The sequence below is a fragment of the Paenibacillus konkukensis genome (assembly GCF_023523925.1).
Classification (GTDB): Bacteria; Bacillota; Bacilli; order Paenibacillales; family NBRC-103111; genus Paenibacillus_S; species Paenibacillus_S doosanensis.
Window position 1 is genome coordinate 5,964,900 of sequence record NZ_CP027059.1, and the last position, 57,671, is coordinate 6,022,570.

Sequence of the window (57,671 nt, forward strand, 5' to 3'; positions counted from 1 at the left end):
CCGATCATTTCCCCCGGCTGCATATGGAAGGACAGATCGTGCAGCACGGGCTGCTGGCGGCTGTAGCCTCCGGTAACGTGATCGACTTCCAGGATCGCTTTCATGCGGTAACCTCCTCGTAGGGGCTTATATCTTATTAGACTAACGGAAATGGCGGCTTATTTCCAGTCGGGGCTCCGTAGCGGGCCGGAAGGCCGTTCAGATCCGCTGTCTTGCAGAGCCCAAACCGCCGGCGGCTGGGCGAAGCATGGAACTTTGCACGTGTTTCGAGCGTTTAATTTAACAGCGGATTATTTGATTGTAATGCATGACGGGAGGATATTACGGGAGGGGGCGGTTGGGATGGTTTTGCGCAAAGCGTCGGCTGCGGTCGGGGGAATCGCTTCGTTAACGGCGATGGTTCTCTGGTATATGCTTCATTATGCCAATCCGTATTCCGGCGATGCTCAGCCGGATGCGGTATGGATTACGTTTTTCATGCTGTTCGCGCCGGCAGTTATCGCACTCGTCGGGGTAACGATCAAGCAGCCGGTTTTGCTGGCGGCGGCTTTTGTCTGGTCGGCCCCGGTCAGCTTGTATTTGCTTATGACACCGGGAATTTTCGCTGTATACGGCCCGATTTCTTTCGCTTACTTGGCAAGCGCGCTGATGATGAGGCGGGGGGCCGCGTCTTCCCGGTAGCTTGCGCTGCCGCAATGGACCATCGCGCGTCAGCCAAGCAAATTCAAAATCCCATGATTCCCCTTATTCAGGGAGGAACCATGGGATTGATTATTTAACGTTAAAACCGGCTCGGAACGCGGGCGCTCCTCTTGGAAAGAACGGCGATAGACGCTTTTCTTATGCTTCGGATGCGCCTGCCAGCTTGCCGCTTTCGCCGGAGAACAGGCCGCTTGCCTCTGCCTTCGCAGTCGGCTCTTCAATACCGAACTGCTTCTCGCTCTTGGCGATGACGACGGTCGCAACGCTGTTGCCGATCAGGTTGGTGATCGCCCGCGCTTCGGACATGAAGCGGTCGACGCCGAGCAGGAGCGCCATGCCTTCGATCGGTATTACATTGCCCGGCACTGCGGCGAGCGTCGCGGCCAGCGTGATGAAGCCGGAGCCGGTGACTCCCGCAGCCCCTTTGGAAGTAAGCATCAGCACGCCGAGCACGGTCAAAATTTGAATCCAGGAGAGCTCGATGCCGTAAGCTTGCGCGATGAACAGCGCGGCCATCGACAAATAAATTGAAGTGCCGTCGAGATTGAAGGAGTAGCCGGTCGGAACGACAAGGCCGACGACCGACTTGGAACAGCCGTATTTCTCCAGCCGCTGCATCAGACGGGGCAGCGCCGATTCCGACGAGGAGGTGCCGAACACGAGTAAAATTTCTTCCTTAATGTATTTCAGCAGGTTGAAAATGCTGAAGCCGTATATTTTGGCAACGGCGCCGAGCACGATGACGACGAACAAGAACATCGTAATGTAAACCGAGCCCATCATTTTGCCCAGAGAGAACAAGGAGCCGATGCCGAACTTGCCGATCGTATAAGCCATGGCTCCGCCGGCCGCAAACGGGGAGAAGCGCATGATGATGCCGACCAGACGGAAGAAAATTTCGTTCATTTTCTCGAAGAATGCAGTTACCGGCTTGGCCTTGTCGCCCATGCCGGCCATAGCGAGACCGAACAGCACGGAGAAGAACAGCACCGGAAGCATGTCGCCTTTGGCCAGGGCGCCGACGACGCTGTCGGGGATGACGCTGACGACAAAATCGACGAAGCCGTGCGGCGTTTCGGCGGCCTGCTTGGCGTATTTGGCGACGTCGGCGGCGTTCTTGCCGACATTGCTGATATCCATGCCGGCGCCGGGCTTGACCAGATACATAATGGCGATGCCGATAGCCATCGCGAACGTCGTTATGACCTCGAAGTAGATCAGCGCTTTGCCGCCGATCCGCCCGATTTTTTTCATATCGCCCATATTGGCGAAGCCGATGACGATCGTGAAGAAGACGATCGGCGCGATGATCATTTTGATCAGCTTGACGAAAATATCGCCGAGAACTTTAAGCTGAACGCCGAAGGACGGGAAAAACTGACCGATCAAAATACCGACGACGATGGCGAGCAGCACCTGCACGGTCAAGTTTTTAAAGTTGATTCGCATGGATGACCCCTCTTTTCTTCATATGGTTAGGTTGCCCGTTAACGGGTTATTTGAACAGTTTTGCCTGCGCCTGCAGCCGAATCCGGACGCGCCGTTTTGCGGGCGACGCCGCTGGCATAGGCCGCTTCGATCACGGCCTCGCGGACCCGCTCGACGACCGATTGGTTGAAAACGCTGGGAATGATGTAATATTCGCTGAGCTCTTCGTCGCTGACGACCGCTGCGATGGCTTTGGCCGCGGCCAGCTTCATTTCCTCCGTCACGCGGGAAGCGCGGCAGTCCAGCACGCCCCGGAAAATGCCGGGGAAACACAGCACGTTGTTGATTTGGTTCGGGTAGTCCGAACGCCCGGTCGCCATAACGCGGACATACGGCTCCGCCTCTTCGGGGGAAATCTCCGGCGTCGGATTGGCCATGGCGAAAACGATCGGATCGGCCGCCATGCGCTGAATATCTTGAACCTTCAGGACGCCGGGTCCCGACACCCCGATAAACACGTCGGCGCCGCGGATCACTTCGGACAGCGTGCCGCTTAAGCAGTCGGGATTCGTATGCTCGGCGTACCACTGCCAGGCTTCGTTCGGATACGTCTCGCCGCGGACGATAGCGCCGGCGCGGTCGACGCCGATAATGTTGCGGACGCCTGCGGCTATCAGCATCTTGGAGCAGGCGATGCCGGCAGCGCCGATGCCGCAGACGACCACCTTGCATTGCTCCAGCGACTTGCCGACGAGCTTGACCGCGTTAAGCAGCCCGGCGAGCAGGACGACGGCCGTGCCGTGCTGATCGTCGTGGAATACCGGAATATCCAGCTCCTCGATCAGCCGCCGTTCGATTTCGAAGCAGCGCGGAGAGGAAATATCCTCCAGATTAATGCCGCCGAAGGAAGGGGCGATCGCCTTGACCGCTGCGATGATTTCTTCGGTATCCTGCGTATCGAGGCAGATCGGAAACGCGTCGACGCCGGCGAATTGCTTGAACAATACGGCTTTGCCTTCCATGACGGGCATCGCGGCTTCCGGTCCGATATTGCCGAGGCCGAGTACGGCGGAGCCGTCCGATACGACCGCGATCGTATTGCGCTTGATCGTCAAGGAATGCGCGCGCGAAGGCTTCTCGTGGATGGCCATGCAAACCCGGGCGACGCCGGGAGTATAGACTCTGGAGAGGTCGTCGCGGTTTTTGATCGGCGTTTTCGGCATCGTTTCGAGCTTGCCGCCGATATGCAGCAGAAAGGTCTGGTCGGAGACATGAATGACCTTAACGCCGGGAACGGCGCCGACCGCCTTCACGATCAGGTCGGTATGCTTTTGGTCGTAGACGTTGACCGTGATATCGCGGACGGTCGTCGTTTTATCCGAGCGGCTGACGTCAATCGCGATAATATCTCCTCCCGTATCGCTGACGGCCGTGGCGATTTGGCCGAAGGAAGCGGTTTCTTTATCGAGTTCAAGACGCAAAATGATGCTGGTATGAGCGCCGGATGGAATGGACATGCGGATCACTTCCCCCAATGTTTATTTTCTGTAGGCTTATGTTATCGCTTACAAAACAATTTGTGAATCATTTGGCCATATTGGTGCTTTTGGTCATTTTGGTCGCGGAGGACGGGTATATTATTGTAGAGGATATGAGCTGACAGCGGCATGAAGAGATGGTAACGAGAAGAAATTGACATACCCTATGGGGGTATGTTATAATCGGTGTAAAGGAGTGATACTTATGCAAACCATCACATTGAAAGTGGAAGGGATGTCCTGCAATCATTGCGTGAACTCCATCGAAGGGGCATTGAAAGAGCTTGGCGCGTCGGGCCATGTTAACCTTGGCGATAAATCGGTCACCGTTTCTTACGACGAGAACAAGCTGAACGAAGCGGCGATCAAAGAAGCGATCGAAGATCAGGGATATGACGTAAATTAACGGTTCTCTTTGTTCTTTAAACAGAGCTGCCGCCGCACGGGCAGCCGATATAAGGCGCGGGCCGGGAAGCGATTCCTAGGCTCGCGCTTTTTTGTTGTTTAGGAAATGATGCGCAGCAAGCAGCAATATCCTGTGGAAATCCGTGGGCTCCCCCGAAAGGAAAGTCTACCCATAGAACAATCCCAGAGGAATGGTTAGAGGACGATCCAGCCTAGGCTGGATGCGGACGGAATAAGCTTCAGAGCATCACGTCACTGTTGGGGGATTTGTTCTTGTCGGCAAGAGTAACAGCGAGCGCCGGCCCCGATCCTAATTCCCGTACCCAGTCCAAGTTCCCGGATGACGGCAGGGCCTTTACAATCGGGAGCGGTTGCTGTATTCTGGAATTGTTATCTCGTTATTTGAAACTATGTTTCATTTGTTGAAACTTATGTGGAGGGTGAGAGAATGGATATTAAGGAACAAGTGAAGCTTCAGTTCGGACCTAACGCCGCAAAATATGTGAACAGCCCGGGACATGCGTCCGGAGAAGATTTACGGCTGTTGGCGGAATGGGTGCAAGCGGAGAACGGGGCGGCCGGGCTTGATATTGCGACCGGCGGCGGTCATGCGGCGCTGGTGCTGGCGGAGCATGTGCGGCAGGCGACGACGCTCGATTTGACGCCGCAAATGCTGCAGGAAGCGGAAGCCTTCCTGCGAAGCCGCGGCAAGGAAACGGTCCGCTATGTGCAGGGTGACGCCGAGAAGCTGCCCTTTGAAGCGGAAAGCTTCGATGTGGTCACCTGCCGGATCGCGGCGCATCATTTTCCCGATCCGGACGCCTTCGTCGGCGAGGCCGCTCGCGTATTGAAGCATGGCGGCAGCTTCATCCTGTTCGATAACATCGCTCCGGAGAGCGACGACGCGGATGCTCTGTACAATGAAGTGGAGAAGCGGCGTGATCCGAGCCATTACAGGGCCTGGAAGAAGACGGAGTGGATTCGGAGGGCGGAGCTTGCCGGTCTGCGCGTGGAGCTGCTGGTGCAGACGCGCAAAACGTTCGTTTTCGACCCGTGGTGCGGCCGCATGAATGTCTCCGAACAGGTGAAGCGGGAGCTGGAAGCTTATATGCTGGGATGGGACGATTCGCTGCGCCGGCAGCTCGGCGTGAGCGAGGAGGAGGGCCGTGTCGTCTTTTTCCAAGGCGACTATATGATGCTGAAGACCAGGAAGGTCCGCTAACCGCCGCAGCGGGCTCCGGCTTATGAGCCGGCCGCTCGCCCGAGGCTAGGAGGATAACATATATTTATTGACCGGCCGGCCGACGCCGTATTGCAGGTCGATCCGCACCTTGCCGCTCTTCTCCAAATAATCGAGATAGCGGCGGGCGGTCACCCGGGCGATACCTACGCCTTCCGCTACTTCTTCGGCGGAGAGCGGCTCGGGCTGGCGGGTCATATACTGGAGAATTTGCCGCATCGTTCCCGCCTGCAGCCCTTTCGGGAGCTGCTCCGTCGCTTGCTCGCCGCGATGGGCGAAAACTGCAGCATCTGCGGCCGACACGGGCACGGCTTCGGGCGCGCGGCCGGCATGCCGCGACAGCATGCGGTCAAGCTCCTGCTGCGATAAGGTGTCTGAGCTCGTCAGCCCCTGCTTCATTTGGCGGTAACGCTCCAAAGCTTGCTTGACCCGTTCGAATTTAAACGGTTTCATAATATAATCGACTGCGCCGTATTGCAGCATTCTCCCAATCGTTCTTTGGTCGTTGGCCGCGCTGATGATCATGATGTCGACAGGAAGCTGCTCGCGGCGTATTTGCGTTAGCGTCTCGATGCCGTCCTGCTGCGGCATATAAATATCGAGAATCGCCAGATCGGGCGCCAGCTCCCGGATTTTGGCCATCCCTTCGACACCGGTGCCGGCAATGCCGGCAATGCGAAAGCCGTCGACTTGCTCGACGAATTGCCGGTTCACTTCTTGCACCATCGGATCGTCCTCGATCAGCAGCACCTGGATTGGTTTGGATTGCATGAAAAGAATCGTTCCCCTCTTTATAGATTGGCCGGAGGCGGGAAGCCGTTCGGCGCGGGCGATTCGGGCAAGCCGCTTGACGCTTCCCGCTCCGCTTCCGCCGATTTCATCGGGAACGAGACGAGAAAGCTCGCCCCTTCGCCCGGCGCCGAATCGATGCGGATCGTGCCGCCCCCTTTGCGCAGAATACCCGCGATCAGGTAGAGTCCGATGCCCCGGCCGCTGGCGCCCTTCGTCGTAAAGCCCTGCTCGAATATGCGCTCCCGGACCGCAGGATCGATGCCTGTGCCGTTATCCTCGACGAGCACGGACAGCACTTCATCGTCCTGCTCGACGCTTACGACGATCCGTTTCTGCCTGCGCTGCAGCGGCTGCAGCGCGTCGAAAGCGTTCTCGATCAGGTTGCCGACCAGAACGACGATGTCGTGATGATCCAGCCGGTCGGGAAACCGTTCTAGATGACTTTGCCGGTCGATCGCGACCGCGATGCCGAGCTCGCTGCCGCGGCTGATTTTGCCGAGCAGCAGCCCCGTCAGGCTGTCGTCCTTGAACCGTTCGCTCAAGAAGCGGGTCAGCTCCTCCTTTTGCTCCGTAATTTCGAACAAATAGTCGAGCGCTTTCTCTTTATTCCCGAGCTGGATCAGCCCGCCGATCGTATGAAGCTTGTTCATGTATTCATGGTTTTGCACGCGCAGCGCGTCGACGAACGCTTTGACGCCGGTCAATTCCTCGGCGATCTGCGTGACCTCCGTGCGATCCTGGAAAATCGCGACCGCTCCGACCGTCTGAGCGTTTACTTTGATCGGCACCCGGTTGCTCCAAATAATCGTCGTGCCGAGCAGCAGCTCCTGATTGTAGATCGGATGGTTCAGCTCCAATATTTCCGGGAGCCGGGTATCGGGCAGAACGTCGCGGATCGGCCGACCGATCACGTCCAGCTCCTCGTCGATTTTCATAATCTGCTTCGCCTTGTCGTTGAAAATCGTAATCCGTTCGTCTTTATCGATCGCGATCACGCCTTCATGCATCGCGTGGAACGTAGCGGTGCGCTCGACGAGCAGCCGGGCGATCTCGTGCGGCTCCAGCTCGAACATCTGCTTCTTGATATGCTGGGCCAGCTTCCACGAGCACAGGATGCCGAACAGGAGCGACAGCAGCAAAATCACGTAGGCTTGCCCGCTTAAGGTTTGCAGCACCTGCCCGATGCTCGGCAGCAGCTGTCCCACCAGCACGACGCCGATCTGTACGTGATCGGCGTTCATCACCGGCACGAGCGCGCGCAGAGCCGTGCCGAGCTCGCCCTTTGCCTTGGACACGTACGTGTGCTCGGCAAAGGCGGACCCTTCATCGGCACTGAGCGATACCGTGCCGATCTTATCGTCAACCGGGTGCGACAGCCTGACCCGGTTCATGTCCATCACAACGACGTAGGTGACGTCGTTGATGATGCGAATGCGCTCGGCGGCCTCCTGGATCGCCGGGTACTGCGAAGGGTCGCCGATGCCCCGCGCGACCTCCGGCAGCTGGGCGACCGTGCGCGCCGTGACGAGCAGCCGCCGGCCGAGCTCGGCTTCGCTTGAGCCGATGCTGGTGCCGACCAGCACCGTGCCGCCGATAAGGAGCGAGAACAGCACGATGCCGGACGACAGTATGGCGATCTTGGCATTGATTTTCAGACGCTGCAGCATTCGCTCTCCCATTTCCTCCCTCGGACGATATTTATCCTCATCATACAACAGGAAGGGCGGTTCGTTAAACTGCAAGTCCGATTTCGCTGCGGTTATTTGCTGCCGCCTTGACTGTTTCCGCCGCCGCTGCTGCCGCTTTGCCCCCCGCTTCCGGAGGACCCGGTCCCGGAGAAACCGCCGCCGCTTTTTTGCTGCCGGGATTTCTGAATTTTTTTGAGCTGCTCCTTATCCGCTTTGCGCAGCTTCTCGGATTCTTCGTATTCATGCTGCTTGAGCTGCTTATACATGTTCATCTGCTCTCTCAGCGCGTTATCGACCGGTTTCTTTTGTTCGTTGCTTTGCGCTTTGGGCTTGCCGCTTCCTTCGGCGCCTTTATTTTTGCTGCCGCAAGCGGCGGAAGAGGCGACAAGCAGAACGCAAAGTATACACAAGAGAAACGATTGATGCAGCGCGAGGCGACAAAAACGGCGGAGGCCGGCGGTTATACAATAAGGAAGAGGCTTCATAAACAACGAGCTCCTTTCATATTTCTAGCAGGTACGGTTAGTTTGTCCCTGAACTTGGCAGTTCATGATAGTGCGAAAAATTTTGATTTTTTGTATACAAATGAATACAATAGAATAGTCAGAATAAAATTGAGGAGGGATCAAGCGCTATGGCGGAAACATACCGCAAATCCAAAATAGAACATTATCTTGATCGGTTGCTTATCCGCAAACAAGCGCTTATTAGACAGCTTGAGCTTAATGAGCTGGAGCAGTCGAAGGAGTTTATTCGTGGGCAGCTGTCGGCAACGGACATGATTATTTGGGAGATTGCGGTAGAATTTGATTTGACCGATCAACTCATTGAAGGAGGAAAAGGAAATGTCAGCGAACGTTGCGCCAAAAAGTCCGTCGGAACCCACTCTTCCTCAGCACTCCAAAATCACCCGGACGCAGATTCTTAAACGAGCGTTTTCCATGCTGATCGGGGCCGCCTTCGTCTCCGTAGGCCTGGAAATATTCCTGGTACCTAACAATATTATTGACGGCGGGGTCGTGGGCATATCCATCATTATGTCCCACCTTACATCGCTGCCGCTTGGAATCTTCCTATTATTGCTCAACCTGCCTTTCCTGTTTCTCGGTTACAAGCAAATCGGCAAAACCTTTGCCGTCTCGACGCTGATCAGCGTACTCTTCATGTCTATCGGAACGTCGCTGCTGCATCCGGTTCCGCCTCTGACCATCGACCCGCTGCTTGCATCCGTTTTCGGAGGCATTATTCTGGGGATCGGGGTAGGCCTGGTCATCCGGTCGGGAGGTTCGCTGGACGGTACGGAAATCGTAGCTATTCTGCTTAATAAAAAGACGCCGTTTTCGGTCGGCGAGGTCGTCATGTTCTTCAACCTGTTCATCCTCGCCAGCGCAGGGTTCGTCTTCGGCTGGGATCATGCGATGTATTCTCTTATCGCCTATTTTATCGCCTACAAAATGATTGATATTACGATCGAAGGCTTCGACGAGTCGAAGTCGGTTTGGATTATTAGCGACAACTACAAAGAAATCGGAGACGCGCTGCTCAGTCGTTTGGGCCGCGGGGTTACTTATCTTAACGGTGAAGGCGGGTTTTCCGGTGGGGAAAAACGGGTTATCTTTTGTGTCATCACCCGTCTGGAAGAAGCCAAGCTGAAATCGATCGTAGAAGAGCATGACACGAGCGCCTTCCTGGCCATCGGCAACATTCACGACGTCAAGGGCGGACGGTTCAAGAAGAAGGACATTCACTAGACGCGCGGGGGCGTATGCGGCATGAAATCGTATCTGGGCATTGCGGCGATCGTCATTTTGGGGCTGATGACCGCGCTGATCGTAGGCTTCTATCCGACGGTTCTGCAAACGCCGGTCGTACGCGACGACGAGCAGCAAGGGCTCGATCAGCAAATCGTCATCAAATTCAGCCATGTCGTTGCCGAGAATACGCCGAAGGGACTGGCGGCGCAGCAATTTGCGCAGCTGGTGAAGGAAAAGACGCATGACCGGGTGAAAGTCGAGGTTTACCCGAACGGGGTGCTGTTCTCCGAGGTCGATGAAATCCGCGCTTTGCAGCAGGGCAGCGTGCAGATGATCGCTCCCTCTTTTCCGAACTTGTCGGACTTGCTGCCGTCCTGGATGGCACTCGATTTGCCTTTCGCTTTTTTGAGCGAAGAGGCGGTGCAGGAGGCGTTCGACGGGAAAATCGGCCAGACGCTGCTCGATCAGCTGCAAACCGTCGATATGAAGGGCATGGCGTTTTGGGGCAACGGTTTTAAGCAAATGACCAGCAGCAAAGGCCCGATTATCCATCCTTCCGATTTGAAGGGACAGCATTTTCGAACGATGCGAAGCAAGCTTTTGGATGCGGAGTTTAGGATGTTTGATATGAGGACGACGGAGATGCCTTTTAATCAAGTATACCGGAACTACGAGAACGGAACTGTCGACGGAGGAGAGAATTCGATCTCCAACATTTATACGAAAAAGTTCTATCAAGTCCAAAAGTATATGACGATCAGCAACCACGGCTACTTGGGCTACGCGGTTTTGATGAACCGCTCCTTCTGGCAGAAGCTTCCTCGCGATGTGCAGCAGCAAATCGGGGAAGCGATGCAGGAGACGACGCAGTGGGCCAATCGGAACGCCGTTCTGATGAACGAGAAGCAGCTGGAGGAAATCCGGCGTGAGTCGCAGATGCAGATTTATACGCTGACGCCCGAGGAGCGGGCCGAGTGGATGCGCGCCTGGGACCCGATTTATGCTCAATACGAATCGGCGATCGGACCGGAGCTGATCAGGCAAATTCGGCAGCTGCAGCGAAAATACGGCGGATAATGCCGCCTGCTTGGTTGAGAGAGCGAAGCGATAGCCCTGGTATTTGACGCGCGGCGGAAACGGGGCTGCTTCCCGTTCCCGTGCAATTCGTGTGCTTTGTTAAAAATCAAGTTTTCTAATAGGAATAATAAGTATATTTGAATTGAAAATGATGAATGAATACGTTATAGTACGAATAGATTACCGAATGTAAGAGAATGTGACATAAACTTAATGAATTAGCGGGGGGAACCATGCGAAGATTGGAAGGCAAGCGTATAGCGATCACCGGGCCGAGAAAGGCGGCGGAGCTTAGCGTCATCGTGGAGAAGCTGGGCGGGATTCCGCTGGTGCGTCCGGCTCAGGGGACGGTAGCCGTCGAGAAGGAGCTGACCGAAGCGAAGATCAGGCGGCTGATCGACGAAGGCGGCGATTGGATCGTTTTCACTACGGGCGTCGGCGCGGAGATGCTGTATAAGACGGCCGAGGATATGGGAGAGGCGGACGCCTTCGTGGGCCGCCTGAAGCGGATGAAGCTGGCGGTGCGAGGCTATAAAACGGTCAAATATTTGAAAACGCTCGGACTCGCTCCGACGGTGAGGGATGACGACGGGACGACGATCGGCATCGTGCGTGCGCTGCAGCCTTACTCCATGCGCGGACAGCGGGTAGTTCTGCAGCTCTACGGCGATCATGCGCCGCGGCTTGTAAATTGGCTGGAGGAGCAGCAAGCCGATTATTACGAAATATTGCCTTACCGGCATGTGCCGCCGGAGCTGGATGTGGTCAATACGCTGCTGGCGGAAATAACTCAAGGGCAGGTTGATGCGGTCACCTTCACCAGCACGCCGCAGGTGCGCTTCCTGATGGCCTACGCCCGCGAACACGGGCTTGAAGCGAAGCTGCTGGAGGCGTTCCGCACCTGTACGGTCGCCGTCGCCGTAGGCAAGGTGACGGCGGAAGCGCTGCGCGACGAGGGCATCGAGCGGGTCGTCGCGCCGGAGGAAGAGCGGATGGGCAGCATGATCGTGACGCTGGCCCAATATTACGAGCGATAGACGGTATTCATCGCCCCGGTTTGGTCTAGACTGCTCAGTATGGTATACTTTTCCTGTTTGAAGTTACCGTATCCTTTTTGAAAATCGGAGGCCTTATGAATACGATGTCAGTAGTGCAGCTGCGCGGCGTGACCAAACGGATCGGCTCGAAGACGATCGTCGATCATCTCTCCTTCGATGTGATGCCCGGGGAAGTATTCGGGTTTCTGGGGCCTAACGGCGCCGGAAAAACGACGACGATCCGGATGATGGTCGGGCTCATGTCGCTTACGGAAGGGGAAGTGCTGGTCAACGGTCTCGGCATTACCAAGCAATTCGAGCAAGCGATGATGCATATCGGCGCGATTGTAGAAAATCCCGAGTTTTATAAATTTATGACCGGTTATCAAAATTTGCAGCATTTCGCCCGAATGATTCCGGGAATTACGCCGGAAAGGCTGGATGAGGTCGTCGCTCTGGTCAAGCTGGAGCACCGTATCCACGACAAGGTAAAAACGTACTCGCTCGGCATGAGGCAGCGTCTTGGCGTCGCTCAGGCGATTTTGCACCGTCCGGCAGTGCTAATCCTCGATGAGCCGACGAACGGGCTCGATCCGGAAGGCATCCGCGAGCTGCGCGATTATTTGCGACGGCTGTCGCGGGAAGAGAACATCGCCGTCATCGTATCGAGCCATCTGCTCTCCGAGATGGAGCTGATGTGCGACCGCGTCGCCATCATCCAGAACGGAAAGCTGCTGGATGTCCGGTCCTTCAGGGAAACGCAGGATGGAGCTGGCGTTCTGGAAGTGCTGCTGGAGGTTGACCGGCTGGAAGCGGCGGCGCGGGCCGCAGCCTCAGTGGCCGGGGAAGGCAGCGTCCTCTACAGCGTCGCTTTATCGCAGCCTCCGGCGGAGCAATCCGTGCAGGGGCAGGACGCGGGCTCGCTCACCGTTCATCTGCGCGGACGCGAAGAGATAGCCGAGCTGAACGCGCGGCTGGTGGAGGCGGGCATTCGCGTCTACGGCATCCGGACGCAGAACAAATCGCTCGAAGAGCAATTCCTCGAAGTGACGAGGGGGAATCAAATTGTCTAACTTCTTGAGCCTTGTCCAGAACGAACAGATGAAAATATACAACCGCACCCGCACCTGGATCATGTTTGCCATCGTGCTGCTGGCCGTCGTTTTGATGGCTATTATGCTGAAGTACGTCATCGGCTCGGGCATGAATCATGCCTTCTCGTTCGTGGCGATGTGCACCAGCATGAGCTGGCTTGTGTTTTTGTTCTCGGTGATCGTAGCCGGAGACAGCGTCGCCTCGGAGTTTACATGGGGCACGATCAAGCTGCTTTTGATCCGCCCGGCGACCCGCAGCAAAATATTGGCGGCGAAATACGTTTCGGTCGTACTGCTGCTTGTGACGCTGCTGTTGTTTCTGCTAATCGTTTCCTATTTCGTCGGGCTGTTGTTTTTCGGCCTGAGCGGCCCGGTGGCGGAGCAGGACTCGTTTCCGAGAATGATCCAGACGTACGGGATCAAGTTCATCGATCTGTTGATGTATGTGACGCTCGCCTTTATGATTTCGGCCGCGTTCCGCAGCAGCTCCCTGGCTATCGGCTTGTCCATCTGCCTGATGTTTACGGCCAATACGATCGTGCTCGTGCTGGCTTCGCTCAAATACACTTGGGTGAAGTACATTTTATTCGCCAATACGGATTTGTCCCCGTATCTGCTTGGGGATAAGCCGCCGATAGCGGGAATGACGCTGGGCTTCTCGGTAACGATGCTCGTCCTTTACTGGATCGTGTTCTATGCCGTTTCCTGGCTTCTGTTTACGAAAAGAGACGTGGCGGGATAAACCGCCCAACCGGCGCAGCCGGAGAACCAAGCCGTAACGAACGGCCGGATCTCCGGCTGTTCGGCGTTCATACGGGAGAAAAGCGGACATTTTTCGGCGTCATGTTTCTTGTTTATTTGCAGCGGTTCTATAGTAAGATGCTTGTAAGACGAGCCTGCCGCGGGCAGGACTGCGAGCGTCGGTTCAGGCTGTTATTGAAGGAGCTGATCGATTTGGCCGGTTCGGGCAAAGAAGAAGGAAACGGACGTCTCATGACGGATAAAAGCACGCCGGGCCGCATACGGGGGGAGCTTCATGATAGATAAGGTGCTGTGGGTGTCCGCTCTGACCATGGTCATCCATGCGGTCGAAACGTTGTCTTACGGCATCCGGCTGGCCGGCGTAAGGACGGGCAAGCTGGCCGTCGCGCTGTCGCTGACGGGGATGATCGTACTGTTGTCGAGAACGTCGAACCTGATTCAAGGCCCGATGATGGGCGGGGTTATCGACGAGGCCAAGCGTAATCCGGGCATTTCGCTGGAAGCGCAGATGCATGTTATGATCGCGGGCGCTTCTATCGGCACGCTGCTCGCGATCCTCTTTTTTCCGACGGCGGTGCGCATCTCGGTCAAGCTGATCAGCCGCCTGGAAGAGACGGGCTCCCTGCCGCGGCTTGTCCGCGATTCGGTGTCCATCCGCAGTCTGAAGCGGGTCGGGAGCCAGTTCAAGCTGCCGACCTGGGCCATGCTGTCGAGGCTTCGCGTCGGCGGCGTTCCCAAACGGCTGCTATTACTGAACATGCTGGTGACCGGATTTTATACCGTCGGAGTGCTGGCCGCGCTATATGCGTCGTTCCTGATGCCGGAGTACAGCACGGCGGCGTCCCAATCGTCGGGGCTTGTCAACGGAATCGCGACCATCTTAATGACGCTGCTGGTCGATCCTCAAGTCGCGCTGCTGACGGATCGAGCGATGAACGGGCAGGCCAGTATGGGATCGATCAATAAAATGTACGGCTGGCTGATGTTTTCGCGGTTTTGCGGAACGTGGCTGGCCCAGCTGCTGCTGGTGCCCTGCACGTTAATCATCCAATGGATAGTTCCCCTATTTGCTTGACATAGGCCTTAAGATGTGAAAGAATACCGCCCTCCGCTTGCCGGACGGCGGTATTCTTTATAGGAAGATGGACAAACTATCAGGAATATAAAGGTTTAATTGAGGCGGGTTTATAAAAAAGGAATATTGAATTTTATGTCGAATGTACTGATGGTAGTTATTTTATACTAGAGGAGAAACGCTTAGCCTATGATTGAATTTCAAAATGTTTCCAAGGTATATCCCAACGGGACGGTCGGTTTGAACAAGATCAACCTGAAGATTAACCCGGGGGATTTTGTTGTGATTGTGGGTTTATCGGGCGCGGGCAAGTCGACGCTGCTGCGTTCCATGAACCGTCTGCATGAAATAACCGATGGTCAAATATTGATTGACGGTAAGTCGATCACTGCGGCCAAAGGAGCGGAGCTGCGCCGGATGCGACGCGATATCGGGATGATCTTCCAAAGCTTCAACCTTGTCAAGCGCGTCTCCGTGCTGCGCAACGTCTTATCCGGACGCGTCGGCTATCATTCCACGCTGCGCACGATTCTCGGCTTGTTTCCGAAAGAAGACGTGGAGCTTTCATTGAAAGCGCTGGAGCGGGTCAATATCCGCGAGAAAGCTTACGCCCGCGCCGACGAGCTGTCCGGCGGGCAGCAGCAGCGGGTATCCATCGCGCGCGCTTTGGCCCAGGAAGCCAAAATTATTTTGGCGGACGAGCCGGTCGCTTCGCTCGATCCTCTGACGACCCGCCAGGTTATGGACGACCTGAAGCGGATCAATCAGGAGCTCGGCATCACGACGATAGTGAACCTTCACTTTATCGATTTGGCCCGAGAATATGCGACCCGGATTATCGGATTGCGCGCAGGCCAGCTCGTCTTCGACGGTCCGGTGTCCGAAGCGACGGACGCCAAATTCTCGGAAATCTACGGCCGTGAAATTAAGAAGGACGAGCTGCTTGGGGGGAAGGCTGATGTCGTCATCCGGTCAAGGCAAGCAGCTGCCTCTCCAAAAGCCTTCGTCTTTGAAACCGACGCTGTCCGTCATTTTCGTGCTGGTGCTGCTGTTCGGCAGTGCACTCAGAACCGACGCCTCGCTTATGGAGCTTATCGAAGGCATACCGGAGATGGGCAAGCTGTTTCAGGAAATGTATCCGCCCGATTGGAGCTATCTCAGCACGGTGGTCGATCCGATGATAGAGACGATCCGGATGGCTATCATCGGGACGATCGTCGGATCGGTTCTGTCGATCCCGATTTCCTTCCTGGCGGCGCGTAACGTTACTCAGGTGCCGGTGCTTAGCGTATGCGCCCGCTTTATCCTGAATTTGGTCCGCACGATTCCCGATCTGATGTATGCCGGCGTTTTCGCGGCGATCGTCGGATACGGCATGCTGGCGGGTACGATAGCGCTTGCCTTTTTCTCGTTCGGGCTTGTGTCCAAGCTGACCTATGAATCCATCGAATCGATCGACCCTGGCCCGCTGGAGGCGATGACCGCAGTCGGCGCCAACAAGCTGCAGTGGATTAACTTCGGCGTCGTGCCGCAAGTTACCGCGCAATTCGCCGCTTACGTGCTGTATACGTTTGAGGTGAACGTTCGCGCCGCGACGATACTGGGTTTCGTCGGCGCAGGGGGCATCGGTTTGATTTTGCAGCGGACGCTGGACCGGCTGCGTTACGATCAGGCCGCAACGATCATTATCATTACGCTGATCGTCGTGCTCATTATCGATTATGTCAGTACTAAGTTACGGGAGAAGCTGCTATGATGTCAGATTCGGTTAAAAACAATGTCGGAGCCCGGATTCGACTGTGGTCGATTTGGGTTGTTGTCCTGATTATTTTGGTCTGGGCGTTCACCGGAGTCGAATATTCCGGAATTATGGCCACGGCGGGCGAAGTGTCCAGGTCGATTTTACGCGGATTGTTCCATCCGGACTGGGGCTACGTCTACTTGCCCGAAGGGGAAGATTTGCTGCGCGGCCTGCTCGATACGATGGCGATTGCCGTACTCGGTACGTTTATCTCCGCAGTGCTCTGTATTCCGTTCGCGTTCTGGGCCGCGACTGCCAAAGGCAAAGCGCGCTGGGCGACGGGCAGCGGTAAATTCGTGCTCAGCCTGATCCGTACCTTTCCCGAGGTCGTGATGGCGATCATTTTCATCAAAGCGGTCGGTCCCGGCTCCTATGCGGGGGCGCTCGCGCTCGGCGTGCATTCCATCGGGATGCTCGGCAAGCTGTATTCCGAGGCGATCGAGAATTTGGACCGCGGTCCGACGGAGGCTCTCGTGGCCTGCGGAGCAAACAAGCTGCAAACGCTGTGGTTTGCCGTCATTCCCCAAGTGCTGCCGGACTTTTTTTCCTTCGCGTTATACCGCTTTGAAATTAACATCCGTTCGGCGGCGATTCTCGGTGTTATCGGCGCGGGCGGTATCGGTACGCCGCTCATCTTCGCGCTGGACGCGCGGAGCTGGTCGAGGGTCGGGATTATTCTTCTCGGCGTTATCGTGATGGTTACGATTATTGATATCATCTCCGGATATATCCGCAAGCGGCTCGTGTAAAAAAGACAAAAAAATAGCGGGGCAGGATTCGATCCTGCTCCGCTTTTTGCTGCATACATAGAATTTTGAGGGTGTTTGTTTCTTATTTGCCGCCCATTTGTTTGTTGGCGTCACGCACGACGTCGAATTTGCTGTCGTCGGAAGTCGTGTAGCCGCGGTGGGAGTATACGTCATAAATAATTTGTTGACCTTGAGGGTCTTTGCCGATAGCGATGAATGCGTCGGCGATTTTTTTGCGCCATTCAGGGTCCATGTCGGTACGAACGCTGATCGTATCGTTCGGAATCGGAGCGGTGAAGAACAGTACGCGCGTTTTCGAGAATACGTCCGGAACGTCCTTCATTACCGTCGTGCGCGCATCCTGGAAGATCGCGGCAGCGTCGACTTCGCCGTTCAGTACGGCCAGAACGCCTTTGTCATGCCCTTTGACCGTGATTCCTTTAACGTCTTTATCGGGATCGACGCCGTTCTTCTTCATTTCAAGACCTGGGTATATGTAGCCTGCGGAAGAAGTAACGTCCTGCCAAGCGACTTTTTTGCCTTTCAAGTCTGCGATCGTTTTGATCGGCGAATCATTTTTTACGATAATCATCGATTTATAGGAATCGACCAGCTTAGTTTTATCTTCTTGACCCGTTGCATCGTCAACGCCGTAACGTTGAGCTTGCAGCAAGAGATCCGCGGCTTTCTTATCGTCATGAGCCATCACGTAGCCTGTAGGAGGCAGGAAGCCGATGTCCACTTTTTTGGAAGCCATAGCTTCGATGATCGTATTGTAGTTCGTCGAGATGGATACTTTGACCGGAATACCCAGTCTGTCGCTGAGCAGCTTTTCAAGCGGCTTGGCCTTGGCTTCGAGCGTTTCCGCGCTTTGCGAAGGCACGAATTGTACTGTCAGCTCCTTAGGAACGTAGCCTTGCGCTGTTTCTGTTTTTTTGTCAGCAGGAGCTGGCGTCCCGGACGGAGTAGCCGCCTCTTTCTTCGCACAGCCAGCCGCAATTCCCGCGGACAGCAGGAGCGATAAGCTGATTGCTGCAACCTTTTTCAACATAAATTTTTGACCTCCTGTTAATTATGGTTTCGAATCCAACATCTACTATAGCACAATATACCCAGATGGACAGTAAAAAAATTATTAACCTGGCCTCTTCGATATCAAAAAAATGTTAAGACCCGTCGCAATTGCTCGATCCCGCATCTTTTTGGTATAGTGAGAACAAATCTCTTTTGCGAAAAGAGGAATTTGGAGATACGGAGCTGATTCGAACGTATGAATAACGAGCAAAGCTGTCATGTGATTATACTGGAAACAAGCGATCTTCATGGGACTATGTTGCCCATTCAATATGCAAATAATGAGCCGACTTCCATGGGTTTGGCCAAAATCGCTTCGCTGATCGGAAAAGAGCGCCGCAGGAACGAACATGTCGTCTATATCGATAACGGCGACCTGATTCAAGGAACGCCGCTGGCGTACCATCATGCCAAGCTGAACGGGGAGGCGCCGAATCCGATGATCGGCTGCTTGAACCTGATCGGCTGCGATGCGGCAGTCATCGGCAATCATGAATTCAACTACGGCCTGGAGCTGCTGCAGAAAGCGGCGAAGGAATCGAATTTTCCGTGGTTGAGCGCGAATATTGTCGATGCCGCAAGCGGCGAGCCATTTTTTGGGAAGCCGTACCGCATAATTGAATTGACGAACGGAGTCAAGATCGCCGTGCTGGGGCTGACGACGCAGTATATTCCGAATTGGGAAAAGCCGGAGCATATCGCGGGACTGCGGTTCGAGAACGTTCTCGAAACGGCGCGCGAATGGGTCGGCCGAATCCGCCGCGAGGAGCAGCCGGACGTGATGATCGTCTCTTACCACGGCGGTTTCGAGCGGGATATGGCGACCGGAGAGCCGACGGAACCGTTGACCGGGGAGAATCTCGGGTATGCGCTATGCCGGGAAGTGGAAGGAATCGACGTGCTGCTGACCGGGCATCAGCATCGGACGATCGCCGATTGCCGCATTAACGGAGTGACGGTGATTCAGCCGGGCAGTCAAGGGACGTATCTCGGCAAAGTCGAGCTGCGCCTGGAGAAGCGGGAAGGCCGGTGGACGATCGCGGACGCGACGTCGGAGCTGCTGCCTCCGGGTGAAGAGGAAGCCGTGAAGGCGATTCTGGAGCTGGTCGAGCCTCACGAGAAGCTGACGCAGCAATGGCTTGATCAGCCGATCGGCAAGCTGCTCGGCGATATGCGCGTGACCGACCCGATGGGGGTCAGACTGAAGGAGCATCCGCTGATTGAGTTCATTAACAAGGTGCAGATGGAGTTGTCCGGTGCGCCGATCTCCAACACCGCTTTGTTCGATAATATATCTCCGGGTTTCCCGCCGGACATTACGATGCGGGATATCGTCTCCAATTACATTTATCCGAATACGCTGCAGGTCATTCGCATCAGCGGTCAAGACATCAAGGACGCGCTCGAGCGCTCGGCCTCTTACTTTGCCCGCTATGACGGAGAGGAGATCAAGGTGAATCCCGCCTTCAGCGAGCCGAAGCCGCAGCATTACAATTATGACATGTGGGAAGGCATCGAATACAAGCTGAACATCTCCCGTCCCGAGGGCGAGCGCGTGGTGCTGCTGAATTACGGGGGTAAACCGCTGGACATGAACGCCGAGTACGATGTCGTTATGAACAATTACCGCGCGGCCGGCGGAGGCAATTATACGATGTTCCAGGGCAAGCCGGTCGTACGCGATATTCCGACGGATATGGCCGAGCTGCTGGCCACCTATATTATGGAGAAGGGCACGATCGAAGCGTCCTTGAATGCGAACTGGGAAGTCGTCTGGGACGAAGCTTAGCGGCGCTTGGAAGAGCGAATGGCCGCCTGTGCGGACGTGTTCGCCGCATGGTTCGGACGCTCAATAATCTGAAAACATGAGGCCGCCATTCCATACCGGAGGGCGGCTTTATCGTTGTTTAGGAAATGATGCGCAGCAATATCCTGTGGATATCCGGGGGCTCCCCGAAAGTACTCGGAATAAGCTTCAGAGCATCACGTCACTTTTGGGGGAATTGTTCTTCCTAATCCGATTTCAATGGCGGATGCAAGAGGCAAACGGGCGCCGCAGCGGTTGTTTTCACCATACGTCTACTGTGTCAACTTACCATTTTAACGCTTTACTAAGTTAATATATTAGTGTAATATCGAGTTGTAGCGTGAAAGCGAATGTTGAAGGAGCTGTTGATGATGAGACAAACCGAATTTCAGGTACAGGCCCGCGAGGCGCTGCGCAATATGAAGCCTTATTCTCCCGGCAAGCCGATCTGGGAAGTGCAGAAGGAGCTTGGAATCGATAAGGTCGTGAAGCTGGCATCGAACGAAAATCCGCTAGGCGCTTCTCCGAAAGCGATGGAGGCGATCGTTGCCTGCTTGCCGGAAATTCACCGTTACCCGGATGCCGGAACGAAGGCGCTGAACGAAGTGATCGCCGCCGAGCTTTCCGTGTCGACGGAGCAAATTATCGTCACGAACGGGGCGGACGAACTGATCAAGCTGGTGGCGGAAGCGTTCCTAGAGGCGGGGGACGAGGTGATCATGCCGTCTCCTACCTTCAGCGAATATGAATTCGGGACTTATTTGATGGGATCGGAGCCCGTTTCGGTGCCGCTCAATGACGACTATCAATACGATGTCGACCGGCTCCTGCAAGCGGTCACGGAGAAGACGAAGATGCTCTTTCTCTGCACTCCCAACAATCCGACGGGAACGTATTTGCCTAAGCCGGAGCTGAGGCGTCTGCTCGACGGGCTTCCCAAGCATGTGCTGGTGATGGTCGATTCCGCTTACAGCCATTTCGCCTCTGCGGACGATTATACCGACGGGCTTGAATTCGTGCGCCAAGGCTATCCGGTTATCGTACTGCAGACGTTCTCCAAAATTTTCGGGCTTGCCGGCATCCGCGTCGGCTTCGGCGTCTCGTCGCCGGAAATTATCCACAGCGTGCTGCAGGTGAAGGAGCCGTTCAACGTCAATTCGCTGGCGCAGGAAGCGGCCAAGGCGGCGATGACCGACCATGAGCATATAGGCCGATCGAGAGCGGTGAACGCCGAAGGGCGCGAGCAGTTGTACGCCGCTTTCCGCCGGCTTGGTCTGAGCTATACCGAAAGCATGACCAATTTCATCTTGGCCGATTTGGGGCCGGGAGCCAAGGAATTGTACGACCGGCTGATGCGGCGCGGCGTGATCGTCCGCTATGGCGGGGCTTGGGGGCTTACGAATCATATTCGGGTTTCCGTCGGGACGAAGGAAGAAAATGAATTTTTCATTGAGCAGTTATCCGCTCTTCTTGCCGAAGAGGAACAAATCCCCCAAAAGCCATCCATGCCGCTACGCGGCACCACAGACAATGGAAATGGGGTACCAAGAGTAATTTCCAGGGTAGTGACGTGATGCTCTGAAGCTTATTCCGTCCGCATCCAGCCTAAGCTGGATCGGCGTCTAACCCTTCCTTTGGGATCGTTCTATGGGTAGACTTTCCTTTCGGGGGGGCCCACGGATATCCACAGGAGCTGCGCATCATTTCCTAAACAATAAAAAAAATACGGTTTCCGTATTTTACCGGTTATAGTATGATCGAATCATAGATTTCGATAACGATGCTGGGAGGAAGTTACGATGAGTTTGTTGTTATGGCCCGACGGCACACCGAATGCGCTGGGGAACGAGCCGGAAGATTTGCCGACCTTGGTTCCTTATTTGGCGGAAGGAAACGGCGGACCGAACGCCGCGGTTATTGTATGCCCCGGCGGCGGTTACGCGCGCCGGGCGCAGCATGAGGGAGAGCCTGTGGCGTTGTGGCTCAACTCGCTGGGCATTTCGGCGTTCGTCGTTCATTACCGGGTGGCGCCTTACCGTCATCCGAACCCGTTGATGGACGCGCAGCGCGCGATCCGGACGGTGCGCAGCCGCGCGTCGGAGTGGAAGGTCGATCCGGGCCGCGTAGGCATACTGGGATTTTCCGCGGGCGGTCATGTCGCTTCCTCCGCCGGAACGCACTACGACGCGGGACGCCCCGATGCGGAAGATCCGGTCGAACGGTTCAGCTCCCGGCCGGATTTGCTCGTGCTCTGTTACCCTGTAATCAGCTTTGGCGCGCATGCCCATCAAGGCTCGCGCAGCAACCTGCTCGGCGAGCATCCGGACGGGGCGCTGGTGGAGCTGATGTCGAGCGAGCTTCAGGTTACCGAGGATACGCCGCCGACCTTCCTATGGCATACGGCCGACGATGCTTCGGTCCCGGTAGAAAATTCGCTGCTGTTCGCCAGCGCGCTCAGCCGCAATAAAGTGCCTTTCGAGCTTCATGTATTCGAAAGCGGCCGGCACGGCCTCGGTCTTGCCGGGGAGCAGCCGGGCGTCAGAGCTTGGACGGAAGTATGCGCTTCCTGGCTTCAGCAGCGCGGATTTTAGGAAGGCTGCGGCGGAAGCGCGTAACGGAACGGCGGGGAAGCCGGCGCTGCCATCTGGCAAGGAATCGGCAAGGGAAGGGCTTGGCAAGGAGAAATTCATTATAACGATTTTTTCGCTTGAGCTGAATTTGTAAATATGAGTAAATAATAGTTGTAGCAGGCCAGCTAACACTCAAAGAAAGGAGTGATCGCAGACATGATTACACAACCGGAGGTGGTCTCTGCTTAATGCAGAGACTCCATAACCATAACGCCGATCCGCAAGGATAGGCGGCCGCGTCAGCGGTTGTTTTGCCGCCGGAGGGAACGTGCTCCTCCTTATCGCCTCAGCGTTATAAGGATGCCGCATATTCCTGGCGGTAAAACAGGGGAGGCCCCCAAAGCCTCCCCCTACTTTTCCCAAAAAACATGAATAGACATGAATACCTTACATAGGGTATAATCGATTAGGAAGTAATTGGAATCATGAAAATATGACGAAAGGAGTGGCTTCGATGTTTGAATTCACAACAACTAAAAAAGGGTTTTGGCTGAACTGAATAAGCATTTTCCCATCACCGTCACCTGACGTCATTGACATGAACCATGACATATAGTATGGCACCCAGGCACGATACGGCAGATCGTGTTTTTTTGTTTTCATGGATGACCCTAACGTTACTAAAGGTTCGGCTGCGGCTGCGAAAAACGCGGCTCGGCGGAGCGAAAACTCTTAGGAGGTGTAAAGATGAAAATGCTTATCTCTTTCACGGCGGCGCATGCGACTAATGCACGGAAGGAGGCATTCATCTATGGGTTACAAGAACGGAAAGGATATTCTTCCCCCTAGCCTGCTGAAGCAGCTGCAGGATTACATTCAGGGCGAGATTATCTATATCCCGAAGAAAGATCAGACTCGCGCGGGCTGGGGCGAGAACAACGGAACGAGACAGACGATCCAGCGGCGCAATCACGAAATTTACCGGCTCTATGAGAACGGCTCGACCGTCATGGAGCTGATTCAAAAATATCATTTGTCCGAGGACAGCATCCGTAAAATTATTGTGAAAACCCGCGTGGCCGTCGGCAGGCAGCATTAGCCGGAAGCCGGCAGGCCGCATAATGGGTTCGATATAAACGAAAAAAAAGCCGGGATTATCATCCTAAGGCTTTTTTTCTTGGCCCGGACAAACGGCGAATCCGCCGGACGATAGCTGCAGGCATGGGGAATCGCTCCGGGCTCGAAGGGCCGGCTTACGGGAACGGGCGTCCCGAGTTAAATCAGCTTAAGCCCGCTGATGAGAATGATGGCGGCCATAAACGTTCTAAGCGGTTTGGCCGGCAGTTTGGCCGACAAGCCGCTGCCGAGCAGCACGCCGGGAACGGAGCCGGCCAGCAGATTCAAGGCCAGATGATAATCGATATTGCCGAAGCCCGCATGCATGATGCCGGCGGCCGAAACGAGGAGAAACGCATGGGCGATATCGGTGCCCACGAGCTCGGCGGCGCCGAGACGGAAGAAGAACATCATGGCTAGGGCGAACAGCGAGCCCGAGCCGATGGAAGTCATCCCGACGATGAATCCGAGCAGCGCGCCGATGGCGATCGTCAGCCGCTTCTTCTCCTCCAGCGGTTTCTCCGACAGGCGGTTGGTGTCCAAGCGGCCGATCCACTGCTTGGCGATGCTCAGGACGGCTACGATAATGAGGACGATGCCGAGAGCATGCTTGACGATCGTCTCCTGAATCGCATGCAAGGGAGGATACAGCTCCAAAAGCAGGATGGCAGCGATAGCGCTCGGCACGCTTCCTGCGGCCAAGTAGCCGGTCAGCTTGAAATTGATCGTTTTTTGGCGGTAATGCTGAATGCTTCCGAACAGCTTCGTTATCGAGTTGTAAAACAAGTCGGTCGCAACGGCAACGGTAGGCTGAATGCCCAAAAACACAAGTATCGGCGTTAACAGCGCGGCTCCGCCGACACCGGTCAATCCGACCAGCAGGCCGACCAGCAGCCCCATTAGTGCAATGCTCCAATCCATTGATCTCCACCCCATGCATTCGTATGCTCTGAATAAGTATGTGTTTATTATAATTCCTACTAAGGTTATCGGCAATATGTGTTTTATCATTTTGCATAAAAAATTCCGGCTTTAGGCGCAAGCTAACTTACTATATGAGCGGCGATGCCGGCGCGTGAATGAAAAAAATCGCCGGCTTCCCGGCAGGAAGCGGCGGCGAGGTTGTCCTATCGAAAGCGGCGGTTCGGCCGTTCTTCGGCGCTTCGGCGGGCAAGCTTCAGTCCGGTTTGGACTGAACCCGCGAAACCGGTTCATACTTATTCTTCAGGCTGTCCGGACGCTTTGCGAAGCTCATTGGCCAAGCGGTGAAATTCGTTCTGAGCTTCTTTGGAATCCGTGCAGCCGTAAGCGGCGGACAAGAATAAAATGATCTTATTGGCATCTTCTGTACTAAGCATCGGGTCAACTCCCTTCTGGGATTCTGTTATACTGTATGCGAGAGAGGCTTGGGAAGTCCGGTGCAATCGTCCGCCGCGGCGCCCATTTGCTTTCTTTTTAAAAAGGAAGGTGGAGCATTTGATTTCCGTTTTCGTCTATGGCACACTGATGACCGGGGAGAGTAATCATCATGTAACGGCTCCTTATTTGCTTTCGGCCGAGCCGGGAGCGGTCCGCGGCATCTTGTGCGATTACGGGCCTTATCCGGCCTTGATTTTGCAAGGAGACGGACTGGTCTGCGGAGAATGGTTTACGGTCAGCGAAGAAGGGCTTGCGGCGATGGATGAGCTGGAGGATTATTTCGGCCCGGGACGCAGCAATTTGTATGATCGTGTGTGGATACAAGATGCTTTGATGAGCGGTCGCGAGGGATGGGTCTACGTATGGGAGGAGCCGAGAGGCTGCCCTGTCATCGAAGGAGGGTCTTGGAGCATTCACCGGAATAAAAAAAGAGTTTGAGGGAGAGCGACTCCCTAAACTCTTCTTGATCCTAACATCCGATGCCAATCTTCATTCTCGGATTTTTTGATGATCTCGTTCATGCGCATGATTACGGTGCGACTGTCTTCTTCGCCGTATACTTCGGCAAGCTGTTCGTAGGTCAGATCGTCGTACAGCAAGCTCCGGGATACGGTCGTTTCTTTATACCATGCTTCCGTAACGGCGAACATACCTTCCTTTTTAAGCCAGATTTCGTAATAGTAATGCTCTTGTTCATTCATGAGCTTCATCGACATATAACAGGCGGATATGGGAACCCGAGGATCGGATATGCGCTGATTGATGACGGAACCGGAGGAAACGGGCTGACCGAAGGAGACGTAACGTGAAACTTTTTTAATCAAAAGCTCTAAATCACTCAAGACTTTCCATCTCCTTTCAATAGTTCTCAGTAACTAAATATTTTAAAAAAATATTGTAAAATGGAAGATAACCTTATTTTAACATAGTTCTTAAGAAGGAGAAACGGTTGTGTTATAAAATTGACATTATAACTGTATGAAATTTTACATACTGTCAGGGATGTAAAATGGTATAATAAAGCAAATTGTTAGGGAATTAAGGAGACTGCCGCGATGCCTGATTACCGTATTTTACTCGCCGATGATGAATTGGCTCTTCGTTTTTTGCTTACGGAAACATTAGCCGACGAGGGCTACGCAATTACGGAAACGGAGGATGGCAAGGAAGCTTTGGAGCACATTCGGAACCGCCGGTACGATCTCATTATTCTGGATTATATGATGCCGGAATACACCGGAGTCGAAGTATGCGAATGGATGCGCAAAGAGCCGAACCCGAATCAGAACACGCCGGTCGTCCTGCTGACGGCCAAAGCTCTGGAGAAAGACCGGGAGAAAGCCAAGTCGGCCGGAGTCACCGCCTATATCGTGAAACCGTTCAGCCCGCTGCAGCTGGTCGATACCGTCGGACAGTTAATAGAGGGCGGGCAATAAGCGTCTATACATATCTATTACGAAATGACTGGAAGTGAAAGGTTTGCGTCATTCATCACCTGAGGAACGCTTGCTGAAGGAAGCTAGACTGATGAAGGAGGGACGTAGACGATACGTCTCGGAGCTTCGCAAACAGCTCAAGGAGCTTGAAGAACTGCATGGCGCGCCTGTCGGGGAACGCACGGCGGATACGGCCAAACGAATATATCGGATCGTCCATACGATCAAGGGCAGTGCGCCGATGTTCGAATTCGAGCGGATCGGATCGGCTGCGGAGAATCTCGTGCATTTATGGGAATGGGCGCAAGACCAAGAAAGCATCCTCGGTTCGCATACCGTGCGCGCGCAGTTTTACCAAGCGGTTCAAGCCGGCGAGAGGTGGAAGCGTCAACTGGTTATGGAGCTCGGTCTCTATGAGCAGGAGATGGAGCTCGACGAGCAGCAGGAGCAATTCGGCAAAACGACGATGACGCCGTCCGGAGGCAGGCTGCTGATTATCGATGACGATGAGGTGCTGCGCTCTTATCTGGTAAGGCGGCTGAAGCTGGAAGGCTATGAGGTGGACCATGCCTCCGACGTTGCGACTGCGCAGAAGCTGCTGCGCGAGCACTCTTACGATCTGATCACGCTGGATCTTATGATGCACCCTCAATCCGGATACGAGCTGTTTGAATTCGTTAAGGAAGATCCAACCTTAAAATGGGTTCCTTTGGTCGTTCTGTCCGGAAGGGATGACATTCAGGATAAGGTGCGCTGCTTCTATTTGGGCGCCGATGATTTCGTTACGAAACCGTTTCAATATGAAGAATTGAGCGCGCGAATATACAGCCTGCTGAAAAGAACGAAGAGCTTCGAGCAGATGGCGTTTCGCGATCCGCTTACGGGCGCTTATAACCGGCGCTTTTTCGATCATCAGATTCAAGTCGAGCTGCAGCGGATACGCCGTTATCCGACGCCGATTTCCCTCGTCTTTATCGATATAGACCGCTTCAAGTCCATTAACGACACGCATGGCCATCATATCGGCGACCTGGTGCTTCAAGGCTTGGCGCATATGCTGCAAAATCATTTGCGGGCGACGGACTTGATCGCCCGTTTCGGAGGCGAGGAGTTCGTCGTCGTTCTCCCGGGCAGCACGGCGCAGGACGCGCAAAAATCGATTGATTGCATTTTGCAGCTGACCCGCAATGAGCCGGTCACTCAAAATGACGGACAGTCCTACTATATTACCTTCTCTGCGGGAGTGGCGGAGTGGTCGGAGGACATGACGGTGGAAGAGTGGATCAAACGCGCCGACGATGCGATGTACGCGGCCAAGCAATGCGGGAGAAACAAGGTGCTGCAGTATGCCAAGGAGATGGGCGGGGAGGACGGAATTGCGGAAGGCGCCCAAGGAAGGAAGACGGTGGTGCTTATCGCCGATGACGACCGAATATTGCGTTCGATTCTCATGTCGAAGCTGCAGCATTTGCCGATTACGTTTCTTGAAGCGGCGGACGGCGAGGAAGCTTACGTCCTGATCAAGCAGCAGCAGGTGGACCTGTGCATTCTTGACAGCATAATGCCCAATCTGGGCGGATTCGAGCTGCTGGAGAGGCTGGAGCTGGAAGAAGCCAAGCCGAAGGATATGCATATTCTGATGCTGTCCGGGCGGACCCGGGAGGACGATCTGTCGAAGGGGCTCTCGCTCGGCGTGAACGTATTCATGCATAAGCCGTTCTCGATGGTGGAGCTGGAATTTAAAGTAAGGCAGCTGCTTAATCTGTAAGCGGCCTGCACGGTCGATGACGGTAACCTAAAAGCCCGGTTTCGCTGTATGTTAAGCGAAACCGGGCTTTCGGCGTGTACGGGGCCGGCATCCGTCCGCTTCCTAACAAGTCGTCCCATTTCATCGGATGATCGGAGATTTCGGGATATAAAATTTCCAAGCCGAGCTTTTTCAGCCGTTCATTGGAAAGCATGCGGCCGTCCTGAAAACAGAAGGCGCATGCCAGCAGCTGTGTAAGCCTAATGGCGGCAAAGCGGTTGTGCGGTGCAGTCCTTGAATGCCGAGCCCGGCCCGTTCCGTAAGAGAGCAGTCTACGAATCCGCAAAAAATGATATTTGTCGATTATGAAAGTACTTCCACAATATATAGGCGAGTCGGAATCCCCGCTGTGGAGGCTGATTTCAGCCCGATCCGGCCGGCACGAACGGGGGACTTGCGGCGTTCCTTACGAAAGAAAAATAGTTAATTGGACCTACTCGGGAGTCTATTAATGTCTAATGATAAAGCCATTTGCGGCGGATACGAAACAAGAGATAGGCGAAGACGTTGAGGCAGGCGAAAGCCGCGCCCCAAATGATGGTCAACCGCCGTTCGCGGTAGGCGTTCACAAAGCCCCATATCGCAAACAGCAGCCAATAGGCCGCAAAGAACGGAAGGGACCAGCCGGCTCCGTAGCCTCTCGTCACAAAGCGCTCTTGCTGGGCTTGGGTCGACCAGTATCCATCCGTGCCCCCGCCCATGCCGCTCTCGGTATCGTGCGTCGCATCGGGCGGATATATATAGACCGCCCGGTCAAGCGGCTGGGGAAATATCGGGTCGTTCGAAGGGTTCTGGAACACGGCGATATAACGGGTGCCGTACATATGCTGCGATGCGAAAGAATCCAGCTCTTCCTTGAGCTGCGGGGTGATCGCGGTCTGCTCCTTCAGCATAGTGCCGATACCGAGAGTGAGCGCCGAATGCTCTCTTGAAGCGTGAAAGTCTCTTTGCAGAAACCACCCGGCAACGACGATACCGATGAACGCGAAGACGAGCGAGGCGTAGAGCAGGCCGCGGGCAAATGTCCGGTGCAGCTTGAACGAAGCCTGCAGCTCGGCGGAGAGCGAGTCTTCGTCTCCGAAGCGATCCAGAGCGATCTTGGCGCTCTCCTCGTCGGTGTATCCTTGCGCCTTCAAATCGCGGACCGCGTCCAGCAAATGCTGCTTCATTTCGGCCTTCAGCTCCGTCAGCTCGGCCGAGCCTGCGTCGTAATCCCGGTACAAGGAATCGATATACCGGTCGATAGGGTTGCTCATAGTTCGGCTTCCTCCTTAATAAATGTATCCATAACGGATTTGACGAAATGCCATTCGGCCTGCTTTTGCCGGAAGCGCACGCCGCCGGTGTCGAGAATGCGGTAATATTTGCGCCGGCCTCCGCCGGATTCTTCCTCCGCACCCCAGTACGACTCGATATAGCCGTTTTTCTCAAGCCGCTTCAGCGCCAAGTACAAGGTGCCTTCCTTAAGCTCGAAACGGCCTTGACTGCGCTCGCGAACGAGCTTGGACAGCTCGTAGCCGTACATCGGCTGCGCTCTTAGCAGCGACAGCAGGATCGTGTCGATATGGCCTTTTAATATTTCTTTATCGATTTCCACGGGCATTCATCCTTCCTTGCAACGAACCATAGCAGCGAGCGAACTCAGTGTCGTTAAGTACATAATAATATATAGTACTGAATAAAGCAATAGATATGAAGGCGAATGCGCAATAAAATGTACGATGCATACAGTGTTAAGCCCGTTATGTCCAGAGTATGACATTACGGTGAAAAGTTTGGTTAGCTCCGCCCGAGTATGCTACATTAAAAGAAGCATTGCCGCATGCGCGGCAGCAAGGATACGAGGGATTAAACGGAAAGGGGAGCGAGGCAAATGAGCGAGAAGGACGCATTGGTCCGATTCGGCATTTCCATGCCGCAATCGCTCATCGAGCAGTTCGACGCGCTGCTGGAGGAGCAAGGCTACGATAACCGCTCGGAGGCGATACGGGATCTTGTGCGCAAGGCGCTGCTGGCGCCGTCTAACATTCATCCCGAGCAGATGGCTGCCGGAACGATCGTCATGGTATACGACCATCATGTCAGCGATTTGCCGATCGTATTGACGGAGCTGCAGCACGAATACCATCAGGAGATCAACTCGACGATGCATATTCATTTGAATCATCTTCAATGCCTGGAGGTGATTGTGGTGCGCGGCGTCGTCAGCCGGCTGCGCGAGCTTCAGCAGCGGATTCAGGTGTTGAAGGGCGTATTTTATGCCGAGCTTTCGGTGACGCATATGGATGCGGGGGTACATGCTAACAGCGCTCACAGCGGCGCGCATGATCATAGCCACAGTCATAATCACGATCATCCGCACAGTCACGAGCATGAGCACGATTCCAAAGGAGCGCTTCACTCTCGTCCTGATGAGGATGGCGAGGCTCCTCGAATCAAGTAGCGAAGGGCGGTCCGCCGCCGGGTTGTCAAGAAGTACCTTTATTGGAGGTGTGTTATGGCCAAAACGTATTTTACACTGGCTGAGGCCAATGCGATGCTGCCGCTTGTGAAGCAGGAGCTGGCCAAGCTGCAGGATATTAAACGCCGTTTTCGCGAGAAATACGAGGAATTGCATCAGCTCAAGGCTTATCATAAGCAAAAGGGCGGCGCATCCCAAGTGGACCCGTACTTTACATTGGAATGCGAAATGGACTTTTTGCAAGTCGAAGGCAATGCGGTCATGCAAAGCTTCGAGCTGAACGGAATTCAATTGAAGGACGTGGATATGGGGCTCGTCGATTTCCCTGCCTTGTTGAACGGGGAGGAAGTGCTTCTGTGCTGGCGCCAAGGCGAAGAGAGCGTGCAGCATTATCACGGACTGTACGACGGATATGCGGGAAGAAAGAAGCTTACGGGAGAGTAGTCCGGCGGTTGCGGTCAAAGGGGGATTGTGAATATCATGAAATCGGTCGTTTATGAACGGCTTCGTCACGCGCAGAGCGGGCGGCTCGTCCAAATGCTTTGTTGTTTGATCTTATTACTCGGAATCGGTTTCGCCGCGCTGCCGGAGCAGGCCTCGGCTCATGCAACGCTTGTGAGTTCGTCGCCGGCATCGGGCGCGGAGCTGGACCAAGCGCCGGAGAGGGTCGAGCTTACGTTTAACGAGCGATTGGAAGACGGCATTTTTTATATCAAAGTATTTGACAACAACAAAAAGCAGGTAACGGAGAACAAGGCGCGGATGAACGAGACCCGGACGACGGTATCTCTCGATTTACCCAAGCTGTCTTCAGGAAGCTATTTGGTAACGTATCATATCATTTCGGCGGACGGGCACCCGGTCGAAGGAACCTACTTGTTTGCGGTCGGACAGAGCTTGAGCCAGCAGCCTATCGAAGCATCGCCGACGATGCAGCATCTCCACTCGCACGGATTGTCCGCTCAGATAGGTTTCGTCGATATCATGCAATTCATTTCGCGCATTTTATATTACGCATTGATGCTTGCCTTCTGCGGCTGGCTCTTATGGCTGCGCTTCGGCGGCTTCGGCCCGGAGACGCTGGATGCGCTGAAGTCTTGGGGCACCCAGCTTCAGCGAGGATATTTGCTGGCCTTTCTCTTTTTTATGTTTACTCATGTGTTCGCCTTAATCGGCGACGGCGGACCCGAAGCGCTGACGGTTATCTTCACGCAGACGTGGATCGGGTATGTATGGATGGTTTCGCTGCTGCTGTCGCTGCTCAGCTTCGTCGTGCTGCACCGCAGCCTATGGCTGGACCTGCTGTGGGTGGGTCTGATCTGTCTGGCGAAAAGCTTGAACGGGCATGCGGCGGCGTTCGAGCCGCTTAAGCAGACGCTGCTGCTGGATATGATTCATCTGGCCGCGGCTTCGCTCTGGGTCGGCGGGCTGTGGATGCTGCTGGTGCTGTGGCGCAAGCGCAAGGAAGACGGACTGGCCTTCTTCCCGCGCTTTTCCGGAGCCGCATTAGCTTCAATTCTGCTGCTAACCGCTTCCGGCATATTGTCGACGGTTATCTTTCTGCCCGATATCGAGTACGTGCTGGAAACGCAGTGGGGCAAGCTGCTGCTCGCCAAAAGCGCCCTGGTCGTTCTGGTCGTTATCACCGCCGGCTGCCTGCGCTTCGTATACCGCAAACGCGGGGAACGCAAAATCGGCCTCCTACTGCGCACCGATGCGGTGTTGTCGCTCCTCATCGTCGCCATTGTCGGCGTGTTCACCTATTTGACGCCGCTGCCGGCCAACGAACCGCTGAACTGGCATGTGATGGGGGACAAAATCCATATGACGGCGCAGATTACGCCGAACGTGCCGGGAGTAAACGAGTTTACGGTGAAGGTATGGCTGCCCGAACCGCTCGGCAAGCCGAAACAGATGATCTTGAAGCTGCATGATGCGAAGAGCAAGGATATCGCCCCTATCGAGGTGCCGCTCGAATACGCGGAGGACAACAGCATAGAAGATAATTTCGGCGGTTTAAAAAAGTATACGTATAAAGCAAGCGGCGCTTATCTGCCGTATCCCGGCTATTGGGATATCGAGGTTCGCGTTATGGACAGCAACGATGACGAGACGGTATACGATAAGCAAATCCGTCTGTATTAACGGCAAAACCCAACCGGGACAAAGGAGTCCGGTTGGGTTTTTTTGTCTAAGAAAACCCCCAGTTCGACTGGGGGTTCGGGAAAGCTTATAGCTATGAGTAAAAATCCCTTGACCTTTATGATAAGATGATAGCCGGTCTGCCAACCGCAACATCAAATCAAGGAGGACAAGGGAATGGATAAGAGCAGTCTAGCACATACCCGCTGGAACTGCAAATACCATATTGTATTTGCACCGAAATATAGACGGCAAGTCATCTATGGGAAATTAAAAAGAGAGATCGGAAAGATCATCCGGGAGTTGTGTGAGCGCAAAGGGGTGGAGATTCACGAAGCGGAAGCGTGCCCGGATCACATCCATATGTTGGTGAGTATTCCACCGAAACTGAGTGTATCGGAGTTTATGGGGTACTTAAAGGGAAAAAGTTCGCTGATGATCTTCGATAAATTTGCGAACCTGAAGTATCGATACGGAAATCGGCAATTTTGGTGCAGAGGCTATTTTGTGGATACGGTAGGGCGAAACAGGAAAGCGATAGCCGAATACATTCGAAATCAACTAACAGAGGATAAGAACTACGAACAAATCACGATGAAAGAATTGTTCGACCCGTTTACGGGTGAGTCGGTAGGAAAGGGCAAATAAAAGAGCCCCTTTGAGGGGCAAGCCCGGGACCGCTCGCGGTTGGCAGACTTTCAGTGCGCCTTCTTAGGCGCGTGCTAGTACCATGCCCTTATAGGGCTGATGGAAGCCACCGGCTAAGCCGGTGGTTATGACTATTGTTTAGGAAATGATGCGCAGCCATATCTGTGGAAATCCGGGGGCTCCCCGAAAGTAATGTCTACCCATAGAACGATCCCAGAGGAAGGGTTAGACGCCGATCCAACCTACTAAAAAATGCGTGCAAATCGCAGCTCCTGCTTATCCGTTGGCCGATTTGGCCTGCTGCATGGCGGAGGATGGCTGGTGCGACTCGGCCTCCTTCGAAGAGCGGTAAGTCAAATAGAAGAAGACGCGGCTTAGGGCGATCACGATAAAGCAGCCCCACATCGGCAGAAATGAGATTAAAGCTCCGGCTGCCAGCGCGCCGACGGCATTGCCTGCGTTCATCACCAGCTGAAAGTCGGAGAAGTACGCCATCTCTTTTTTATGCTTGGCGGCTTCCTTCATCATCATCGTCTGCGACGCCACCTCGTGCACGGCCAGACAGACGCCGACCCAGCCCTGTATGACCAGCAGCAGCCAGAAGGAATGGACGAAGCCGTAAGGCAGCACGGCCAGCGCCATTCCGATCACAGCCGTGCCGTATACTTTCAGTACGCCGAACCGTTCCATGCAGCGGCGCGCGACCGGCAGCAGCAGCGTAGAGACGATGCCGGCCGTCACGACGAAATAGGCGATTTGCGAGTTGCTCAGCTTCAGCACGTTGACATGGTAAATGACAAACAAGGGAGCGACCATCGCAATCCCGACGTTATTCAGTCCCATCCACCACGTTTTGCGGTCGCATTCCTGCAGCGGCCGCATCCAGGAGAGACGGATCGGCTGCTTCTCCTTGGGAGCCAGCTCCGCAATGAGCGACATGCCGGCGAAGGTGGCGAGACAGCCGACCAGCATGGAAAATACGTAGTTTTTCGGGAACATCCAGTCGAATGCGTCGAGATACTGCCCGATCCCGAAGCTGCCCAAAGTGACGATCACGATGCCGATAATTTTATTGTTGCTGAAAATTTGCGGGAACGCGTCCGGAGCGACCCACTTGCGCATAATGGCCGGCTGCTGCGCTCCCGTAATCATGACGGCGACGGCGTTAATGCACCAGAAGAACAGCAGAAACGGTACCGGATGAGGCAGCAGCGCGGCGAAAGCCATGCAAAGGAAGGCTGCTTGACGAACGTAGCCGCTCGCAAGAAAGACGCCTCTGGTTACCGGGAGCTGTCGTGTAAGAAACGCTAGCGACAACGCGCAGAACAGAGGCGGCAGTGAATTGGATAAGGCGATCTCGAAATTGCTCGCGCCCAGACGGGCGATAAGTACTTGCAGAAACGTGAAAAAACTGACGCTCTTCATGTTCTGCAGAGCGGCGTCCATGTAAATTCGTGTCGTAAGCTTCATCGGGTTCAAGACCTTTCTGCACCGCATGGAAATGCTTATTTCGTTTCACGAATTAGCATACCTCAACCCGGCAGCTCAATAACATGGACGCTCCTGTCTAAAAACATGGATTATTATGCTTTAATCTTTCCACGCTTGCTTATGCAGATCGGATACATACTTCGCCGCGGCGGCGTTGGCGATAACCTGCTCGGGACTCTTGCAGCCGGGAATGACGGCGGTGACGGCAGGATGCTTCAGGCACCATGCCAGCGCCCAAGTGGCCATATTCATGCCGGCCGGAACTTCGTTCTCGCGAATTCGGGCCGCTTCTTCCAGACGTTGAATCGTCTGCTCGCGGTCATGGCGGTTGCGCACGTCGTTGTCCGGAAATACGGCCCCCGGCTTATACTTGCCGCTCAAGTATCCGCTCGCCAGCGGCACGCGGGCAAGCACGCCGAGATCCTGCTCTTCGCAGGAGGGGAAGACGCGTTCCTCCGGCTTGCGGTCGAGCCGGTTATAAACGACCTGGATCGCCTGCGAGTTCACCCGGGTCGAGGCCGCCGTCTGATGCAGATTGTCGTTGCTGCCGATCGAGGTGCCGAGATGGCGGATTTTGCCCGCTTGCACCTGCTTGTCCAGCAACGTCCACAGCTCGTCTTGATCAAACGCTTCGTCCGTTCCCGAGTGGAACTGGTATAGATCGATATAATCGGTTTGCAGTGCCTTTAGAGACGCTTCCAGCTGGGACAGCACTTCTTGAGGAGACCAGTGCTGCGTACGCTCCTGATGGCCGTGGAAATGATGTCCGAATTTCGTGGCGATCACCCAGTCTTCGCGGCGGTTGCGGGCTACATAGCTGCCGATCAGCGATTCCGACGTATGATCGCCGTAGCATTCGGCCGTATCGATCAGGTTGATGCCGGACTCCTTGGCTTGATCGAGAACGGCGTCGGCTTCCGCCTGCGTGAACGCTTTACCCCATTCGCCGCCGAACTGCCATGTGCCGACTCCAATAACGGACACCTTCATATTCGTCTTGCCCAATCTGCGGTATTTCAACTGAATCCCTCCCTGAATTTGGTTAGCTTATCTCTTTTATTTAACGATAATGCCGGATGGTTGTCAAAGCGCCCCCGACTTGAAACGAGGCCTCCTTTTGGAATAAAATATTGCCAGCAGCACCATGATAACCATATAGCCATACAGGAGGAATAGCGGCATGCGGAGAAAACAACGGATCATTACCATTCTGGCTTTGATGCTTATGGCCATGCCTTTGGCGGCCTGCGTCAAGCAGGAGGCAGGGACGCCCAATTCGGGCAATACGGCCAGTACGGCGAGCGATCCCGGAGCGAAGCCGGCCACGCTGGAAGGAGAATCGCTGCATTGGAAAGTAAAGGTAGACTATGCGCCTCAAAATAACAAGCTTCAGGAAATCGCATCGGTAGCTTACAAGGTGGACGAACTGATCGATAACGTCAACGTTACGGTTGTTCACGGCAGCGGGACGCCGCTGGCAAACGCCGTGATCGAGCCGACGCTGCTGAAGCCGGGGCAATTCGTAACTTTGGATAAAAAAGGAACCGTAACAAGCTGGAAGGATACGACGCAGGTTGAGATTGAATGGAAGAGCTCGGACAACCAAGTGCTCAAGGAATATATCACCGTGAAAAACAAAGCGGAGAAAGCTTCTTCCTGATCGGGCGAAGCGCGATTCGAAAATTTATGTTACATTAATCTTTCTTTTGCCGAAATAGTGTAAAGTAACAGAAGAAACGGCAAAGGAGCTGAGTAAATGCATCGGATGAAACGGTGGATCAAGGAATGGGTTCCAACGTTGGCAATCGCTGTGATTGTCAGCTTTACATTTAATACGTACGTAGCTCAAGGAATGAAAGTGCCGACCGGCTCGATGCTGCCTACGATCCAGCTGGACGATAAAATATTGGTGGAGAAAATGGTCAAGCTGACCGATTTCAAGTTCGGAGACGTCGTCGTCTTTTATCCGCCGCTGCCTGATCAAGCGGATCAGCGTTTCGTGAAGCGGCTGATCGGCCTGCCGGGAGATACGATAGAAGTGAAGGACGGCGCGCTGTACCGCAACGGAGAGAAAGTGGACGAGCCTTATCTTAAGGAAAAAATGAACTATACGTACGGCCCGATTACCGTGCCTGCCGATCAGTACTTCTTCCTCGGCGATAACCGCAACGACAGCTTGGACTCGCATTTGTGGCCGACGCCGTTCGTCGACAAAAGCAAACTAATCGGAAAAGTGTTGTTCCGTTATTATCCGTTTAACCATATCGGCGCATTGGATGCACAATAGATACCACGGCATGACACCGCCTCCTATCGATATTCGATATCGTAGGAGGTATATTTTTTTGGTATACTGAGCGGACAAGCGTAAACGATAAGGGGGCGAACCGGATATGGAATCAAGCGGAAATTTGACGATTCAGTCATTGAAATACGGCAATCATCTTCATTATGAATGGAATACGAAGCTGCTGGAGCAGACCGGCGAATACGTATTCGTCCTCGGAGAGAAGGGGCGCAAGCTTCATCATTACACCAAAGGCAAAATATTTACGATGGACCACTGGACCATCGAATTTTTTTCGTTCACCTCCTGGTTCACCGTCAGCGCGGATATTGCGGAAGGAACGATCCGGCAGTTTTATTGCAATATTAATCAGCCGGCGCGAATACAGGGGAATCACGTATCCTTTGTCGACTTGGATCTGGACCTGATCTGCCGGGGCGGCGAATGGAAAGTCGTCGACGAGGATGAATTTGCGACCAATGCCGTACGTTACGGTTATCCGGACGAATTGATAGCCCGCGCCCGGCAAGAGCTGGAGCTGCTGCAGAAGCGGGTGGCTGAGCGGAAGTTCCCCTTTGACGGAACGATCGATCGGTGGGTTGAACGGGTTTCGCGGAATTGCAGTTGAAAGTTACGGCAAGTCCGTATATAATTAACAGTACGCCGCGGCAACCATGCGGGTGTAGTTCAATGGCAGAACTCCAGCTTCCCAAGCTGGTAGCGTGGGTTCGATTCCCATCACCCGCTTAAAACTTCATTTTGGAACGGTAGCACACTAACTATTTGAGACGTTGAAATCTCATTTGGAAGGTGTGTTTTTTTGTTAAATTCAATAGCTTTACAGTTAATGGTTTTCCTAATATACTGTATTAGTCCCAATAAAAGGGAAAGAAGGCGAATATTGATTAAGGGACAAATACACTCTAAAGGATGGACACATGAAACGCAGATGGTTTTCATTAATATCATTTATCATGATTCTATTCGTTTTTTTTGATTCTAGTTTTTACAATATTGGCTATGCTTTTACTGAGCCTGGCAATCCGGTTGTTAGATCCGCTGCTCCTACTGTTACAGACAATACATACAATGAAGAAACAGTCACTCAATCAGCATACTTAAACAACAAAAAACGCTACATTGTAAAATTCAAAAATGAAAATGAATTTTCAAAGTCTAATAAGAAGATAGATTCTGAATTAGACAAAACAAAAGTCGGTAAAAAAATAAATAGTTTTAGCCATTTTTCTCAAATTGTTATGGAATATTCAAATAGCGAAGTTGCCCAGCTAAGGAAAGACCCTTCAATTGAGTACATAGAATTAGACCAGACGGTATCTATTCTGACGGCCGCTCCCTCTGTAACCGAGGCAACATACAGTTATATGAACCATGCCGCGATGGAAACATGGGCTTTTCGTGCTGTTAAAGGCAATCTGCTAGAGAGTAATAGACATACGGGGAAAAATATAAAGATTGCCCTGTTTGATTCTGGTATCGATTTGAACCACGAGGATCTGAACGTAGCTGGAGGAATTTCTTTTGTAGGGGATTCCTTTCAGGATGATAACGGTCACGGTACGAATATGGCAGGTTTGATTAATGCTCAATTTAATGATGTTGGCATTAAGGGAATCGCCCCGTCTGCAGATTTGTATGCAGTCAAAGTGCTCGATAAACATGGTCAAGGATCTTACAGTGATATTATCGCAGCCTTGGACTGGGCAATGGATAACAATATAAATATTATCAATATGAGCTTCGGGGGGACTGAACCAAGTAAGGCTCTTCAAGAAGCAATTGAGAAAGCGTGGGAATCCGGTATCCTCATTATTGCCCCTTCGGGTAACAATGGAACGGAATCGATTTTGTATCCCGCGCACTTCCCAGCCGTTATGGCCATTGGTTCAATTGATAATGAATATAAAGCAGCCTCTTTCTCAAATTACGGTTCAAAATTGGAATTAGTAGCACCAGGTTCTTGGATTAGTACAACTGATATAAACAATAAATATACGGTTAAATCGGGCACATCTTTGTCTGCAGCAATAGTAACTGCAGCTGCGGCAGATATATGGTCCGCTCACAAGGACTGGGACGTCAAGCAATTACGAGCTTCAATGCTTAACTCCGCTACATTCTTAGGAGATAAACAATACTATGGATATGGGCTTATACAACCGATAAATGCAATACAGGAAAAATATAAAAGAGAGGTTGTTCTTGATACTACTGGCGAGCCCATTTCAACCGGAAATGATTCGGGGACGGTAATTCCGCTGCTTACGCATGCAGAAATAGCTCCCTCCACAGTGCTTCCCGGACAGCAAGCAACACTTCATTATTGGTTTGATGATTTACCGCATCCCGGATTTATATCGGTTTATGATGAACACAATAATTTAGTTCAAGAGTCCGCATTTTCATCTATTTTGAACGGCTACTGGACTTTTAAGCAAACCGTACCCGGGCATTATCGGATCGAGGTCAATCTTATAGATGACCCGAACACTGATTACGACGAGTCTCAAGCTTATGCGATTGTTTATGTAACCGTTTCGAGCGGGGGGATTCCTCCTGACGCTACACCTGATGTAACTGCTGCCAAACGAACCCTTATATCCGGGGAAACAACTACGGTTCATTTTTCTTACAAAGGTACTTTTCACAATACATATGTAAAAATATTAGACGATTCCAGAAACGAATTACGGTCTTCATATTTTGCTAATGTCATGAGCGGGGATTTTATTTTTAGCGATACGAATGAGGGCGATTATATTATTCAAGTAATCCCGGATGACAGCCCTGCGTCGCTAACCGAAATCATAATTTCGGTCATTCGAAGACCTAGCTTAACAGTGGAACTAAACAAAATTAATTCGACAACAGATTCTTATTACGATGATTCTTATAATCCCGGGGAAATTGTTTACTTCCATTTGGATATCCGTGGCGAAGCAACAAGCGCGGATCTTTACGTCGATGGTGCCAAACAAAATAGCGTATTGAATCAAAGCCAATTTTTATGGTTCTCCCCGGACGATATCAACGACCATGAAATCAAGGTTATTGCATCGGGACCCGGAGGCGCTGAAGATTCCGCAGCTCTTCGGTTATATGCATTAGTTAAAACGACAGGGGCGGTTTTAAGTTATCTTCCTTTTGATAAAGTCGAAAATAGCCCTTTTCATGAGGATCACATTCCATCAGAGAGCCCTAACGCTACGATTACAGAGTATTATACTTATCCTCAGCATTCTTTTAGACAACTAAACCAAATTATTTTGGAGGGCAAATCAGACGGCAATCGTTTCGTAAGCACACCTCGTGTTCTGGCGGACAGAGATATTACACAATCGCTTTACTGTGATAATGAACCATCTCCTACCAGGCAGGTTAACTGGCAAACAGAAGAAGTTATACCAAGAGACAATTATGCTTACCAATATTCCGTCAGGTCTTTTTTGGAAAGCAGAGTCAGCGTAAATGCCCCTGATATTTGGGACAGTATAGCCAAATTGGCAGATCCGTCGGGTGCAATTAATGGGATGATCGGAAATACCGGTGAAAGTCATTATATCCCATCCATCTTTTCAACTTTGGAGGTTCAAATTTCAGCAGATGGGCAATCTAGTGCAAATTGGGTTGATGAAAAGGATGGCTCTCATACAGTTCAAAGCAGTTATTTTCCATATCATTATGCTTACTTAAACGGGAATTTAGTGGGTAATTATGGAAGTCATCCGCCAATAGATATTCAAAAATGGTCAAATACTGCCGACGCTAAATTAGTTCAATTTTTAAGCAAATTGAAAAGCGAAACTAATATTGATGCAAATAGCTTCTTATCTGAGGTATGGTTTAAAGGATTACGTGCCGAATGCGCACGGCAGCGTCTTGAGAAAGAAAATAAACCTGCATACGACCAGTTGCAAGGTTCTGTACCGCTGCGACAAAAGCTGCCTTGGTTTAATCCGATTGCTATGATGGCCTTCAAATCAGAAATACTGCCGTTTTTCACCAAAGACGGAATTCGTCGCGGGGCTCCTGGAAATGGTATACCGTGGGGATCGCCTGGTTCTGCGGTTCCATCGGATATTGATACTTGCGATTATTCGGGCTGCACCAGTCTTTTTCAAAAGTTTTTTGGTTTTAAATCGCCTGTAGATGTACATGTTTACGACGTGAACGGCAGACACACGGGTCCCTTGCCTGACGGCTCTCTTGAGGAGAATATCCCTGGGATTCTGTACTTTATAGAGGACGGACATAAATATGTTCAAATACCTAATTCCAAAAACTATCGTATTGAAATAACCGGTACCGATAACGGGCTAGTCACTATCGAAGAAGCTGATTTTAGCGGCGGAAAAAAATTGCAGTTTGAGCAATATTACAAACTCCCCGTTACTCCAGCGACCAAAGGAATCATAACGATGAAAGATATCGGATTTAAGTTAGGCTATGATGTAAAAGGTTCTGGCACTCTTACGGAGTTAGAGCCTACAACAATCATTCAAGGGGATAGTATTGTTTCAAACGATTCAACCCCGCCTGAGACGACGATGCTCGTAAACCAGCTCCCTGTAACATCTGGGCAATATTATGGACCTATTGATATCACGTTAAATGCTACGGACAATGAATCCGGCGTACAGTCGAGTGAGTACAGCCTGGACGGCGGTGTAACTTGGATTCCTTATCATACGATACTTCACTTGTCGGAATATAATCAGTACACAATTTTGTATCGTTCCAAAGATTACAACAATAATATGGAAACGACGAAATCTCAATTTATAAGAATTGATCCTGATGTCACACCGCCGGTAACATCAATCCAAATACTGGGTGACGAGGGACAACCGACTTATTTTAGAAGCTCGGTAAAAGTTATTTTATCGGCAGTTGATGATACTGGCGTTAAAAACACGGAATACAGCCTAAACGAGGGCGCGACATGGAATAATTATACTGGGCCGATTGTCATGGCAAATGAGCAGTTTTATAAACTGATTTACCGCTCAACGGATATTGTAGGCAATATCGAACAAGCCAAACTATATATTTTTGTCATCGATCTAACCGCACCGTCAAGTCCTTCTATTGTAGCTTCTACCAAGGAATGGACTAAGGATGATGTGACCGTTTCGATTAATCACGGAATTGATACTTTAAGCGGGTTTTATAAGAGCCAATATAAACTTAATGCGGATGGAGTATGGACTGATTATACCGGAGATTTCAAGATTACTGCAGAAGGTCAAACAGTAATCTATGCCCGGACGCTTGATAATTCCGGGAATTCAAGCATTGAGGTTACGGAAACTATTAAAATCGATCGAAGCCCGCCGACGCCAGCAACAATCAATTTGAGTACGGCTGAGTGGACCAACTCTAAAGTTACTTTTACTATTACACCTGGAATAGATAGCGGAAGCGGTGTTCAAAAAACTCAATATAAAATTGGAGACCAAAATAATTGGATTGATTACACCTTGTCTGTTCCGATTAGTCCCGAAGGAGAAACTACAGTTTACAGTAAAACGATTGACAACTTAGGGAACGAAAGCGTCATTACGACGGCTGTAGCCAAAATTGACCGAACGCCTCCGTCCACACCCGCAAATGTAAGGGCAAGCAATAAAACGGCAACAGCTATAACATTATCCTGGGACCCTTCAATCGACAATACTTATATTAAGGGATATGAAATCTATAAAGACAATATTTATATCGGTTATACTGCTTCGACGACCTATACGATAAATAACCTGGTAAGCAAAAAAACGTATAGTTTCACATTGAAGGCGATAGATAGTGCCAAGAACAGTTCCAATCCTACTATTCCTTTAGTAGTTACTACCAATTAAATATTAACAATGTGTAGTAGTTTATAGAATTCAGAAGATCTTTATGATATAATTTCTACGAATTGGATAAATTGTTTATTAATAAATGAAAAGGATAAATATTCTTTTTGTGTGAATATCAATTTATCCTTAATCTTATTTACTTTAGGAGGACATCAATGAATTTTAGCAAAAGGTTATTTCTAGTTTTGTCTTTATCTTTATTTTTTGGGAGTTTTTCTATTTTTTCAAGCGTTACTCATGCAGCAGTAACCGTGACACCCAAATTAGCTGCCGGAGGAGATTCTTTTTCATTAGCTTTAAAAAGTGATGGAACGGTTTGGGCATGGGGGGATAATGCATCTGGCAAACTAGGCGATGGCACTACTGCGGAAAAATTAACACCTAATCAAGTTCCCAGTCTGAATAATGTGATTGATATAGCGGCAGGTTCAAATCATTCTATGGCCCTTAAATCAGATGGAACGGTTTGGGCATGGGGATCAAATCAATACGGCCAACTTGGCGATGGAACAAAAGTTAATAAAAAGACCCCAACTCAAATTCCAAGTTTAAATTCGGTGATTTCCATTGCGGCTTCCGGCTCTAACAGTTACGCATTAAAAAGTGATGGAACTCTATGGGTTTGGGGAACCGGTTCTAACAAAACAGGCTTAGGAACCGCGACTGGCAATAATACTGTACCTGTACGCGTACATAACGTAACAAATATAGTAAAGTTTGCTGTAGGGTATGGACATGCATCTGCAACATCTCAAGACGGTACAATTTGGATGTGGGGAGATGGCGCTAACGGTCAAATTGGCGACGGGGCCATGGAACATAGGCCAGAGCCTGTTATCATTGATTTCCCCAATGCCGCTATGGTTGAGCCAGGCAGTATAGCTACTTTAGGTTTAAAAACCGATGGTACCGTATGGAACTGGGGAGCTTGCCTTGCTAGTGAAATTGTGGAATGTAGCTCCTCCAGCATAAAAGTACCGACACAAAAAGCGGGAATTGACAATGTTTCCTTTGTCTCCTCAAATGGGGGCAGAGCAGCAGTGATCAAGAACGATGGGACTTTATGGGCCTTTGGAAATAACACAAGTGGATATTTAGGAATTGGTCAACAAACCAATAACTCCTCCTATAAAACTCCGCATCAAGTAGTTACATCTGATCTCGTAACACCATTAACTGGGGTAAAATCTGTAGAAGTAGGTCAGTCTCACTCACTTGCCATTAAAAACGATGGTACAGTTTGGTCGTGGGGACGCAACGCAGAAGGACAACTTGGAACGGGAGACAAAACCAGAGCATATTATGCAGTTCAAGTTGTAGGTCTTACACTTTTTGATCAAGATCAAATCTCGCTTGGAGACACAGTAAATGTAGAAATAGCTCAAGGATCATCAAAGAAGTACACATTTAAAGCGCAGAATAGCGGAGTAGTTACGTTTACGACCGGGTTTTATCAAAATATGGCTGATACGACTTTAAATCTCTATGATTCTAACAATAATCTCCTTTCTACAAACGATGACTATAATAACACAACGTATTCACAGATTTCTTATAACGTAGTCGCGGGGAGTACGTATATTATTGAGGTAATGGGCTACCAGAATAGTGCATTGCAATGCACATTAAGCATTCAGTAATGGCCGCTGCCAGCGGGAAAAAAAGATGACCCGATGCATGCAGAAGTCATCTTCTTACAGACTAGCGTCTTTTTATTACGTTTCCACCCATAGGTCATAGTTCACCCTTGCGCCGCAAGGGTTTTTTTCTATTTTCTTTTTTCGACAAACGTTAGGAGACTTTTTGTCAAAATTCGGAATCTGGTCAGAAGGCAGTTTCGGGCAAGCCCGATACGGAATAAACTATTAAAAAATGGGAGTTGGTATATGGTGGAAGTGCAAAGTTTTATCAATATCATTGTCCCTATAGCAGTGGCCGAGCAAAAGCGCACGGGCGTATTGGCCAGCATAACGATATCGCAAGCGGCGCACGAAAGCGCGTGGGGCGCTGCAGCCCCGGGCAATAACTTGTTTGGCATCAAGGGTACGGCTCAAGAGCTTGTCACTCAAGAGCATAAGAACGGAAGCTTTGTCACTGTCATCAACGGCTTTCGGGCTTATCCCAGCTGGGAAGACAGCGTAATTGACCATAGTAATTTTTTGGTAGAGAACAGTCGTTACTCGAAGGCAGGATTTTTTGACCGGTGCGCGGAGCTGGATTATGCGGGAGCTGCACAAGCTTTACAGGCAGCGGGATATGCGACAGATTCGAATTATGCCGCCAAGTTAATAGCCATTATTGAGAAATACCAGCTCTACAATTACGACGTTTTACAGGAGGATGAAGAGAATATGCCGATGAAATTGGAACAATGGCAATGGGATATGCTGTATGAAGTGCTGGGCAAGGCGTACAACGCGGATCAGCTCAGTTGGGACTGGATGCAGAAGATCGTAGATAAAACAATGACGGCTACGGAGCTGGCATTTTTGAATACGGTCTTGGATGGCCGGATTGACCGGAAGATCGAAGTGTAGTGAATAAACGGGCTGCTTACAAAGGGAGATTATTTATTCACTCAAGTCATTTGCGAACGAGGGCTTTAACCGGACACGATATTTCAAAAAAATGGGGGCAGATTGCCGCATATCGGCTTCTGTTCCTTTTTGATGTGCGCCCGGCCTGGGGGGCGGCAGTTAATGAACAGCCTCCTATCCGCTTCGCTTTTTGAGGCTATAGAAAGTAACCTTGTCCGATCAGTTCCTTGACAAAATCGAGAAGGGGATAATAATATAATACTTAAAAGTAATATAATTTGATTATGGGGGATCGATAGGTATGGGTCAGAGAGGGAGGAAGAAAGGAGCGAGCGGTGAGCAAAGTCGAGGACTACTGTTAAGCATCGCCGCAGAAGAATTTGCCTTGCGGGGATATCACGAGACGAAGATAAGCGCCATCGTTGAGAAGGCGGGGGTTACCCAGCCAACCTTCTATCTTTACTTCGAGAATAAAGAAGCGTTGTTTCATGAGTTGGTCCATTTATTTCGTTCCCGCTTGGGCGACTACACGCAGAAAAGCCGCCTTGAACCGGGAATTGCAGAAGCATTCATCCGTCAAAGAATTGTAGAGGGACTTACGCCGTTTTTCCGTTTTTTCATCGAAGAACCTCATCTGGCCAGCATCGGTTTTTCGGTTGCTCCCCAGGCGGCGGAGATTAAAGACCAACTGGCCGATGAGATCCGTGCGAACCTAATGTCGGAGCAGCAGGCAGGCTATTTCCGTAAAGACATGGACATGGGGATCGTTGCGGATAGCATCGTGGGCACGATGGAGCGCTTTATCGCGACACAAAAAGCCCGCCCATTTAAACAGCCGGAGATTTTGGCGGATGAGGTTGTGCGTCTATTTTTATATGGAATTGCAGCGCCATAGATGTTTGTCTTGGGAGGGGAAACCAATGCGTAAGCAGGTAAAGAAGCGAATTGCAATCATGCTGGCTTTTCTGTTGATCATGTCACTGCTGCCTGAATGGTTGGGGGGAAAAGCCCACGCTGCAGCCATATACATTATTGATACGGTAGCGGGCACGGGTACCGGCGGCTTTTCGGGGGATGGAGGACCTGCGATAGCTGCTCAGTTGAAAAATCCATATGGAGTGGCGGTAGACAGCAGCGGCAATCTGTACATTGTCGATTACGAAAACAGTCGGATTCGGAAAGTAGATGCGTCGGGGACGATCAGTACGGTCGCCGGCACGGGGAGTGCCGGATTTTCGGGAGATGGGGGACCTGCGACAGCTGCCGAGTTGAACTACCCAATGGGAGTAGCGGTAGACAACAGCGGCAATCTGTATATTTCAGATACGGTAAACTGCCGAATTCGAAAGGTGGATGCATCCGGGACGATCAGCACGGTCGCCGGTACGGGGGTTTTTGGCTATTCGGGAGACGGAGGATCTGCCATATCAGCTAAGTTGAGCTATCCTAGCGGAATGACGACGGACAAAGATGGCAATGTGTATTTTGTGGACCAGTCTAATCATCGGATTCGGAAAATAGATGCGTCGGGGACGATCAGTACGGTTGCCGGTACGGGGATTGCTGGAGATTCGGGAGATGGAGGATCTGCCGCATCAGCCGAGCTGAGGAGCCCGACTGGCGTCGCGCTAGACGACAGCGGCAATCTGTACATAGCGGACTTTACTAACAATCGAATCCGAAAAGTAGACAGATCCGGGATAATCAGCACGGTCGCCGGTACGGGAAGTGTTGGATACTCGGGAGATGGCGGACCGGCAACGTCAGCCCAATTAACCTATCCTTCGGGAGTAGCGGTAGATCGTTATGGGCAGCTGTATATAGCGGATGCAGGAAACTACAGCATCCGAAAAGTGGATGCATCCGGGACGATCAGTACAATCGCCGGAACGGGGATTCAAGGATATTCGGGAGATGGAGGAGCGGCATCGTCAGCTCAATTTTTCAATCCTTTTAGTTTAGCGGCGGCAAACAATGGAGAGCTGTACATTGCGGATGTGTTCAACCAACGGGTCCGGAAATTAAGCTTGGGTGCGCAAACCGTCGAAGCATTCGCCGACTCGCACAACCCTGAAGTCGGTGCGAATGTGAATAATACGATCACAATCTTTGTGAAAAATGCGAATGGGCTCACAGATACGACGTTTAGCGGGGAGCATGAGGTGACGATCTCCGGATACTTGCAAGCGCCGGACAACTCCTATGGCAGCTTGAACGGGACGGCCTTAAGCGCATCTCCGAACACGATCGGCGTCATGTTTAACAACGGCGCTGCCACGGTAAAGCTTAAGCTGAACAAAGCGGGAGAACAAACGATCGCCCTAAGTGTAGCGGACGTGGCATCGCCGCAGACAAATCCGTTGATCATCACGCCAAGAGCGGGAAGTGCTGCCTCGATGGAGCTAACCACAGACATTAAGGCTCCGGCCAGCAATGGAGGCGCGTTCGCGCAGCAGCCTGTCGTTACACTTCTCGATGCTTACGGCAACAAGAGCGCGGGTGACAACAGTACGGTTGTTACGGTAAAGAAGAAGGACTCGGGAGCCTGGAATCTTACAGGAACAACAACGGCAGCAGCAAGCTCAGGCAGCGTAACTTTTACCGACCTTGGCGCAACGAGCGGAGCGGCGGTAACGGGAGCGCAGCTTCGATTTGAAGCGGATGGCTTGCCGCCCATTGAAAGTACGACTGTAGCCTTGCCTTGGGAGGCGCCTAAGGTAGCGCGCGTTGGCGATTTGCCGGTCGGCACAAAAATTCGCGATAACCGGGAATGGGATTATTTCACGGCCGGGTCAATCGAAGCGGGATTGTCGGATGCTGAAGTATACAAGACGGCGCCTATCAACTGGGTTCTTGTAGACAAGGACAAATACGAGCGCGGTACCAGCTTGTTCATCTCGGAAGAAATTGTAGCTGAAACAAATGAAGTTATCAAGGAAGGGATGATGAAGCCCTGGAGTCTATCACCTGTTCGCGGGTGGCTAAGAGAATCGTTCTATCCGGCATTCTCCGCAACGTTTCGCAATGCGATTTCGATAACGAGCTATCCCAATTTATCCGAAGGCGACGGATTGCAAGAGGAGACATTCTTTATTTTAGCGGCTTCAGAACTAATTTCTGTGTACGGCGAAGATCAGTACGTCATTCCTTACTTCAAGAATGCTAACGACCGAAAGGCCAGCGGCAACGAATCAGAGTATTATTGGACGAGATCGCAAAATAGCCTATTTTCTTACCTCTATTATTTAGTCAACAATGCCAGCGGTGACCTTCGTATTAAATCCGGCAACTTAAAGGTTGGCGTACGGCCAGTCGTTAATCTGAAAGCCGATACTCTCGTTGAGGGTCCTTTTATTGACTCGGCTAATGGAAGTGCCTATTATCAACTCGTCCAGGAGCCATACGAAGCAATAGCTGAGCTGGAAGCATCAGAGGTACAAGCGGGCTCCGAGGTAAACATTCGCTTTGAAGTTCATGACGAAGACGGCAGCATAAATACTTCGTTTAACGAGCCGGCAGAAGTAACGCTTAAAGGTTATGAAGCAGCGCCGGATGGGACGGCAGGTTCTTTTGGAGGAGAGACGCTGAGTGGTGCGCAAAAAACGATTCAGGTGCAATTTAGAGATGGAGTCGCTACAGTGCCGCTTGTTTTGCACGCAGCTTTACAGCAGACGCTTCATTTTCATATCAAGGGTCTTTTGGAACCGAATGTGGAACCTATTGTCGTTCAACCCGAACCGCGGGCTGCGAAGAACTTAAAGTTGCAGGCCGACAGCACAGGATTCGATGATCGTACAGGGTTATTTGACCCGCAGCCGATTGTATGGCTTGTTGATGATTACGGAAATTTAAGTAAAGATAATGCTACGCCAGTTAGAGTATCGAAAATGGGCATCGAAAACTGGAGATTGACGGGCACGACAATCAAAATAGCTGAAAATGGAATGGTGATTTTTGAGGACCTGGGAGCGTCCTATACGGGAGATGTTAAAGGCGCCCGATTACAATTTGATGCACTTGGATTGAACTCCACCGTTACAAGCAGTATGATTCACCTTCCAGCACTTGCGATTATTGGCTTGATCAACGGCAGCTTCGATAAGAATCCAGTGAACCAAACGGATGTGACGACGACCGTTACGCTGAACGGAAATACGCTAATTAGCATCAAGAACGGCGCGGATGAGTTGACGGCGGATGAGGACTATACGCTGGTGGGTAACACGTTGACGATCCGTAAGGAATACTTGGCACAGCAGTCGGTCGGATCGCTGACCTTGACGTTCGCGTTCAGCGCGGGATCGCCGCAGACGTTGAATATTCCAATCGTGGATACGACGCCGCAAGAACAGGATACTGGAGTCCCACAATGGCCGGATGGCAGCAAATTGGCGGCGTCAGACATCACGCAAACGAGCATGAGGCTGTCGTGGCCAACGGCGACAGATAATGTCGGGGTAATCGGCTACCGGATATTCATGAATGGTGCGGAGCGGATGACGGTAAGCGGAAGCGTCTACGAAACGATTATTGACGGTTTGAGCGCAGACACCACGTATACATTTAGAGTCACTGCCTATGATACGGCGGGTAACGAGAGTGCCCCAGGCTTGAGTATAAAGGTGACCACTTTACCGAAGCAGCCTGAACCGGACATTGAAACGCCGACATGGTCAGAAGACAGCGAACTGATCGTCTCGAGCGTAACGCGTACGAGTGTGCAACTGTCTTGGCCAAAGGCAACGGATAATGTTGGGGTAACTGGCTACCGGATATACATGAATGGTACGGAGCACATGACGGTCAGCGGAAGCATCTACGGAACGAGTATTGACAGCTTGAGCGCAAATACCATGTATACATTCAAAGTAACAGCTTATGATGCAGCGGGGAATGAGAGTGAATTTGGGTTAAGTCGAACGGTGAGGACGCTTGCGCGTTCTTCCTCTAGCTCGGGAGGCGGCTTATCTAGTAATGCCAGCTTGAAAACGTTCGAAATATGGACAGACGGCCAACGCCTTTCCCTAACGCCGTCGTTTACGATGGAGACATACTCTTACAGGGCCAGAACGGAAGCAAAACAAATTGAGGTGAGGGCAACTGTAGATCATACGGCTGCCAAAGCGACATGGCAAGAGCAGACGATTAGCGATGGCATTCAAATCGAGCTGGAAGAGGGAGAGAACATCATTCCGATTACTGTTCAAGCAGAAGATGGGTCCCGGAGAACTTATACGCTTGTCATAGAGAAAGTGGTTCCCGAACCGCAAGAACCTAAACCATCTGCGGCCTCATTAATCGACATTGAGGGACACTGGGCAGAAAATGATATTAATCGTGCTGCGGCAAATGGCATTGTCAACGGATATCCGGATGGCGCATTCAAACCGAACAATCCTGTCACCCGCGCCGAGTTTACGGTTATGCTGGCAGGTGCTCTGAAACTGAAAGGGGAGGTTTCCTCCTTGACGTTCACCGATAACGATCAAATAGGGAGATGGGCAATAACGGCAGTAGAGCAGGTCGTTCAGGCAGGTATCGTCAACGGATATGAAGACGGCAGCTTCCGTCCCAATGACTACATTTCCCGTGCAGAGATGGCGGCAATGATCGCGCGGGCGCTCAAGAAGGAAATTAACGCTAATGCGTTTACCGATTTTGCCGATGACGAAGCGATACCACAATGGGCAAAAGGAGCGATAAAGGCGACTAGAACGCTTGGAATAGTAGATGGCCGCGGTTCGAACCAATTTGCACCGAATGAAACAGCAACGCGAGGAGAAGCAACAGTCATGCTGCTAAGAATGCTCAAACAATTGGAGAGTGACAGGGCGGGCTGACTGTTTCGAAACGTTCACGTTGCAGCATAAAAGGTGCTGCTAATACTCAATGTAATAGGCGATTGACCTTGACGGTCAATCGCCTATTATTGCAGGTAAAATGTATATACGAATTGAGACGCTGAATAAAAATGGATTTTCAATCCATATTAAATCATATTGATTCATATTGATTAAAGGGATACATGCAGTGGAGTATGGAGTTGTTTCGCTTTCAGAGATAACCGGCTTTACAACAAAATCCGAAGAGTTTTCCCGTTAACTTGCTACAAGAAAATGCCGTGCGACAATCCGATTTATTATGATGAAAGCACGGACACATGGAATGTTTTTAAATACGAGGACGTTAAGCGTGTACTGACTGACACCGAGCTGTTTTCAAGCGTAAGAAACCGCACTATTACTAATGTAGGAACAGGTACGGAGGAAGGCAACTTTCCGGACCATATCAATATCCATGACAGTGACCCGCCTCAGCACCGCAAATCCCGTTCCCTGCTTTCATTGAACCCGTTGCAGGCTTCGATTTGGAAGCAAGCTTAACGCCCACTGCTGCCGGAGAGGACCTGAAATAGGTTCTCTTTTTTAATTATTCAATGTTTGCGCAAATCGCGGATTGCTTTATATATAATTTCATCAATGAGGGCGCATGTATATGCATATGGCAATAGATGCAGCACAAGATGAACAAATGCAATCATTACAATGTACTCCTCTTTATCGTTTTAAGGATATTATTTACAAATTATTTAAAATAAAACCATTAATTGTAAAAATGGAATGAATAGGCGTTACGTCATCCTTCGACGGTGATACAGTCCGCGGGCCATTTTGTCACTATTGACGATGAAGAAGAGATGAGTGATTTAGCGTAAAAGAGGAAGTTATCGCACGATTGTCAGGCCAATCGAATTGAAACTATAGCAAATAAAAACTTCCATTCACTTCGAGGACTCGGTTCTGGAGCAAGCCGTACGGAATGAGCTGAAGCTGGGTTCGGACGCGGTCTTGGACTTCAAAGCGCTGCAGAATTTGACATCCTTATTCACGGATGGGAAGGAAAAGATACATAGCTTAAAGGGCTTGGAATATGCCTTTAACCTGCAAACTTTGTTTATACCCGGCGAAAATATTTCCGATTTAAAGCCGATCGGCAGCCTTTATAACTTAACGTTTCTGGTTTTGAACAACAATCAAATTCGCGATATTTGTCCGGTAGCGGGGCTATACAAGCTGAAAAGGCTGGTTGTCAGCGACAATCAGATTGAGGATATCGGATGCCTGTCGCGGATGAATTCGTTGACCGACCTGCTCGCTTCGGATAACAAGATCACGAGCATTGCTCCTCTCGCTAAGCTAAATATAGAATGGCTGGGCTTGGAAGGCAATCCGATCGAAGATATTACCGCCGTAAGCTCAATGAACAAACTGAAGCATCTTTATGTTGACGGCAGCGCTCTTAACGCTCCGTCCAAGTCGCTGGTAAGCCGTTTTGAGCAGTCTGGAGTGGCAGTGAATCGCGGCCAGGCAGAAACCGACACCATCTCCGGCGTATCCGTCTTCGTTCAAGACGTCAGGGTGTTGTTTGAACGGGCGCCGATCATCGATGACGGTACGACGCTGGTCCAATTTCGCCCCCTCTTTGAAAAGCTGGGCTTTGCTGTGAAGTGGGATGAGGACACGAGGAGTATAAGGGCCGAGAAAGCGGGAACTTCACTGATCATGCAGGCAGACCATACGGAAGCTGTCTTAAACGGCGATACCGTTACCTTAGAGGTCGCACCGCGGAATGTGGACGGCAGCATGATGGTGCCGGTTCGATTCGTAAGCGAGGCTTCCCATTTGGAAGCCACCTGGGATCAACGGGCCAAGGCGGTCTACTTGTGGCCTGATCGGACGATAACGGCTCCAAGCGGCTTGTTCAGCATAAAGGTAGGGGGCAAATGGGTCGCCAAATCGCCCGTATCGAAAATTAACTATGATTTATATATGGAAAACGGAAGCAAGGTGTTGATGGCCTTTGTTGAGCGCAAAGCGGATATTGAAGACGGGTTCACGCTGGACGATTATGAAGCGGCGTTAAAAGAATCGCTGGAGAAGGTCAATATTAAGCCTTCCGAGACCAAATCGATCACCGTCGATCATATGAATGCGCGGCAGCTCTCGTATTCGATGGAATCGGCTAACGGCGCAAAGTATGAATATGTGCTAACGATAGCGGAAGGCCAATATAACTTTTTCCGAATGGGTGTGGCAAGCACAGACGCTATCGGGACGGAAACCGAACAAGATTACGAGAACATCCTGCAGTCGCTTAAGGAATTGAAGACGACGGATCAGCTAAGTGAAGAAAAGTTCGGCGCCTTGAAGCCGGTAGAGCGGGTGTTGGATGCAGCGCGCTATTATCGGGAGCTGGGATTTTTCGCGGGCGACCAATCATTATCCGGCCAGCAATTTGACGATAAATTCAAAAAGGTGCATGAGGAGTTAAAAGGGGAGAATTGGGACCCCTTCGATTCTTCCGAATATTATGATTCGTTGGCCGAGCTGTACATTCTCGGAGAAGACAAGAAGCGAGTATGGCTCAAAGACACGGAAGCCGATGTCGGCGAAGGGAACGAGATTTATGCGAGGACGCTGAAGCAGTGGAGCGATATTTCGCGCGGCGCCTTCCAGCCTACGGAAATACAAGAAAATTGGAAGTCGAAGGAAGGACCTGTCGAGATCAGCTTTATGTTGAACGGAAAGAAACGGACGATTCATCCTCAATATATGAATGATTTTATCGACGTAGGTATATTGGCCGAAATCAACGAGATGATTCAAGACAGCGGGTATCAATTTGTTTGTGTGGAAATCGATCAAACGGTGTTCGTGACGGTGCTGAACGCTTCGGAAAAGGATAAGATCAGCAAGGATCGCTTTTTGCCGTTTAGCGAAAATATATAATACAAATATTTCCAACCATCCTGGGTTTATGTTCGGCCTGGGATGGTTTTTTTATTGTTTAGGGGGATTTGTTCGTTTTTCCGCCTTGGAGACAGATCCATCTTAAAAATGGAATATCTCCGGAAAAATTCGTGATTGCAAGATGAAAGACGGTACATGCCTAGAAAATATAAATATATACAGCCGTCGTCTCCGTCCGTAGACTTGATTGTAAATTCACATTAGAGAGGTGACGCCTTGAGAACTGCAATCTCAACATTGGTCAAGCATAAGTACGTTTATTTCATGCTGCTGCCGGTACTTGTCTATTATTTCCTCTTTCATTATGTACCTATGGCCGGCGCAATTATCGCTTTCAAAAATTATACCCCCGCACGCGGAATTATGGACAGTCCGTGGGTAGGCTTGGCCAACTTTAAAGACTTTTTTGAAAGCGTCTACTTATGGCGGCTGGTCAGGAATACGCTTACCATCAATTTGTATGAGCTGCTGATCGGATTTCCGGCCCCCATTATTCTTGCCCTGCTGCTTAATGAAGTGCGAAGTCGGATGTTCAAGCGCACGGTACAGACCATTACTTACCTGCCCCATTTCATTTCGGTCGTCGTAGCGGTAGGTATGGTGCTGGACTTCTTTTCCTCGGATGGGATCATTAATGCCTTGGTCGCCAAGCTCGGGGGAGAACCGGTATCTTACATGACGGAGCCCAATCTGTTTTATTCCATCTTCGTCGGCTCCAACGTCTGGCAGCATCTGGGCTGGAAAAGCATCATCTATCTGGCGGCGCTAAGCGCGATCGATCCTGCCTTGTACGAAGCGGCCAATGTGGATGGCGCGGGGCGTTGGGCCAAATTAAGGCACATCACCTTGCCGGGGATTACGCCGATCATCGTCATTATGCTGATCCTTCAAATCGGCAGCATGATGACGGTAGGTTTTGAGAAAGTAATGCTCATGTACAATCCGTCTATTTATGAAACGGCGGACGTCATCTCCACCTTTGTTTACCGCAAAGGGCTGCAGGATATGAATTACAGCTACAGCACGGCGGTCGGTCTGTTCAATTCGGCGATCAACTTTACGCTGCTCATTCTGGCGAACACGATCAGCCGCAAAATAAGCGAAAACAGTTTATGGTAGGAGGCGACGAGGCAACTATGATGCTGCGCAATGAATCCGTTCCCAGCCGGCTTTTTGATTTATTCAACGTATTGCTGCTTTTGCTGTTAGTCGTGGTTACGGCATACCCCTGCCTGTATGTACTGTTCGCTTCTATCTCGGACGGAGTATCGCTGAACGTCGGAAGCAAGCTTCTTTACGGACCAAGGGGCTTCCAGCTGGAATCTTACAAAAGAGTGTTCAGCAACCCCATGCTGTGGACGGGCTACCTCAATACTTTGATTTATGTGGTGCTGGGCACGGCCCTGAATTTGCTCCTGACCTGCTTTGCGGCTTACGGCTTATCCCGTACGTATTTGCCGGGCAGAAAGACGATGATGAAGTTCATCATTTTCACGATGTTTTTTTCCGGGGGGATGATTCCTTCATATCTTCTTGTGATGAATTTAGGCATGATCAACACAATCTTTGCCATGATCGTTCCCGGAGCGATCAGTACGTGGAATTTGATTATTTTGCGGACCGCTTTTATGGCGCTGCCCCCGAGCCTGGAGGAGTCGGCGAAGATCGACGGCGCTAACGATTTTTTCATCTTATTCCGCATCGTGATTCCTCTATGTTTGCCCGCCTTGTCGGTCATTTTGCTGTACTATGCCGTAGGGCATTGGAATGCATTCTTCGATGCTCTTATTTACTTGAGAAAAAGGGAAATGTTCCCGATTCAGATGGTTTTGCGCGAAATTCTGATCCTTAACGATTCCTCCATGCTGGTCGGGGTAACCGACAGTGTGGACCGTATGCAGGAAACCATCCCGCTCAAATACGCCACCATCATCGTGTCGTCGCTTCCGGTGTTGTTTCTGTATCCGTTTCTGCAGAAGTATTTTGTGCAAGGGATGATGATCGGCGCGATTAAGGAGTAAGCGGCGGATGATCGCGACCTTGCGGCTTTAGAAGCGGTGAACAAGCGGCCGAAGAGTCGATAGAAAGTTGGAGCAGCGTAAGCGGTCGCCTTTGTAGACGGATTTTCCCCGTTTCACGGGCTTACCTATTCAAGAAATCTGAGAACGACAGCGATCGTAAGATGCTTTAGCATGTGCAGTGAACGTTTTTCGCGACCCTTGTATGTAGTACAGCCCAATATTCCAGGAGGTTCCTATGAAAAAGAAATTCAGATATCCATTGACTACACGTGCGTTGTCCGTGATCATGAGCTTAAGCGTGCTGTCGGCCTGCACGTCCCCGGCGGCGGAACATTCCGCGGAAGGAAACCGGCAGGGAGAGGCGGGACAGAAGCTGCAAAGCATTAAAGTGTTCACGGAGATGGGCTCTTGGGCGGCGCAATCGATCAAAAATTACGGAGAAAATCTCGTGTTCCAGGAAATGGAGAAAAAAACCGGGGTGAAGGTGGATTGGATTCATCCCCCGGCAGGGCAGAGTAAAGAGCAATTTAACTTGATGATCGCCTCCAACGATTTGCCGGATGTGATCGTGTACGACTGGTTCAGCGCCCCGGGCGGGATGAAGAAATATGTGGATGATGGCGTGATCGTTGATTTAACGCCTTATATAAGCAGCAAAGCGCCGAATTTCACGAAGCTGATGAACGAAAATCCGGAAGCCAAAAAGCAAAGCATGGATGATGAAAGCAAATTTTACTGCATGCCGATGCTGCGGCTTCAGGATTCGCTCCGGGTTACGGACGGGCCTCAAGTGCGGATGGATTGGCTGGAGCAGCTTAATTTGAAGAAGCCGGCGACCGTCGATGACTGGTACAGCATGCTGAAGGCGTTCAAGGCGCAAAACCCGAGCGGTTGGCCCATGACAGGCCAGAAGTTTATAGGGAATAACGGCATCGGCAATCTGGTAGGCGCCTGGGGATTATCGTATGATTTCTATGTGGACGGCGGCACGATCAAGTACGGGCCAATGAACCCGAAATTCAAA

At 51.6% G+C, this 57,671-nt stretch carries 50 protein-coding genes, 1 tRNA gene and 1 pseudogene (2 of these 52 cut by a window edge); 38 read left to right on the forward strand and 14 right to left on the reverse strand.

The genetic code is table 11. The annotated features are described in order from the left end of the window. Positions 1–104 carry the 5' end (the start) of an ABC transporter ATP-binding protein gene (locus tag SK3146_RS25950; protein ID WP_249861484.1) on the reverse strand. 643 nt of this gene lie to the left of the window's left edge, so only the first 104 of its 747 coding nucleotides appear in the window; its start codon is at positions 102–104; its stop codon lies beyond the left edge, outside the window. Positions 105–342: 238 nt separating this feature from the next. On the opposite strand from SK3146_RS25950, the gene SK3146_RS25955 reads away from it, so the two are divergent. Next, complete coding sequence (locus tag SK3146_RS25955) at positions 343–681, forward strand: hypothetical protein (RefSeq protein WP_249861485.1); 339 nt, start codon at positions 343–345, stop codon at positions 679–681. A gap of 159 nt (positions 682–840) precedes the next feature. Here the strand turns inward: SK3146_RS25955 and SK3146_RS25960 are convergent, their stop codons facing one another. Continuing rightward, entirely contained in the window at positions 841–2,151 is a 1,311-nt protein-coding gene (locus SK3146_RS25960) for a dicarboxylate/amino acid:cation symporter (RefSeq protein ID WP_249861486.1), read from the reverse strand. Between the two features lie 38 nt (positions 2,152–2,189). Then, positions 2,190–3,647 carry an NAD-dependent malic enzyme gene (locus tag SK3146_RS25965; protein ID WP_249861487.1) on the reverse strand — a complete coding sequence of 486 codons (1,458 nt, stop codon included), beginning with the start codon at positions 3,645–3,647 and terminating at the stop codon, positions 2,190–2,192. A 226-nt stretch (positions 3,648–3,873) separates the two neighbouring features. Between SK3146_RS25965 and SK3146_RS25970 the strand changes: the two genes are divergently transcribed. Together SK3146_RS25970 and SK3146_RS25975 are read left to right on the forward strand one after the other, a co-directional pair. Next, positions 3,874–4,074 carry a copper ion binding protein gene (locus SK3146_RS25970; RefSeq protein WP_249861488.1) on the forward strand — a complete coding sequence of 67 codons (201 nt, stop codon included), beginning with the start codon at positions 3,874–3,876 and terminating at the stop codon, positions 4,072–4,074. 447 nt (positions 4,075–4,521) lie between these two features. Then, a complete protein-coding gene (locus SK3146_RS25975) occupies positions 4,522–5,295 on the forward strand; it encodes a class I SAM-dependent methyltransferase (RefSeq protein WP_249861489.1) in 774 nt (257 codons plus the stop codon). A 45-nt stretch (positions 5,296–5,340) separates the two neighbouring features. Here the strand turns inward: SK3146_RS25975 and SK3146_RS25980 are convergent, their stop codons facing one another. The 3 genes from SK3146_RS25980 to SK3146_RS25990 form a co-directional block, all read right to left on the reverse strand. Next, entirely contained in the window at positions 5,341–6,084 is a 744-nt protein-coding gene (locus tag SK3146_RS25980; RefSeq protein WP_249861490.1) for a response regulator, read from the reverse strand. 20 nt (positions 6,085–6,104) lie between these two features. Next, positions 6,105–7,772, reverse strand: coding sequence for an ATP-binding protein (locus SK3146_RS25985; protein ID WP_249866442.1), 1,668 nt, complete (start codon positions 7,770–7,772; stop codon positions 6,105–6,107). 92 nt (positions 7,773–7,864) lie between these two features. Beyond that, the gene (locus SK3146_RS25990) at positions 7,865–8,278 is read right to left on the reverse strand and encodes a hypothetical protein (protein ID WP_249861491.1); all 414 of its coding nucleotides are present in this window, start codon (positions 8,276–8,278) and stop codon (positions 7,865–7,867) included. Between the two features lie 149 nt (positions 8,279–8,427). Between SK3146_RS25990 and SK3146_RS25995 the strand changes: the two genes are divergently transcribed. The 11 genes and pseudogenes from SK3146_RS25995 (at position 8,428) to phnE (SK3146_RS26045) (ending at position 17,142) form a co-directional block, all read left to right on the forward strand. After that, entirely contained in the window at positions 8,428–8,721 is a 294-nt protein-coding gene (locus SK3146_RS25995) for a hypothetical protein (protein ID WP_249861492.1), read from the forward strand. Positions 8,722–8,734: 13 nt separating this feature from the next. Further along, complete coding sequence (locus SK3146_RS26000; protein WP_249861493.1) at positions 8,735–9,544, forward strand: YitT family protein; 810 nt, start codon at positions 8,735–8,737, stop codon at positions 9,542–9,544. Between the two features lie 21 nt (positions 9,545–9,565). Then, positions 9,566–10,624 carry a DctP family TRAP transporter solute-binding subunit gene (locus tag SK3146_RS26005; RefSeq protein ID WP_249861494.1) on the forward strand — a complete coding sequence of 353 codons (1,059 nt, stop codon included), beginning with the start codon at positions 9,566–9,568 and terminating at the stop codon, positions 10,622–10,624. 233 nt (positions 10,625–10,857) lie between these two features. Then, positions 10,858–11,661 carry a uroporphyrinogen-III synthase gene (locus SK3146_RS26010; RefSeq protein WP_249861495.1) on the forward strand — a complete coding sequence of 268 codons (804 nt, stop codon included), beginning with the start codon at positions 10,858–10,860 and terminating at the stop codon, positions 11,659–11,661. Positions 11,662–11,756: 95 nt separating this feature from the next. Next, positions 11,757–12,734: an ABC transporter ATP-binding protein gene (locus SK3146_RS26015; protein WP_249861496.1), complete on the forward strand. Its 978-nt coding sequence runs from the start codon at positions 11,757–11,759 to the stop codon at positions 12,732–12,734. Continuing rightward, positions 12,727–13,497, forward strand: a complete 771-nt coding sequence (locus SK3146_RS26020; protein ID WP_249861497.1) for an ABC transporter permease — start codon at positions 12,727–12,729, stop codon at positions 13,495–13,497. The genes SK3146_RS26015 and SK3146_RS26020 overlap by 8 nt, the downstream gene beginning before the upstream one ends. Positions 13,498–13,634: 137 nt before the next feature. After that, positions 13,635–13,802, forward strand: a complete 168-nt coding sequence (locus SK3146_RS26025; RefSeq protein WP_249861498.1) for a hypothetical protein — start codon at positions 13,635–13,637, stop codon at positions 13,800–13,802. Continuing rightward, the gene (locus tag SK3146_RS26030) at positions 13,792–14,592 is read left to right on the forward strand and encodes a lipid II flippase Amj family protein (protein WP_249861499.1); all 801 of its coding nucleotides are present in this window, start codon (positions 13,792–13,794) and stop codon (positions 14,590–14,592) included. Before SK3146_RS26025 ends, SK3146_RS26030 begins: the two co-directional genes overlap by 11 nt. A 189-nt stretch (positions 14,593–14,781) precedes the next feature. Further along, positions 14,782–15,537 (forward strand): annotated as a pseudogene (phnC, locus tag SK3146_RS26035) (phosphonate ABC transporter ATP-binding protein); the annotation flags it as partial. A 13-nt stretch (positions 15,538–15,550) separates the two neighbouring features. Next, the gene (phnE, locus tag SK3146_RS26040) at positions 15,551–16,348 is read left to right on the forward strand and encodes a phosphonate ABC transporter, permease protein PhnE (protein WP_249861500.1); all 798 of its coding nucleotides are present in this window, start codon (positions 15,551–15,553) and stop codon (positions 16,346–16,348) included. Next, complete coding sequence (phnE, locus tag SK3146_RS26045) at positions 16,345–17,142, forward strand: phosphonate ABC transporter, permease protein PhnE (protein ID WP_249861501.1); 798 nt, start codon at positions 16,345–16,347, stop codon at positions 17,140–17,142. Before phnE (SK3146_RS26040) ends, phnE (SK3146_RS26045) begins: the two co-directional genes overlap by 4 nt. Positions 17,143–17,224: 82 nt before the next feature. Here phnE (SK3146_RS26045) and SK3146_RS26050 read toward each other — a convergent pair whose 3' ends face one another. Next, a complete protein-coding gene (locus tag SK3146_RS26050; protein WP_249861502.1) occupies positions 17,225–18,193 on the reverse strand; it encodes a phosphate/phosphite/phosphonate ABC transporter substrate-binding protein in 969 nt (322 codons plus the stop codon). Positions 18,194–18,412: 219 nt separating this feature from the next. Between SK3146_RS26050 and SK3146_RS26055 the strand changes: the two genes are divergently transcribed. The 4 genes from SK3146_RS26055 (at position 18,413) to SK3146_RS26070 (ending at position 23,692) form a co-directional block, all read left to right on the forward strand. Continuing rightward, complete coding sequence (locus tag SK3146_RS26055; protein ID WP_249861503.1) at positions 18,413–20,005, forward strand: bifunctional metallophosphatase/5'-nucleotidase; 1,593 nt, start codon at positions 18,413–18,415, stop codon at positions 20,003–20,005. 386 nt (positions 20,006–20,391) lie between these two features. Further along, positions 20,392–21,597 carry a histidinol-phosphate transaminase gene (hisC, locus tag SK3146_RS26060; RefSeq protein ID WP_434006823.1) on the forward strand — a complete coding sequence of 402 codons (1,206 nt, stop codon included), beginning with the start codon at positions 20,392–20,394 and terminating at the stop codon, positions 21,595–21,597. Between the two features lie 225 nt (positions 21,598–21,822). Next, positions 21,823–22,614, forward strand: a complete 792-nt coding sequence (locus tag SK3146_RS26065; protein ID WP_249861504.1) for an alpha/beta hydrolase — start codon at positions 21,823–21,825, stop codon at positions 22,612–22,614. A 790-nt stretch (positions 22,615–23,404) separates the two neighbouring features. Then, complete coding sequence (locus SK3146_RS26070; protein ID WP_249861505.1) at positions 23,405–23,692, forward strand: CD3324 family protein; 288 nt, start codon at positions 23,405–23,407, stop codon at positions 23,690–23,692. Positions 23,693–23,868: 176 nt separating this feature from the next. Here SK3146_RS26070 and SK3146_RS26075 read toward each other — a convergent pair whose 3' ends face one another. Both SK3146_RS26075 and SK3146_RS26080 read right to left on the reverse strand, forming a co-directional pair. Beyond that, positions 23,869–24,630: a sulfite exporter TauE/SafE family protein gene (locus SK3146_RS26075; RefSeq protein WP_249861506.1), complete on the reverse strand. Its 762-nt coding sequence runs from the start codon at positions 24,628–24,630 to the stop codon at positions 23,869–23,871. A gap of 296 nt (positions 24,631–24,926) precedes the next feature. Then, the gene (locus SK3146_RS26080) at positions 24,927–25,067 is read right to left on the reverse strand and encodes an N-acetylmuramoyl-L-alanine amidase (protein ID WP_249861507.1); all 141 of its coding nucleotides are present in this window, start codon (positions 25,065–25,067) and stop codon (positions 24,927–24,929) included. A gap of 109 nt (positions 25,068–25,176) precedes the next feature. On the opposite strand from SK3146_RS26080, the gene SK3146_RS26085 reads away from it, so the two are divergent. Beyond that, positions 25,177–25,566, forward strand: coding sequence for a gamma-glutamylcyclotransferase family protein (locus tag SK3146_RS26085; RefSeq protein ID WP_434006824.1), 390 nt, complete (start codon positions 25,177–25,179; stop codon positions 25,564–25,566). A 14-nt stretch (positions 25,567–25,580) separates the two neighbouring features. On the opposite strand, the gene SK3146_RS26090 is transcribed toward SK3146_RS26085, so the two are convergent. Beyond that, complete coding sequence (locus SK3146_RS26090; protein WP_249861508.1) at positions 25,581–25,970, reverse strand: hypothetical protein; 390 nt, start codon at positions 25,968–25,970, stop codon at positions 25,581–25,583. A gap of 213 nt (positions 25,971–26,183) precedes the next feature. Here SK3146_RS26090 and SK3146_RS26095 point away from each other — a divergent pair, with 213 nt between their 5' ends. Together SK3146_RS26095 and SK3146_RS26100 are read left to right on the forward strand one after the other, a co-directional pair. Then, positions 26,184–26,564, forward strand: a complete 381-nt coding sequence (locus SK3146_RS26095; protein WP_249861509.1) for a response regulator — start codon at positions 26,184–26,186, stop codon at positions 26,562–26,564. A gap of 91 nt (positions 26,565–26,655) precedes the next feature. Then, positions 26,656–28,332 carry a diguanylate cyclase gene (locus SK3146_RS26100; protein ID WP_249861510.1) on the forward strand — a complete coding sequence of 559 codons (1,677 nt, stop codon included), beginning with the start codon at positions 26,656–26,658 and terminating at the stop codon, positions 28,330–28,332. A 494-nt stretch (positions 28,333–28,826) separates the two neighbouring features. Here SK3146_RS26100 and SK3146_RS26105 read toward each other — a convergent pair whose 3' ends face one another. Then, the gene (locus tag SK3146_RS26105; protein WP_249861511.1) at positions 28,827–29,627 is read right to left on the reverse strand and encodes a permease prefix domain 1-containing protein; all 801 of its coding nucleotides are present in this window, start codon (positions 29,625–29,627) and stop codon (positions 28,827–28,829) included. Then, on the reverse strand, positions 29,624–29,968 hold the full coding sequence (locus tag SK3146_RS26110) for a PadR family transcriptional regulator (protein WP_249861512.1): 345 nt from the start codon (positions 29,966–29,968) through the stop codon (positions 29,624–29,626). The genes SK3146_RS26105 and SK3146_RS26110 overlap by 4 nt, the downstream gene beginning before the upstream one ends. Positions 29,969–30,244: 276 nt before the next feature. Between SK3146_RS26110 and nikR the strand changes: the two genes are divergently transcribed. The 4 genes from nikR to tnpA all read left to right on the forward strand — a co-directional run bounded on the left by nikR (position 30,245) and on the right by tnpA (position 33,622). Beyond that, positions 30,245–30,814: a nickel-responsive transcriptional regulator NikR gene (nikR, locus tag SK3146_RS26115; RefSeq protein WP_249861513.1), complete on the forward strand. Its 570-nt coding sequence runs from the start codon at positions 30,245–30,247 to the stop codon at positions 30,812–30,814. A gap of 54 nt (positions 30,815–30,868) precedes the next feature. Beyond that, entirely contained in the window at positions 30,869–31,276 is a 408-nt protein-coding gene (locus SK3146_RS26120; RefSeq protein WP_249861514.1) for a DUF2203 domain-containing protein, read from the forward strand. Between the two features lie 36 nt (positions 31,277–31,312). Then, the gene (locus tag SK3146_RS26125; protein ID WP_249861515.1) at positions 31,313–32,977 is read left to right on the forward strand and encodes a copper resistance CopC/CopD family protein; all 1,665 of its coding nucleotides are present in this window, start codon (positions 31,313–31,315) and stop codon (positions 32,975–32,977) included. Between the two features lie 174 nt (positions 32,978–33,151). After that, on the forward strand, positions 33,152–33,622 hold the full coding sequence (tnpA, locus tag SK3146_RS26130) for an IS200/IS605 family transposase (protein ID WP_249860177.1): 471 nt from the start codon (positions 33,152–33,154) through the stop codon (positions 33,620–33,622). A gap of 276 nt (positions 33,623–33,898) precedes the next feature. Here the strand turns inward: tnpA and SK3146_RS26135 are convergent, their stop codons facing one another. Continuing rightward, positions 33,899–35,092, reverse strand: coding sequence for an MFS transporter (locus SK3146_RS26135; RefSeq protein WP_249861516.1), 1,194 nt, complete (start codon positions 35,090–35,092; stop codon positions 33,899–33,901). A gap of 120 nt (positions 35,093–35,212) precedes the next feature. Beyond that, positions 35,213–36,133: an aldo/keto reductase gene (locus SK3146_RS26140; protein ID WP_249861517.1), complete on the reverse strand. Its 921-nt coding sequence runs from the start codon at positions 36,131–36,133 to the stop codon at positions 35,213–35,215. Positions 36,134–36,293: 160 nt separating this feature from the next. On the opposite strand from SK3146_RS26140, the gene SK3146_RS26145 reads away from it, so the two are divergent. From SK3146_RS26145 to SK3146_RS26205, 13 genes are all read left to right on the forward strand, one after another. Then, positions 36,294–36,773 (forward strand): hypothetical protein, encoded by a 480-nt coding sequence (locus SK3146_RS26145; RefSeq protein WP_249861518.1) that lies wholly within the window; start codon positions 36,294–36,296, stop codon positions 36,771–36,773. A 138-nt stretch (positions 36,774–36,911) separates the two neighbouring features. Beyond that, complete coding sequence (lepB, locus tag SK3146_RS26150; protein ID WP_249861519.1) at positions 36,912–37,400, forward strand: signal peptidase I; 489 nt, start codon at positions 36,912–36,914, stop codon at positions 37,398–37,400. 106 nt (positions 37,401–37,506) lie between these two features. Continuing rightward, positions 37,507–38,028 carry a DUF402 domain-containing protein gene (locus SK3146_RS26155; RefSeq protein WP_249861520.1) on the forward strand — a complete coding sequence of 174 codons (522 nt, stop codon included), beginning with the start codon at positions 37,507–37,509 and terminating at the stop codon, positions 38,026–38,028. A gap of 48 nt (positions 38,029–38,076) precedes the next feature. Further along, positions 38,077–38,147 (forward strand) — tRNA-Gly (locus SK3146_RS26160). A gap of 191 nt (positions 38,148–38,338) precedes the next feature. Then, on the forward strand, positions 38,339–43,276 hold the full coding sequence (locus tag SK3146_RS26165; protein WP_249861521.1) for an OmpL47-type beta-barrel domain-containing protein: 4,938 nt from the start codon (positions 38,339–38,341) through the stop codon (positions 43,274–43,276). A 158-nt stretch (positions 43,277–43,434) separates the two neighbouring features. After that, a complete protein-coding gene (locus tag SK3146_RS26170) occupies positions 43,435–44,919 on the forward strand; it encodes an RCC1 repeat- and reductase domain-containing protein (protein ID WP_249861522.1) in 1,485 nt (494 codons plus the stop codon). Between the two features lie 291 nt (positions 44,920–45,210). Further along, positions 45,211–45,816, forward strand: a complete 606-nt coding sequence (locus SK3146_RS26175; RefSeq protein WP_249861523.1) for a glycoside hydrolase family 73 protein — start codon at positions 45,211–45,213, stop codon at positions 45,814–45,816. A gap of 301 nt (positions 45,817–46,117) precedes the next feature. After that, entirely contained in the window at positions 46,118–46,711 is a 594-nt protein-coding gene (locus SK3146_RS26180) for a TetR/AcrR family transcriptional regulator (RefSeq protein WP_249861524.1), read from the forward strand. A gap of 25 nt (positions 46,712–46,736) precedes the next feature. Next, positions 46,737–51,656: an NHL domain-containing protein gene (locus tag SK3146_RS26185; protein ID WP_249861525.1), complete on the forward strand. Its 4,920-nt coding sequence runs from the start codon at positions 46,737–46,739 to the stop codon at positions 51,654–51,656. 1,182 nt (positions 51,657–52,838) lie between these two features. Beyond that, on the forward strand, positions 52,839–54,605 hold the full coding sequence (locus SK3146_RS26190) for a stalk domain-containing protein (RefSeq protein WP_249861526.1): 1,767 nt from the start codon (positions 52,839–52,841) through the stop codon (positions 54,603–54,605). A 285-nt stretch (positions 54,606–54,890) separates the two neighbouring features. Beyond that, positions 54,891–55,745 carry an ABC transporter permease gene (locus SK3146_RS26195; RefSeq protein ID WP_249866445.1) on the forward strand — a complete coding sequence of 285 codons (855 nt, stop codon included), beginning with the start codon at positions 54,891–54,893 and terminating at the stop codon, positions 55,743–55,745. 20 nt (positions 55,746–55,765) lie between these two features. Then, entirely contained in the window at positions 55,766–56,647 is an 882-nt protein-coding gene (locus SK3146_RS26200) for a carbohydrate ABC transporter permease (protein ID WP_249866446.1), read from the forward strand. Positions 56,648–56,882: 235 nt separating this feature from the next. Continuing rightward, a protein-coding gene (locus tag SK3146_RS26205; protein WP_249861527.1) for an extracellular solute-binding protein crosses the window boundary here: on the forward strand, positions 56,883–57,671 show its 5' portion. 810 nt of this gene lie beyond the right edge of the window; only the first 789 of its 1,599 coding nucleotides appear in the window; its start codon is at positions 56,883–56,885; the stop codon falls past the right edge of the window.

Excerpts from the sequence above, each read along its gene's own strand:
- SK3146_RS25955 (WP_249861485.1), top strand. The coding sequence starts at position 343 with ATGGTTTTGCGCAAAGCGTCGGCTGCGGTCGGGGGAATCGCTTCGTTA.
- SK3146_RS25960 (WP_249861486.1), bottom strand. The coding sequence starts at position 2,151 with ATGCGAATCAACTTTAAAAACTTGACCGTGCAGGTGCTGCTCGCCATC.
- SK3146_RS25965 (WP_249861487.1), bottom strand. The coding sequence starts at position 3,647 with ATGTCCATTCCATCCGGCGCTCATACCAGCATCATTTTGCGTCTTGAA.
- SK3146_RS25970 (WP_249861488.1), top strand. The coding sequence starts at position 3,874 with ATGCAAACCATCACATTGAAAGTGGAAGGGATGTCCTGCAATCATTGC.
- SK3146_RS25975 (WP_249861489.1), top strand. The coding sequence starts at position 4,522 with ATGGATATTAAGGAACAAGTGAAGCTTCAGTTCGGACCTAACGCCGCA.
- SK3146_RS25980 (WP_249861490.1), bottom strand. The coding sequence starts at position 6,084 with ATGCAATCCAAACCAATCCAGGTGCTGCTGATCGAGGACGATCCGATG.
- SK3146_RS25985 (WP_249866442.1), bottom strand. The coding sequence starts at position 7,772 with ATGCTGCAGCGTCTGAAAATCAATGCCAAGATCGCCATACTGTCGTCC.
- SK3146_RS25990 (WP_249861491.1), bottom strand. The coding sequence starts at position 8,278 with ATGAAGCCTCTTCCTTATTGTATAACCGCCGGCCTCCGCCGTTTTTGT.
- SK3146_RS25995 (WP_249861492.1), top strand. The coding sequence starts at position 8,428 with ATGGCGGAAACATACCGCAAATCCAAAATAGAACATTATCTTGATCGG.
- SK3146_RS26000 (WP_249861493.1), top strand. The coding sequence starts at position 8,735 with ATGCTGATCGGGGCCGCCTTCGTCTCCGTAGGCCTGGAAATATTCCTG.
- SK3146_RS26005 (WP_249861494.1), top strand. The coding sequence starts at position 9,566 with ATGAAATCGTATCTGGGCATTGCGGCGATCGTCATTTTGGGGCTGATG.
- SK3146_RS26010 (WP_249861495.1), top strand. The coding sequence starts at position 10,858 with ATGCGAAGATTGGAAGGCAAGCGTATAGCGATCACCGGGCCGAGAAAG.
- SK3146_RS26015 (WP_249861496.1), top strand. The coding sequence starts at position 11,757 with ATGAATACGATGTCAGTAGTGCAGCTGCGCGGCGTGACCAAACGGATC.
- SK3146_RS26025 (WP_249861498.1), top strand. The coding sequence starts at position 13,635 with ATGCTTGTAAGACGAGCCTGCCGCGGGCAGGACTGCGAGCGTCGGTTC.
- SK3146_RS26030 (WP_249861499.1), top strand. The coding sequence starts at position 13,792 with ATGATAGATAAGGTGCTGTGGGTGTCCGCTCTGACCATGGTCATCCAT.
- phnE (WP_249861500.1), top strand. The coding sequence starts at position 15,551 with ATGTCGTCATCCGGTCAAGGCAAGCAGCTGCCTCTCCAAAAGCCTTCG.
- phnE (WP_249861501.1), top strand. The coding sequence starts at position 16,345 with ATGATGTCAGATTCGGTTAAAAACAATGTCGGAGCCCGGATTCGACTG.
- SK3146_RS26050 (WP_249861502.1), bottom strand. The coding sequence starts at position 18,193 with ATGTTGAAAAAGGTTGCAGCAATCAGCTTATCGCTCCTGCTGTCCGCG.
- SK3146_RS26055 (WP_249861503.1), top strand. The coding sequence starts at position 18,413 with ATGAATAACGAGCAAAGCTGTCATGTGATTATACTGGAAACAAGCGAT.
- hisC (WP_434006823.1), top strand. The coding sequence starts at position 20,392 with ATGATGAGACAAACCGAATTTCAGGTACAGGCCCGCGAGGCGCTGCGC.
- SK3146_RS26065 (WP_249861504.1), top strand. The coding sequence starts at position 21,823 with ATGAGTTTGTTGTTATGGCCCGACGGCACACCGAATGCGCTGGGGAAC.
- SK3146_RS26070 (WP_249861505.1), top strand. The coding sequence starts at position 23,405 with ATGGGTTACAAGAACGGAAAGGATATTCTTCCCCCTAGCCTGCTGAAG.
- SK3146_RS26075 (WP_249861506.1), bottom strand. The coding sequence starts at position 24,630 with ATGGATTGGAGCATTGCACTAATGGGGCTGCTGGTCGGCCTGCTGGTC.
- SK3146_RS26080 (WP_249861507.1), bottom strand. The coding sequence starts at position 25,067 with ATGCTTAGTACAGAAGATGCCAATAAGATCATTTTATTCTTGTCCGCC.
- SK3146_RS26095 (WP_249861509.1), top strand. The coding sequence starts at position 26,184 with ATGCCTGATTACCGTATTTTACTCGCCGATGATGAATTGGCTCTTCGT.
- SK3146_RS26100 (WP_249861510.1), top strand. The coding sequence starts at position 26,656 with ATGAAGGAGGGACGTAGACGATACGTCTCGGAGCTTCGCAAACAGCTC.
- SK3146_RS26105 (WP_249861511.1), bottom strand. The coding sequence starts at position 29,627 with ATGAGCAACCCTATCGACCGGTATATCGATTCCTTGTACCGGGATTAC.
- nikR (WP_249861513.1), top strand. The coding sequence starts at position 30,245 with ATGAGCGAGAAGGACGCATTGGTCCGATTCGGCATTTCCATGCCGCAA.
- SK3146_RS26120 (WP_249861514.1), top strand. The coding sequence starts at position 30,869 with ATGGCCAAAACGTATTTTACACTGGCTGAGGCCAATGCGATGCTGCCG.
- SK3146_RS26125 (WP_249861515.1), top strand. The coding sequence starts at position 31,313 with ATGAAATCGGTCGTTTATGAACGGCTTCGTCACGCGCAGAGCGGGCGG.
- tnpA (WP_249860177.1), top strand. The coding sequence starts at position 33,152 with ATGGATAAGAGCAGTCTAGCACATACCCGCTGGAACTGCAAATACCAT.
- SK3146_RS26135 (WP_249861516.1), bottom strand. The coding sequence starts at position 35,092 with ATGAAGCTTACGACACGAATTTACATGGACGCCGCTCTGCAGAACATG.
- SK3146_RS26145 (WP_249861518.1), top strand. The coding sequence starts at position 36,294 with ATGCGGAGAAAACAACGGATCATTACCATTCTGGCTTTGATGCTTATG.
- SK3146_RS26155 (WP_249861520.1), top strand. The coding sequence starts at position 37,507 with ATGGAATCAAGCGGAAATTTGACGATTCAGTCATTGAAATACGGCAAT.
- SK3146_RS26165 (WP_249861521.1), top strand. The coding sequence starts at position 38,339 with ATGAAACGCAGATGGTTTTCATTAATATCATTTATCATGATTCTATTC.
- SK3146_RS26170 (WP_249861522.1), top strand. The coding sequence starts at position 43,435 with ATGAATTTTAGCAAAAGGTTATTTCTAGTTTTGTCTTTATCTTTATTT.
- SK3146_RS26180 (WP_249861524.1), top strand. The coding sequence starts at position 46,118 with ATGGGTCAGAGAGGGAGGAAGAAAGGAGCGAGCGGTGAGCAAAGTCGA.
- SK3146_RS26185 (WP_249861525.1), top strand. The coding sequence starts at position 46,737 with ATGCGTAAGCAGGTAAAGAAGCGAATTGCAATCATGCTGGCTTTTCTG.
- SK3146_RS26195 (WP_249866445.1), top strand. The coding sequence starts at position 54,891 with ATGCTGCTGCCGGTACTTGTCTATTATTTCCTCTTTCATTATGTACCT.
- SK3146_RS26200 (WP_249866446.1), top strand. The coding sequence starts at position 55,766 with ATGCTGCGCAATGAATCCGTTCCCAGCCGGCTTTTTGATTTATTCAAC.